The 49488-nt window shown below is 68.0% G+C and carries 35 protein-coding genes and 1 pseudogene; 23 read left to right on the forward strand and 13 right to left on the reverse strand.

The window, feature by feature from the left end; genetic code table 11:
• Nucleotides 1-129: 129 nt before the first annotated feature.
• The 3 genes from MMB92_RS28020 (at nucleotide 130) to MMB92_RS28030 (ending at nucleotide 3459) form a co-directional block, all read left to right on the forward strand.
• Complete coding sequence (locus tag MMB92_RS28020) at nucleotides 130-1314, forward strand: M20 aminoacylase family protein (RefSeq protein ID WP_212158344.1); 1185 nt, start codon at nucleotides 130-132, stop codon at nucleotides 1312-1314.
• Nucleotides 1315-1357: 43 nt separating this feature from the next.
• The gene (locus MMB92_RS28025) at nucleotides 1358-2677 is read left to right on the forward strand and encodes an MFS transporter (RefSeq protein ID WP_277563079.1); all 1320 of its coding nucleotides are present in this window, start codon (nucleotides 1358-1360) and stop codon (nucleotides 2675-2677) included.
• 239 nt (nucleotides 2678-2916) lie between these two features.
• Complete coding sequence (locus MMB92_RS28030) at nucleotides 2917-3459, forward strand: cysteine hydrolase family protein (RefSeq protein WP_226244761.1); 543 nt, start codon at nucleotides 2917-2919, stop codon at nucleotides 3457-3459.
• Between the two features lie 270 nt (nucleotides 3460-3729).
• On the opposite strand, the gene MMB92_RS28035 is transcribed toward MMB92_RS28030, so the two are convergent.
• The 5 genes from MMB92_RS28035 to MMB92_RS28055 all read right to left on the reverse strand — a co-directional run bounded on the left by MMB92_RS28035 (nucleotide 3730) and on the right by MMB92_RS28055 (nucleotide 8897).
• The gene (locus MMB92_RS28035) at nucleotides 3730-4833 is read right to left on the reverse strand and encodes a porin (RefSeq protein WP_006494684.1); all 1104 of its coding nucleotides are present in this window, start codon (nucleotides 4831-4833) and stop codon (nucleotides 3730-3732) included.
• 63 nt (nucleotides 4834-4896) lie between these two features.
• Nucleotides 4897-5316 carry a DoxX family protein gene (locus tag MMB92_RS28040; RefSeq protein ID WP_012493376.1) on the reverse strand — a complete coding sequence of 140 codons (420 nt, stop codon included), beginning with the start codon at nucleotides 5314-5316 and terminating at the stop codon, nucleotides 4897-4899.
• A gap of 175 nt (nucleotides 5317-5491) precedes the next feature.
• Complete coding sequence (locus MMB92_RS28045) at nucleotides 5492-6769, reverse strand: cytochrome c (protein WP_006482958.1); 1278 nt, start codon at nucleotides 6767-6769, stop codon at nucleotides 5492-5494.
• Nucleotides 6770-6771: 2 nt separating this feature from the next.
• Nucleotides 6772-8391, reverse strand: a complete 1620-nt coding sequence (locus tag MMB92_RS28050) for a GMC family oxidoreductase (RefSeq protein ID WP_006482972.1) — start codon at nucleotides 8389-8391, stop codon at nucleotides 6772-6774.
• Nucleotides 8391-8897: a sugar dehydrogenase complex small subunit gene (locus MMB92_RS28055; RefSeq protein WP_006482974.1), complete on the reverse strand. Its 507-nt coding sequence runs from the start codon at nucleotides 8895-8897 to the stop codon at nucleotides 8391-8393. Before MMB92_RS28055 ends, MMB92_RS28050 begins: the two co-directional genes overlap by 1 nt.
• Nucleotides 8898-9207: 310 nt before the next feature.
• On the opposite strand from MMB92_RS28055, the gene MMB92_RS28060 reads away from it, so the two are divergent.
• The 4 genes from MMB92_RS28060 to MMB92_RS28075 all read left to right on the forward strand — a co-directional run bounded on the left by MMB92_RS28060 (nucleotide 9208) and on the right by MMB92_RS28075 (nucleotide 18857).
• The gene (locus MMB92_RS28060; RefSeq protein WP_277563080.1) at nucleotides 9208-15270 is read left to right on the forward strand and encodes an MG2 domain-containing protein; all 6063 of its coding nucleotides are present in this window, start codon (nucleotides 9208-9210) and stop codon (nucleotides 15268-15270) included.
• A 10-nt stretch (nucleotides 15271-15280) separates the two neighbouring features.
• A complete protein-coding gene (gene pbpC, locus MMB92_RS28065; RefSeq protein ID WP_124675328.1) occupies nucleotides 15281-17524 on the forward strand; it encodes a penicillin-binding protein 1C in 2244 nt (747 codons plus the stop codon).
• Nucleotides 17525-17727: 203 nt separating this feature from the next.
• The gene (locus MMB92_RS28070; RefSeq protein ID WP_034202230.1) at nucleotides 17728-18015 is read left to right on the forward strand and encodes a hypothetical protein; all 288 of its coding nucleotides are present in this window, start codon (nucleotides 17728-17730) and stop codon (nucleotides 18013-18015) included.
• Nucleotides 18016-18158: 143 nt separating this feature from the next.
• A complete protein-coding gene (locus MMB92_RS28075) occupies nucleotides 18159-18857 on the forward strand; it encodes a hypothetical protein (RefSeq protein ID WP_069351903.1) in 699 nt (232 codons plus the stop codon).
• 19 nt (nucleotides 18858-18876) lie between these two features.
• Here the strand turns inward: MMB92_RS28075 and MMB92_RS28080 are convergent.
• Together MMB92_RS28080 and MMB92_RS28085 are read right to left on the reverse strand one after the other, a co-directional pair.
• Nucleotides 18877-19023: pseudogene (locus MMB92_RS28080) on the reverse strand (GNAT family protein); the annotation flags it as partial.
• Between the two features lie 91 nt (nucleotides 19024-19114).
• A complete protein-coding gene (locus MMB92_RS28085) occupies nucleotides 19115-20362 on the reverse strand; it encodes a multidrug effflux MFS transporter (RefSeq protein ID WP_006488708.1) in 1248 nt (415 codons plus the stop codon).
• 286 nt (nucleotides 20363-20648) lie between these two features.
• Between MMB92_RS28085 and MMB92_RS28090 the strand changes: the two genes are divergently transcribed.
• Nucleotides 20649-21194, forward strand: a complete 546-nt coding sequence (locus tag MMB92_RS28090; protein WP_034202228.1) for a hypothetical protein — start codon at nucleotides 20649-20651, stop codon at nucleotides 21192-21194.
• 100 nt (nucleotides 21195-21294) lie between these two features.
• Here MMB92_RS28090 and MMB92_RS28095 read toward each other — a convergent pair whose 3' ends face one another.
• Complete coding sequence (locus tag MMB92_RS28095) at nucleotides 21295-22191, reverse strand: glutamate/aspartate ABC transporter substrate-binding protein (protein ID WP_277563081.1); 897 nt, start codon at nucleotides 22189-22191, stop codon at nucleotides 21295-21297.
• Nucleotides 22192-22600: 409 nt separating this feature from the next.
• Here MMB92_RS28095 and MMB92_RS28100 point away from each other — a divergent pair, with 409 nt between their 5' ends.
• Entirely contained in the window at nucleotides 22601-24256 is a 1656-nt protein-coding gene (locus MMB92_RS28100) for a S8 family peptidase (RefSeq protein ID WP_077189378.1), read from the forward strand.
• A gap of 716 nt (nucleotides 24257-24972) precedes the next feature.
• On the forward strand, nucleotides 24973-27738 hold the full coding sequence (gene mgtA, locus MMB92_RS28105; protein ID WP_277563082.1) for a magnesium-translocating P-type ATPase: 2766 nt from the start codon (nucleotides 24973-24975) through the stop codon (nucleotides 27736-27738).
• Between the two features lie 110 nt (nucleotides 27739-27848).
• Here the strand turns inward: mgtA and MMB92_RS28110 are convergent, their stop codons facing one another.
• Together MMB92_RS28110 and MMB92_RS28115 are read right to left on the reverse strand one after the other, a co-directional pair.
• Nucleotides 27849-28133, reverse strand: a complete 285-nt coding sequence (locus MMB92_RS28110) for a hypothetical protein (RefSeq protein ID WP_034203332.1) — start codon at nucleotides 28131-28133, stop codon at nucleotides 27849-27851.
• 71 nt (nucleotides 28134-28204) lie between these two features.
• Entirely contained in the window at nucleotides 28205-29080 is an 876-nt protein-coding gene (locus tag MMB92_RS28115) for a LysR substrate-binding domain-containing protein (protein ID WP_277563083.1), read from the reverse strand.
• Between the two features lie 51 nt (nucleotides 29081-29131).
• On the opposite strand from MMB92_RS28115, the gene MMB92_RS28120 reads away from it, so the two are divergent.
• The 6 genes from MMB92_RS28120 to MMB92_RS28145 all read left to right on the forward strand — a co-directional run bounded on the left by MMB92_RS28120 (nucleotide 29132) and on the right by MMB92_RS28145 (nucleotide 33558).
• Entirely contained in the window at nucleotides 29132-29410 is a 279-nt protein-coding gene (locus MMB92_RS28120; protein ID WP_058903203.1) for a hypothetical protein, read from the forward strand.
• A gap of 197 nt (nucleotides 29411-29607) precedes the next feature.
• Nucleotides 29608-30690 carry a serine hydrolase gene (locus MMB92_RS28125; protein ID WP_277563084.1) on the forward strand — a complete coding sequence of 361 codons (1083 nt, stop codon included), beginning with the start codon at nucleotides 29608-29610 and terminating at the stop codon, nucleotides 30688-30690.
• Nucleotides 30691-30734: 44 nt separating this feature from the next.
• Nucleotides 30735-30968, forward strand: a complete 234-nt coding sequence (locus MMB92_RS28130) for a hypothetical protein (protein WP_006481634.1) — start codon at nucleotides 30735-30737, stop codon at nucleotides 30966-30968.
• 73 nt (nucleotides 30969-31041) lie between these two features.
• Nucleotides 31042-31503, forward strand: a complete 462-nt coding sequence (locus MMB92_RS28135; protein ID WP_277563085.1) for a MarR family transcriptional regulator — start codon at nucleotides 31042-31044, stop codon at nucleotides 31501-31503.
• A 67-nt stretch (nucleotides 31504-31570) separates the two neighbouring features.
• Complete coding sequence (locus MMB92_RS28140) at nucleotides 31571-32134, forward strand: isochorismatase family protein (RefSeq protein WP_006481616.1); 564 nt, start codon at nucleotides 31571-31573, stop codon at nucleotides 32132-32134.
• Nucleotides 32131-33558, forward strand: a complete 1428-nt coding sequence (locus MMB92_RS28145; protein WP_277563086.1) for a DHA2 family efflux MFS transporter permease subunit — start codon at nucleotides 32131-32133, stop codon at nucleotides 33556-33558. Before MMB92_RS28140 ends, MMB92_RS28145 begins: the two co-directional genes overlap by 4 nt.
• A gap of 162 nt (nucleotides 33559-33720) precedes the next feature.
• On the opposite strand, the gene MMB92_RS28150 is transcribed toward MMB92_RS28145, so the two are convergent.
• Nucleotides 33721-35439 (reverse strand): SulP family inorganic anion transporter, encoded by a 1719-nt coding sequence (locus MMB92_RS28150; RefSeq protein WP_277563087.1) that lies wholly within the window; start codon nucleotides 35437-35439, stop codon nucleotides 33721-33723.
• Nucleotides 35440-35891: 452 nt separating this feature from the next.
• Between MMB92_RS28150 and MMB92_RS28155 the strand changes: the two genes are divergently transcribed.
• On the forward strand, nucleotides 35892-37133 hold the full coding sequence (locus MMB92_RS28155) for a mechanosensitive ion channel family protein (RefSeq protein ID WP_069351897.1): 1242 nt from the start codon (nucleotides 35892-35894) through the stop codon (nucleotides 37131-37133).
• Nucleotides 37134-37170: 37 nt separating this feature from the next.
• Here MMB92_RS28155 and MMB92_RS28160 read toward each other — a convergent pair whose 3' ends face one another.
• Nucleotides 37171-38592, reverse strand: coding sequence for a PLP-dependent aminotransferase family protein (locus MMB92_RS28160; protein WP_058903210.1), 1422 nt, complete (start codon nucleotides 38590-38592; stop codon nucleotides 37171-37173).
• Between the two features lie 152 nt (nucleotides 38593-38744).
• Between MMB92_RS28160 and MMB92_RS28165 the strand changes: the two genes are divergently transcribed.
• Nucleotides 38745-41069, forward strand: a complete 2325-nt coding sequence (locus MMB92_RS28165; RefSeq protein ID WP_277563088.1) for an FdhF/YdeP family oxidoreductase — start codon at nucleotides 38745-38747, stop codon at nucleotides 41067-41069.
• A 12-nt stretch (nucleotides 41070-41081) separates the two neighbouring features.
• On the forward strand, nucleotides 41082-42002 hold the full coding sequence (locus MMB92_RS28170) for a bestrophin family ion channel (RefSeq protein ID WP_062885600.1): 921 nt from the start codon (nucleotides 41082-41084) through the stop codon (nucleotides 42000-42002).
• On the opposite strand, the gene MMB92_RS28175 is transcribed toward MMB92_RS28170, so the two are convergent.
• Nucleotides 41995-44043, reverse strand: a complete 2049-nt coding sequence (locus MMB92_RS28175; protein ID WP_277563089.1) for an FUSC family protein — start codon at nucleotides 44041-44043, stop codon at nucleotides 41995-41997. The two genes, MMB92_RS28170 and MMB92_RS28175, sit on opposite strands and share 8 nt — an antisense overlap.
• 155 nt (nucleotides 44044-44198) lie before the next feature.
• Here MMB92_RS28175 and MMB92_RS28180 point away from each other — a divergent pair, with 155 nt between their 5' ends.
• The 4 genes from MMB92_RS28180 (at nucleotide 44199) to MMB92_RS28195 (ending at nucleotide 49402) form a co-directional block, all read left to right on the forward strand.
• Nucleotides 44199-45101: a LysR family transcriptional regulator gene (locus MMB92_RS28180; RefSeq protein ID WP_277563090.1), complete on the forward strand. Its 903-nt coding sequence runs from the start codon at nucleotides 44199-44201 to the stop codon at nucleotides 45099-45101.
• 404 nt (nucleotides 45102-45505) lie between these two features.
• The gene (locus MMB92_RS28185; protein WP_077021180.1) at nucleotides 45506-47065 is read left to right on the forward strand and encodes a DHA2 family efflux MFS transporter permease subunit; all 1560 of its coding nucleotides are present in this window, start codon (nucleotides 45506-45508) and stop codon (nucleotides 47063-47065) included.
• A 287-nt stretch (nucleotides 47066-47352) separates the two neighbouring features.
• On the forward strand, nucleotides 47353-47685 hold the full coding sequence (locus tag MMB92_RS28190) for a hypothetical protein (protein ID WP_006483835.1): 333 nt from the start codon (nucleotides 47353-47355) through the stop codon (nucleotides 47683-47685).
• Nucleotides 47686-47812: 127 nt separating this feature from the next.
• A complete protein-coding gene (locus tag MMB92_RS28195; protein WP_048988045.1) occupies nucleotides 47813-49402 on the forward strand; it encodes an ABC transporter substrate-binding protein in 1590 nt (529 codons plus the stop codon).
• Nucleotides 49403-49488: the final 86 nt, after the last annotated feature.

Raw genomic sequence — 49488 nt, forward strand, 5'->3', positions numbered from 1 at the left:
AGCTGTGATTCGAGCTTAACGGCTCGCAGGAGACACAAGCTGTGCCGTAGCCGCCAACCGGCAAAGCAGCGCGCCAAACGGCGCGCCACCACTGAAGTTTGAAGCAAATCGAAGATATAAGGAGACACCATGCTGCAAGCCGTGAACCCCGTCATCCCCGGCATCGCCGCGATCGCCCCCGAGCTCGTCGAAGTCCGCCGCCGCATCCACGCCCATCCCGAACTCGCATTCGAAGAGACGCTCACCAGCGATCTCGTCGCCGAACTGCTCACCGGCTGGGGCTACGACGTGCATCGCGGCATCGGCAAGACAGGCGTGGTCGGCGTGCTGCGCGCAGGACAAGGCACGCGTACCGTCGGCCTGCGCGCCGACATGGACGCGCTGCCGCTTGCGGAAACCACGGGCCTGCCGTACGCAAGCCGCCACGCGAACAAGATGCACGCATGCGGCCACGACGGCCACACCGCGATGCTGCTGTGCGCGGCGCGCCACCTCGCGGCGACGCGCCATTTTTCCGGCACGCTGAACCTGATCTTCCAGCCGGCCGAGGAAAATTTCGGCGGCGCGAAGGCGATGATGGACGACGGCCTGTTCGACCGTTTCCCGTGCGACGCGATCTTCGCGATCCACAACATGCCGGGCCGCGCGGCCGGCGACATGGCGTTTCGCACCGGCGCCGCGATGGCGTCGGCCGACCGCGTGACGATCACGCTGCGCGGCGTCGGCGGCCACGGCGCGATGCCGCATTTCGCGCGCGATCCGATGTCGGCCGCGGGCAGCATCATGGTCGCGCTGCAGACGATCATCGCACGCGAAGTCGACGCGCAGCATGCGGCCGTGATCACGGTCGGCAGCGTGCAGGCCGGCGAGACGTTCAACATCATTCCGGAAACCGTCGTGATGAAACTGTCGGTGCGTGCGCTGAACGCCGACGTGCGCGCGCTGCTCGCGCGCCGTATCGAAGCGCTCGCGAAGGGGCAGGCGGAGAGCTTCGGCGTCACCGCGGAAGTCGACTACGACTATGGCTACCCCGTGCTCGTCAATCACGCGGAACCGACCGCGTTCGCGGCCGACGTCGCACGCCAGATGCTCGGCGCCGACCGCGTCGAAACCGAAGCCGCGCCGCTGATGGGCAGCGAGGATTTCGCGTTCATGCTCGAAGCGCGCCCCGGCTGCTACGCGTTCATCGGCAACGGGATCGGCAGCAAGGGCGGCTGCATGGTGCACAACCCCGGCTACGACTTCAACGACGACATCCTCGAGATCGGCGCGAGCTACTGGGTTCGCGTCGCCGAAGCCTGGCTCGCGGCCTGACGGCCCTTCACCACGCAGTTTCGCGCTCAACCGGGGGAACCCCATGGAAACGTCCGCCCTTCCGTTCGCCGGCACGCCGGTCGATGCCCGCGCCGCCGCGAAGAAACGCCGGCTGATCGCGGCCGCCGCCGTCGGCAACGCGCTCGAGTTCTACGACTTCACGGTCTACAGCTTCTTCGCGATCCTGATCGGCAAGCTGTTCTTTCCCGTGCATTCGTCGTTCGGGCAGTTGATGCTCGCGGTCGCGAGCTTCGGTGTCGGCTTCGTCACGCGTCCGCTCGGCGGGCTCGTGATCGGCATGTATGCGGACCGCGCCGGCCGCAAGAAGGCGATGATCCTCACGCTGCTGCTGATGGCGCTCGGCACCGCGACGATCGCGATCGCGCCGACCTTCGCGCAGATCGGCATCGCCGCGCCGCTGCTGCTCGTGCTCGCGCGGCTGCTCCAGGGGTTCGCGTCGGGCGGCGAAGTCGGCGCATCGACGACGCTGCTGCTCGAACAGGCGCCGCAGCATCGTCGCGGCTTCTACGCATCGTTCCAGTTCTCGAGCCAGGGGCTCGCCGCATTGGCGGGCGCACTCACCGGCGTTGCGTTGACGTCGACGCTGACGGCCGCGCAGCTCGAAAGCTGGGGCTGGCGCGTGCCGTTCATCATCGGCACGCTGTTCGTGCCGATCGGCTACTGGCTGCGCCACACCGTCGAGGAAGTGCCCGCTGCCGCGCCGGCCGCCGCGCACGACGAGCCGGTCGCCTCGCTGCCGCTCGCCGACGTGCTGCGCCACCATGGCAAGGCCGTGTTCGCGGGTCTCGGCGTGACGATCGGCGGCACGTCGATCCACTACATCATCGTGTTCTACATGGCGATCTACGGCGTGCAGGTGCTGCACCTGCCGACCTGGCTGTCGATGACGGCCGGCTGCGTCGCCGGTGCGATCCTGATGCTCGTGACGCCGATCGGCGGCCATCTGTCCGACGTATATGGCCGTAACCGGATCGTCTGGTGGACGCGCATCGTGCTGATGGCCGCGATCTATCCGGCGTTCATCGCGCTGAACCGCTGGCCGGGCGCCGCGTCGCTGCTGTCGACCATCGCCGCGCTGTCGATCGTGCATGCGATCAACATCGGTGCGACGGGCGCGATGCTCGGCGAGTTGTTTCCGCGGGCGGTGCGTGCGACGGGCGGTGCGCTGGTGTATAGCGTCGGCGTCGCGATCTTCGGCGGCTTCGCGCAGTTCTTCGTCACGTGGCTGATCTCGGCGACCGGGAATCCGAATGCGCCTGCGTGGTATGCGATCGGGTGTGGCGCGATGACGTTGCTTGCAATTCGTTGCATGGACGAGAAGGCCGGGAAGGCGCTGGATTGAGCGGCGGACGATGCGCGGCACGCGAAGCGTCATTGACGTCGCGCGCGCGCATCGGGCATCATCGGCCCATGCACCACGCCACGATCACCCTTTCGACGACCACGCGCACGACCACCTTCGGCGGGCCCGTGCGGCGAGTGCGCGCAAGATCGTAGCGTCACTGATTCCCACAGGCCCCGCCGATTCCGGACGGGGTCTCGTCGTTTCTCCGTCCGCATCGGCCACTCAGGAGAAACGCAATGTCCGAAGCCCCTTCCCCGAAACGCGCGCTGCTCGTCATCGACATGCAGGTCGGGCTGTTTCATGGTCCCGATCGTCCGCATGACGGCGAATGCGTGCTGGCCAACATCAACCTGCTGATTCGTCGCGCGCATGAAGCCGGCGCGCCGGTGTTCGCCGTGCGTCACACCGGCCCGGCCGGCTCTCCGATCGCGCCCGACGCGCCGCTCGCCGCGCTGCTGCCGGAACTCGCGATCGATACCGCACGCGACATCGTGTTCGACAAGACCCGGCCGAGTTGCTTCGCGGGTACGCGGCTCGCGGCGTGGTTGCATGCGGCGGGTATCGGCGAGATCGTGATCGCGGGGATGAAGACGCAATACTGCGTCGATACGACGTGCCGTGCGGCCGCGGATCTCGGGTTTCGCGCGGTGCTCGTGGCCGATGCGCACACCTGCACGGATACGCCCGCGCTGCCGGCCGAGCGGATCGTCGCGCATCATAATGCGACGCTTGGCGGGCCGTTTGCGGTGTTGACGACGACCGAGGCATGCGTGTTCTGATGCAGCGCGCCGGTCGGACTGCGGTAAGCGAGTGCGCGCGTTGCAATAGCGTCAGAAGGGGCCGTCAATTCGCAGGAATCGGCTTGCCGATCGTTCGATGCGCCATGCCGACTTTCGAGAACAGGACTGACCTCGAAGCAGCAGAAGAGCACGTGCAAGACCCTGTCGCGTCCGCTCATGGGCAGCGACGATACGGCATGCACAGTAAAAGCAAAAAGGCACGGGGCTTTCGCCACCCGTGCCTTTTTCACCTACACAAACCGCCCGCACTCAAAACGTATGCATCATCCCCACATACGCACCCGTCTGCGACTCGCCCGTCATCGGGCTCGTCCCCGACGTCGCGTCACGCGGCGTCGCGAGTAGCGAGAAGTTCGAATTTCCGCCGTTGCGCGCATACGCGACCGTGCCGTACAGGAACGTGCGCTTCGACAGGTTGTACGTGGTGCCGAGCACATACATGATTGCGTGCCCTGACGGGTCATGCGACGCATCGCCGCCGCCGTCGCCGACCTTCACGTAGTAGCCACCACCCGTCACGGCCCACTGCGGCGTAGCCGAATAGGTCGCGCCAAGCCAGTAGTGATCGGCACGGTCCGCGACACCGGCCGGGCTGTCCGGCGCCTGGTAGTGCGTATACGCACCCTGGATCTTGAACTTCGACACCTTCACGTTCGCCCCGACGAAGTACTCGCGCGACGCCGTGAAAATGTTGCTGAACTTGCCGTTGTTGTCGCGCAGTTCGTCGTAGATGCCGCGCACGTCGAGCACCGGCGAGTGGTACGAGATCATGATCCCGTCCGAGCGGCCGAAATCGTCGGCCGCGCCGTAGTTGAAGCCGCGCGACTGGTTGCCGAACGCGTATTGCGCCTGCACGTCGAAGCCGCCGATCACCGGGCTGTGATATTCGATGTTGTTGCTGCTCTGCTGCCAGTTGCGGCCACGCACGAGCGAAGCCGACGAAAACGCCTGCTGGACGAACGGGTCGAATTCCCACACGCCGTCGCTGTCGATGAACAGGTTGCGGCCGGCCTGCAACTGGCCCCACGTGTTGCTCTTCAACCCGACGTACGCGCGCCGTGACCACATGCGCCCGCCGCCCGTCTGGCCGTTCATGACCTGGAACGCGGTTTCCAGGTTGAACACCGTCGACAGCCCGCCGCCGAGATCCTCGATGCCCTTCAGCCCGAACATGCTGGTGCCCCAGTCGCCGCTTTCCGCGCTCCAGCGCGACTTGCTGCCGTTCGGTGTCGCGATGTGGTTCAGGTATTCGATACCGCCGTCGATCCGGCCGTACAGCGTGACGCTCGTCTGTGCAAACGCGGCCGCCGGCGTGGCGGCCGCAATCAGCCATGCGAAGTATTTGAGTCGCAAAATGATGCCCCCTCGAAGTCTCGACCGTCCGACGCGCACCCCATGCACGCGCCTCGGGTCTGCTTATCCGCGATCGATCGAAAAACGTCCGGGGCCCGCCGCGCAGAGCGCGAGCAAGCCGCCCGAGATCGCGATGTTCTTGTAGAAATGAATCATGTTGTTGATCTGCTCGCCGCCCGTCATCGTCCAGTAGTGGTGGCCGATGATGCCGGTACCGATCGTGTACAGCGCAAGCAACAGCGCGAGCGGCCGCGTCTGGAAACCGACGAGGATCGCAATCCCGACGATGAGCTCCATCACGACGGAGATCGCCGCCGAGATGATCGGCGCCGGCGCGCCCTCGCTGCCCATGAACGCGATCGTACCGGAGAAGTCGATAATCTTCTTCCAGCCGAACATCACGAACAGGATCACGAGCAGGATTCGGGACAGCAGCAGCAGCACATCGCGCTGGGACGCGAGAAACGGTTGGTTCGGTGTCATGGTCTCGATCAACGAAAACGATGCGCGGCGTGCGCGCACCGGATTGCCTGTGAACCAGGACGGGCGGCCGCCTGCGCCGCCCGTCCCGCTCTGCAACAACCGGCATCGGGGCCCGCCCGATGTGCTGTGCTCCTCCTCTTTTCTATTGTTGCCCTGCCTCGCCGCGTGCCGCGTTTCAGCGCAGCTTCGCGACGTCCTGCTCGGTCACCTTCGCGGCCGGATTGCCGAACTGCCCGGTCAGGTAGTTCGTCAGCGCGGCGATCTGCGCATCCGACAGCTCGTGGCGGAACGCGGGCATCCCGACGTCCTCGCTGCCGGCCTTGCGCTGCACGCCGTTCAGGATCACCTGCACGAGGTTGGTCGGATTCGACGCGCCCACCGTCGAGTTGTGGAACAACGGCGGGTAGTAACCGTCCGGCGTGCCCTTGCCCTGCATCTGGTGGCAGGTCGCGCAGTTGCCGAGATACAGCCGTGCCGGATCGATGCCCGACGACGCGAGCGCGACGCCGCGCAGCTTCAGGCCATCCTCGGCCGGCTTGCCCCACGACGAGCGCGACTGCTTCGCGTCGCCGCTGGCGACGGCCGGCACCGTACGGATGTACGTCGAGATCGCGCCGATGTCGGCTTCGGTCATCTTCGAGAAGCTGTGCTCGATCGCCTCGGCCATCGGGCCGGCCGCCTGCGCGAGGCCCGGCACGCTGCCGGTGCGCAGGTACTGGACGAGCTGCTGCTGCGTCCAGCCGCCGATCCCCGCGTTCGGGTCGGACGTGATGTTGTAGCCGTCCCAGCCCGCGAGCACCGAGCCCGACAGGAAGCTGCCGCCCGTTTCGTCGAGCGACTTCTCCTGCATCGCGATGCCGCGCGGCGTGTGGCACGTGCTGCAGTGCGCGAGGCCCTGCACGAGATAGGCGCCGCGGTTCCACTCGGCGCTCTGCTCGGGCTTCGGCTGGTACACGCCGTCCTTCAGGAACAGCCAGTTCCAGATCTTCAGCGGCCAGCGCATGCTCAGCAGCGCGGGGATCTCGTTCTTCGGCGGCGCCTGCTTGACCGGTTCGACGCCGTGCATGAAGTACGCGTACAGCGCCTGCACGTCGTCGTCGTTGATCTTCGCGTACGACACGTACGGCATCGCCGGGTACAGGTTGTCGCCGTTCTTCGATACGCCGTGCCGCACCGCGCGCTCGAAGTCCTCGAACGTCCAGTTGCCGATGCCGGTATCGGGATCCGGTGTGATGTTGCTCGTATAGATCTTGCCGAGCATCGGCACCGGCATGCCGAGGCCGCCCGCGAACGGCTTGCCGCCCTTCGCGGTGTGGCATGCCATGCAGTCGCCCGCGACGGCGAGGTATTCGCCGCGCTTGACCTGCGCCGGATCGGCCGAATCGGCCGCGCGTGCGAGGCCGGGCAGCGCGAGGCAGCCGGCGAGGAGGAAGGTGAGAGTAGATTTCCGCACGGTCAGACTTCCTTCTTCAGCGTGTCCGACATCCGCAGCGCGAGCGCCGCGATCGTCAGCGTCACGTTCACCGTACCGACGGTCGGCATCGTCGAGCTGCTCGAGATGAACAGGTTCGGATGGTCGAACGTGCGGCAGTCCTTGTCGACGACCGAGTCGCGTGCATCCGCGCCCATGATCGTCGCGCCCGTGATGTGGTTGTTCGGCGCGAACTCGTCGTTGAAGACGACGTCGGTGCCGCCCAGCACCTTCGCGGCCGTCGCGTAGACCTCGCGCGTGTGCACGGCGCCGCGCTTCACGTAATCGTCGATCGCATACGTGATCTCGGGGCGCGGGATGCCGATCGCGTCGGTGGCCGTCTTGCTCGGCACGATGCGGTTCTCGGGCTGCGGCAGGATCTCGTGGAAGCAGTCGAACTGCACGTAGCGCGCGGAACGGTCGCGGATCTGCGCGTCGAGCTCCTCGTGCTTCATCAGCTTGCCGGCCTTGAAGATCTTCTGCGTCTCCTGGTTGATGCGGGACATGTTCGACAGATGGATCTTCTTCGCGGCTTCGGTCGCGCGGAACGGGCCGTCGCGGAAACCGATCAGCGACGTCATCTCCTGCGGGCCGCGGCCCGGCCACAGCTTCTCGTTCGCGTAGAACGACACACCGGTGCCCGGGTGGTCCATCAGGTTGCGGCCGACCATGTCGGAGCTGTTCGCGACGCCGTTCGGGAAATCGCGGTTCGCGGACATCAGCAGGATCTTCGGCGTCTCGATGCCGTTCGCGGCGAGCACGAAGTACTTGCCTTCGACGCGATGGTCGGCGCCCGTCTTGTCCTTGTAGATCGCGGCGACGATGCGCTTGTCCGGGCCCGTCTCGAGCTTGTAGACGACCGCGCTGTCGATCAGCTTCGCGCCGGCCTGCTCGGCCTTCTCGACGTGGACGATGCCGTTGTACATCGCGCCGATCGGGCAGATCGGCATGCAATTGTTGTTCCCGCAACAGGTGGGCCGGCCGTCGTACGGGCGGCTGTTGCGGGCGACCGGCTCGGTCACCACGTGGAACTTCGGGTCATAGCCGTTGAGCGCGCTCTTGATGGTCTGCTCGTTGAACGACAGCGGCAGCGGCGGCATCGGGTACGCCTGCTTGCGCGGCGAGTACAGGTCTTCCTCGGGGCCCGGGCCCCACACGCCGAGTTCCTCCTCGGCGCGCTGATACCAGTGCTCGAGGTCGTCGTACTGGATCGGCCAGTCGCGGGCGACGCCGTACACCGTCTTCATCTTGAAGTCGTTCGGGATGAAGCGCCACGCGGAGGCGGCCCAGTGCCACGTCGTGCCGCCCACCGCGCGGATGTACTGCGAGTTGAACTTGTGCTCACCCTTCAGGATCAGGTAGTCGTTCGGCGGGCCGTATTCCGGATGCGGGGCCCACGGGCTCGACGGGTACGGCGCCATGAAATCGGTCTTGTCGGGCTGGTTGCGAAAGCGCTCGACGATTTCCCAGCGCGGCATGCGCGGGCCGGCTTCCAGCAGGATCACGGACTTGCCCGCCATCGCGAGCTGGTGCGCAACGATCGCGCCGGCGACACCCGATCCGACGACGACGACGTCGGCTTTTTGCGTATCGGTATCGGCCATCAGGCTTGCCTCTCGATCGGTTTTTCGGCCCAGAAGCCGGGTTTGTTGGGGCAATACGAAGGGATCACGAGCGTATCGGACACCACGCTGAACATTAATGCTTCCTCGTAGGTAATCACGACGTTGTCGACGATGCCGAGATACCACGCGCCGAGAATCGTCAATGCGAGCGATTCCTGGTCGGGATTCAGCGAACCGGATGCGAGCGCACCGGCGAGTTGCGGCAGGCTGTCGGCCGTCTTGAACGAGCCCTTCTGCAAGGCCTGCAGATAGCGCTGGCCGGTGACGCGGCTCAGCCCTTTCTTGCCGGTCAATGCTTCGGAGAGCGTCATGAACGTATCGAGCGGCGCGGTGCCGGGATCGTCGGCCAGGGCCCGCAACGCCAGCGAGCCGGTGAGGCCCGCCGCCGTCAGCGCCAGTGCGCCCTGCAGCCATTGACGCCGCGTGATGCCGGTTGCGGCTGCGTCGTCGTCACGACGCGATTGGGGGGTGTTGTCGTTGTGCATGTTTCCTTCTCTCGAACACCGGATTCGGGAAAACCACGCTTGATATTTCTCAAACATTGGCGCGGACCTGCAATGTACGCGCACAAATCGGATCGAACAATCTTTTTATAGTCCATTAAATGTTCCGCAATCCGGGACAATCGATATTTCGCTGCATTTTTGTGTCGTCGACGCGACAAATCCGCCGCAGGCACGCGCGTGTCGCGTGCCGACCACACACCACACCTGCACGCCGCACTGCGCACGCATGACGGTCGGTTAGAATTCCGTGCAATCAAACAGAAAGCTTCCCTCCGAGGGCAATCGAGCGATGAAGCAGCGCGACAAGTACAACAAAGAAACGAACCAAACCAACCACACGACCCGGCTGCTCTGGCGCATCGGCGCCGTCGCGGCGCTCGGCGGCGCCGCGGCCCTGTCGCTGCACGCCGGCGCGGCGCGCACGGTGAGCGTGTCGCCGCAAGGCACCGTCACCGAAGTCCGGCAGAGCGTCGTCAAGTTCGACGAACCGATGGTCGCCTTCGGCTCGGCCTCCGCGCCGAATCCGGCGCGCGTGACCTGTAACGATTCGACGGCCGCGCGCGGCCAGGGCCACTGGCTCGACGACAAGACCTGGGTTTACGATTTCGAAAGCGACCTGCCGCCGGGCGTCCGCTGCGCGGTCGCGCTCAACGACACGCTGCGCTCGGTCGCCGGCAATGCGGCGAGCGGCCCGCGTCGCTTCACGTTCCAGACGGGCGGCCCGTTCCCGGTGTCGGTGCGCCCCGGCTCCCGCGAGATCGAGGAGCGTCAGGTCTTCGTGATGAAGCTGAACGGCCCGGCCGAGCCGCGTTCGGCGCTCGCGAACATCTGGTGCGAAGCGGCCGGCATCGGCAACCGCATTCCGGTCACGGCGGCCGACGACGATACGCGCAATGCGCTGCTCGATCATTTCGGGCTGAAGAAGGAGGCGGCGCGCGTGCTGACGCTGTCGTGCTCGCAGGCGCTGCCGGCGAGCGCGAAGATGCAGCTCGTGTACGGCAAGGGCGTCGCGAGCCCGAGCGGCATCGCGAACGAAACCGAACGGCGCTTCGATTTCACCGTGCGCGCACCGTTCGCCGCGAGCTTCTCGTGCGAACGCGAGAACGCGAAGGCGCCCTGCACGCCGCTGCGCCCGCTCACGCTGTCGTTCAACGCACCGGTCGCGCGCAAGCAGGCCGAAGCGATCAAGCTGCGCGGCCCCGACGGTTCGCTGTCACCGACCTTCGCGGCCGACGATCATAGCGAGGAAGTGACGACCGTCACGTTCAACCCGCCGCTGCCCGCGCAAGCCGCCCTGACCGTCGAGCTGCCGTCGGGCCTGCAGGACGTGACCGACCGGCCGCTGTCCAACGCCGACCTGTTCCCGCTCGCGACGCGCACCGCGCCGATGCCGCCGCTCGCGAAATTCTCGTCGGGCACCTTCGGGATCGTCGAGCGCTTCGCCGAACCCGGTACGCCGGCGCTGGTGCCCGTCACGCTGCGCAACGTCGAGGCCGACCTGCATATCGCCGGCCTCAATGCGGGCGGCGCGCAATTCGCGAACCTGAAGGTCGAGAACGACACCGCGATCCGTCAATGGATGCGCACCGTCGATCGGTTCGACAACTGGTCGATGACGGCCGGCTCGATCGACGACCAGATTCCCGGCCTGCTGCAACGCAAGGGCCAGCACCCCGTGTACGTGCCGCTCGAAGCCGGCGAAAAGCAGCCGGCGCCGAAGAACCGCCGCATCGACGTGCGCTCGCTGTCGCTGCTGACGGGCGAGCCCGGCGCGCAGGTGCTGACGCTGCCGAAGGCCGACCCGAAGACGCTGCGCCCGTTCGAAGTGGTCGGCGTGCCGATCGACAAGCCCGGCTTCTACGTGCTCGAACTCGCGTCGCCCGCGCTCGGCCGCTCCCTGCTCGCGAAGCCGTCGAGCATGTACGTGCGCACCACCGTGCTCGTCACGAACCTCGGCGTGCACCTGAAGCAGGGCCGCGAGAACAATCTCGTGTGGGTCACGACGCTCGACAAGGGCAAGCCGGTGCCGAACGCGCAGATCCGCGTGTCGGACTGCAACGGCGACGAAATCGCGGCCGGCAAGACCGACGCGCAAGGCCTGCTGAAGATCGACGGGCCGTTCGAGCCGAAGCGCGCGTGCAGCTCGTCGGAGCAGCGCTTCGACGACTACTTCGTGTCGGCGCGCGTCGACGACCCGAAGACGGGCCCCGACATGGCGTTCGTCAGCTCGGGCTGGAACCGCGGGATCGAATCGTGGCGCTTCAACGTGCCGACCGACACCGACAGCGCGCCGACCGTGCGCGCGCATACGGTGTTCGACCGCACGTTGCTGCGCGCCGGCGAAACCGTGTCGATGAAGCATTTCATCCGCACCGAGACGCTGCAGAGTCTCGCGTTCCCGTCGCAATACCCGACGCGCGTCGCGATCCGCCATCTCGGCACGGGCCAGACCTACAAGCTGCCGCTCACGTGGGCGGCCGACCACAGCGCGGACTCGCAGTTCACGCTGCCGGCCGCCGCGAAGCTCGGCGAATACAGCGTCGAACTCGAAGGCGGCCCGGAAGATGCGCCGAGCGCCACCTACTACAGCGGCAGCTTCCGGGTCGAGGCGTTCCGCCTGCCGGTGCTGAAAGGCTCGATCGGCGCGCGCGACGCGCAGAAGAGCCCGCTCGTCGCCGCGAAGGAAGCGCCGCTCGCGGTGCAGATCGACTACGTGTCGGGCGGCGGCGCATCGAACCTGCCGGTACAGGTGTCGGCGCTGATGAAGTGGGCGTCGCCGCCGTTCGCCGATCGTTTCGAGGATTTCAGCTTCACGCCGTATCGCCCCGACACGAGCGACGGCAACGCCGACGACGATGCGCAGGACGGTGACAACGCGTCGTCGTCGAACCACGACCCCGACGCGACGAAGCTGATCGCCGACAAGCTGCCGCTGACGCTCGACCGCAACGGCGCGGGCACGGTCACGCTCAAGGGCCTGCCGGACGTCGACGCACCGAAGCGCATCGCGCTGGAGGCGACGTTCGCGGACCCGAACGGCGAAGTGCAGACGATCCGCGGCGACACGATCCTGTGGCCGGCCGCGGTGGTGGCCGGCATCAAGGCCGGCCGCTGGGTGTCGGTCGGCCAGCGCGTGCCGGTGCAGGCCCTGGCGGTCGACCTGCAGGGCAAGCCGCGCGCGTCGGTGCCGATCGAGATCAAGGGCGTCGCGCGCATCACGACGTCGTCGCGCAAGCGGATGGTCGGCGGCTTCTATGCGTACGACAACAAGAGCGATACGCGCGACCTCGGCGTGCTGTGCTCGGGCAAGACCGACGACAAGGGCCGCATGGCCTGCGACGCGACGCTCGAACAGGCCGGCAACGTGCAGCTGATCGCGGTCGCGAAGGACGGCGACGGCCGCACGTCGAATGCATCGACGTCGGTGTGGGTCACGCGCGAGGACGAACTCTGGTTCGGCGGCGACAACACCGACCGGATCGACGTGATCCCCGAGAAAACGTCGTACGAACCGGGCGAAACGGCCCGCTTCCAGGTGCGCATGCCGTTCCGCTACGCGACCGCGCTCGTCGCGGTCGAGCGCGGCGGCGTGATGGAAACGCACATCGTCGAGCTGAACGGCAAGAACCCGACCGTCGACCTGAAGGTCGGCGACTCGTGGGGGCCGAACGTCTACGTGTCGGTGCTCGCGCTGCGCGGCCGGATTCGCGAGGTGCCGTGGTACTCGTTCTTCACCTGGGGCTGGAAGGCGCCGGTCGAATGGGCGCGCGCGTTCTGGCGCGAAGGCCGCCACTATGAAGCGCCGACCGCGTTCGTCGACCTGTCGAAGCCCGCGTTCCGCTATGGGCTCGGCGAGATCAAGGTCGGCACGGGCGTTCACCGCCTCGGCGTGACCGTGACGACCGACGCGACGCGCTACACGGTGCGCGGCAAGGCGCAGGCGCACGTGAAGGTCACGCTGCCGAACGGCCAGCCGGCACCGGCCGACACGCAGATTGCCATTGCGGCCGTCGACGAGGCGTTGCTCGAACTGATGCCGAACAACAGCTGGGACCTGCTCGACGCGATGCTGCGCCGGCGCGCGTACGGTGTCGAGACGGCCACCGCGCAGATGGAAATCGTCGGCCGCCGCCACTTCGGCCGCAAGGCCGTGCCGGCCGGCGGCGGGGGCGGCAGCGCGCCGACCCGCGAGCTGTTCGACACGCTGCTGCTGTGGAACCCGCGCGTGACGCTCGACGCCAACGGCAGCGCGACCGTCGAGGTGCCGCTGAACGACGCGCTCACGCGCTTCCGGATCGTCGCGATCGCGGCGGTCGGCCCCGACCGTTTCGGCACGGGCAGCACGTCGATCCGCAGCACGCAGGATCTGCAACTGATCTCCGGCCTGCCGCCGCTCGTGCGCGAAGGCGACGCGTTCCGTGCGCAGGTCACGCTGCGCAACACGACCGACCGCGCGATGCAGGTCGTCGTGACGCCGCACGTGACGGGCCTCGACGTCGCACCGCAAACCGTGTCGCTGGCGGCGAATGCGGCCACCGAAGTCGCGTGGACGATCACCGTGCCCGAACAAGCGCTCGATGCGGCCGGTGCGCTGAACTGGCGCATCGAGGCGGCCGAGCAAGGCGGCAAGCGCGCGTCCGACGCGCTGGCGGTCGCGCAGAAGGTCGTGCCCGCGCTGCCGGTCACGGTGCAGCAGGCGACGCTCGCGCAGGTCGACGGCACGCTGACGGTGCCCGTGGCGGCCCCGGCCGGCGCGGTGAGCAATGCCCAGGGCATCCCGCGCGGCGGCATCGCCGTGTCGCTGCAATCGAAGCTCGCCGACGGCCTGCCCGGCGTGCGCCGCTGGTTCGAGCGCTATCCGTACCGCTGCCTCGAACAGCAGACGTCGCGTGCGATCGGGCTGCGCGACCCCGCGCAATGGCAGGCGCTGATCGCGCGCATGCCCGTCTATCTCGACAGCGACGGGCTGGCGAGCTACTTCCCGCCGTCGTCCGACGATTCGCACCATGGCAGCCCGACGCTGTCGTCGTACCTGCTCGTGGTGTCCGACGAAGCCAGCCGTCTCGATCCGCGCTTCGCGCTGCCGGAAGACCTGCGCACGCAGCTCGAAGCCGGGCTCGCGCGCTTCGTCGACGGTCGCCTCGAGCGCAACGCGTGGGCGCCGCGCCAGGATCGCGACCTGCGCAAGCTCGCCGCGATCGAGGCGCTGTCGCGCTATGGCGCCGCGCAGGGCCGCATGCTGGGTTCGATCGAGATCGCGCCGAACCAGTGGCCGACGTCGGCGGTGATCGACTATCACGCGATCCTGACGCGCGTGAAGGACATCCCGCAACGCGACGAGAAACGCGCGCAGGTCGACCAGATCCTGCGGGCGCGCCTGACGTACCAGGGCACGCAGCTCGTGTTCTCGACCGCGCGCGACGACGACCTGTGGTGGCTGATGACCAGCAACGAGACCAATGCCGCCCGTCTCGCGCTGGAATTCGCGGGCGACCCGGCATGGAAGGATGAAATGCCGCGCGTGACCGCCGGCCTGCTCGCGCTGCAACGCCAGGGCGCCTGGCAGACGACCACGTCGAACGCGCTCGGCCTGCTCGCGGTCGAGCGCTTCTCGCGCACCTACGAGAGCACGCCGGTCGCCGGCACGACGAAGATCGCGCTCGGCGGCAACGAACGCGCGATCTCGTGGTCGCAGGCAGGCTCGGCCGCGCCCGCCGATACGCCCGCGTCGGGGGCACCGTCGGCGTCGGCCACGCCCGCGACCCGCGCGGCCGCCGCGCGCAGCGTGCTGATGCCGTGGCCGCGTGCGTCACAGGGGCCGGCGACGCTGTCGGTCACGCAGGACGGCACCGGTCGCCCGTGGGCGACCGTCGAAAGCCTCGCCGCCGTGCCGCTGCGCGCGCCGTTCGCGGCCGGCTACCGGATCACGAAGACCGTCACGCCCGTATCGCCGGCCGTCAAGGGCGTGCTGACGCGCGGCGACGTCGTGCGCGTGCATCTCGACATCGATGCGCAGAGCGACATGACGTGGGTCGTCGTCAACGATCCGATTCCGTCCGGCGCGACGATCCTCGGGTCGGGCCTCGGCCGCGATTCCGAAGCCGCGACGCAGGGCGAGAAAACGCCGGACGGTGCATGGCCGGCGTTCATCGAGCGCGACTTCGACGGCTATCGTGCGTACTACGACTATTTGCCGAAGGGCAAATTCTCGGTCGAGTACACGGTGCGGCTGAACAACGTCGGCACGTTCGGCCTGCCGCCGACGCGCGTCGAGGCGCTGTATGCACCGTCCGTGTACGGCCTGTGGCCGAACCCGCCGCTGACCGTGAAGCCGGCCGACGCGGGCAAGTAACGAGCAAGTGATGATCGATCTGGCTTTGCCGCGGCCGGCGCGTTTCGCCGGCCGCGTATTCGTCGCCGTCGTACTGGCCGCGCCGCTCGTCGCGCATGCGCTGCCCGGCTACGACGACGTGCGCCGCAACTGGCGCAGTTCCGACTGGGTGCTGCTCGCGCGCGACGGCACGCCGCTGCAGCGCACGCGCATCGACCTCACCGAACGGCGCGGCGACTGGGTGTCGCTCGCCGACGTATCGCCCGCGTTCCGCGAGGCGATCGTCGTGTCCGAGGACAAGCGCTTCTACGAACACAGCGGCGTCGACTGGCGCGGCATCGCCGGCGCCGCGTGGGGCAACCTGTGGAACGAGCGCACGCGCGGCGCGTCGACCGTCACGATGCAGCTAGCGGGCTTGCTCAGCGATTTGCCGCGCCGCTCGGGTCAGCGCTCGCTGCCGCAGAAAGCCACGCAGGCCGTGAACGCGCTGTGGCTCGAACGCAGCTGGCGCAAGGACCAGATCCTCGAGGCCTACCTGAACCTGGTGCCGTTCCGCGGCGAGACGATCGGGCTCGGCGCGCTGTCGCAGGTGCTGTTCGGCAAGGCGCCGTCGGGCCTCGACGCGCGCGAGGCCGCGATCGCGGCCGCCCTCGTGCGGGCGCCAAACGCGGCACCCGCGAAGATCGCCGAGCGCGCGTGCCGGATCCTGCGCGACATGCATGCCGGGCAGGCATGCGCGTCGCTCGACGGCTACGTGCAGCTCGTCGTCGCACGCCCAGCCAATACCGTCCGCGACGACGGCGCCGCCCTCGCCCCGCACTTCGCGCGGCGCATCGCGGCCGAGGTCAAGCCGGCGGCCGGCGCGCAGATCCGCACGACGCTCGATGCACCGCTGCAGCGCTTCGCGCGCGACACGCTGACGCGCGCGCTGACCGAGCTCGACGCGCCCGCGCACCGGCGCAACGTGCAGGACGGCGCGGTGGTCGTGATCGACAACGCGACCGGCGAGATCCGCGCGTGGGTCGGTTCGTCGGGGACGCTGTCGAGCGCGCGCGACGTCGACGCCGTGCTCGCGCCGCGTCAGGCCGGCTCGACGCTCAAGCCGTTCCTCTATGCACAGGCGCTCGACGAGAAGCGGCTGACGGCCGCGTCGCTGCTCGACGATGCGCCGATCAACCTCGCCGCCGGCGGCGGCCTGTACATTCCGCAGAACTACGACAAGGATTTCAAGGGCTGGGTGAGCGTGCGCAGCGCGCTCGGTGGTTCGCTGAACGTGCCGGCCGTGCGCGCGCTCGTGCTCGTCACGCCGCACCGCTTCGCGCGCACGCTGACCGCACTCGGCCTGCCGCTCGCGCAGGAAGGCGATTACTACGGCTTCAGCCTCGCGCTCGGCAGTGCCGACGTCACGCTGCTGTCGCTGACCAACGCATACCGCGCGCTCGCGAACGGCGGCGTCGCGCGCAAGGTCGTCGACCTGCCGGCCGGGGCGCCGACGGCGGCAGCCGGCGCAGCGGCGCCCGCGCGGCCGGACGCCGGCACGCGCGTGTTCAGCGAGGCGGCCAGTTTCGTCGTGACCGACATCCTGTCCGACAACAATGCGCGCGTGCGCACGTTCGGCTTCGACAACCCGCTCGCGACGCGCTTCTTTTCCGCGGTCAAGACCGGCACGAGCAAGGACATGCGCGACAACTGGACCGTCGGTTTCACGTCGCGCTATACGGTCGGCGTATGGGTCGGCAATGCGGACGGCTCGCCGATGTGGGACGTGTCGGGCGTCACGGGCGCGTCGCCCGTGTGGTCGGCCGTCGTCGGCTATCTGCACCGCGACCTGCCGAGCCGTGCGCCGCGTGCGCCGGCCGGCGTCGAGACGCGCCGCATCGCGTTCGAGCGCGACATCGAGCCGGCCCGCAACGAGTGGTTCATCGCGGGCACGGCGGTCGACACGATCCGGCTCGCGGCGCCGGTCACGCCGGGCAAGGACGGCGCGCGCGCGCCGTTGACGATCGGCGCGCCGACCGACGGCACGATCTTCGCGATCGACCCGGACATTCCGCCAAAGAACCAGCGGATCTGGTTCGAGCGCTCGTCCGGGCGCGCGGCGAAGTTCGCGTGGCGGCTCGACGACAAGGTGATCGGGCATGCTGATCGCGTCGCGTGGCTGCCATGGCCGGGCCGGCACCGGCTCGAACTCGTCGATGCGCGCGGCAACGTCGCGGATGCGATCGGCTTCGAGGTGCGCGGCGCGTTCGCGAAGCCGGCCGCGCGCAAACCCTGAGGCGGCGAGCCGGCCTTACTGGCCGGCCGTATTCGCCTTCGGCGGCTGGGCGGAGAAGTCGAGTGCAGTCGCCCGATTCTTCAACCGGACCGGCCAAGCCGCAAATCATTGTGGACGCGATGAATTAGTTCGACAATATCGCGCACGCGGTGCATTCGGGCACCGACGACGAACCGACGCAGGCCGATTCCGGACCGACAACGATGACACCCGAAACCGAGGGCAAACTGCTCCGGCATGGCGTACAGATCATCCCGCTCTGCTTGGGCCTGTATGCCGCCGACAGCCTGTGGGACGCGTATCGCAACGGCGGCATCCTGGAATGCCACCAGGCTCGCATGCACCCGATGACCTGCTGGTGGATCACGCCGGACATGGGCGAACACTTCCAGCGATTGCTCGCCAGCCACTGGCACGTGCTCGGGCTCAGCGTTCTGCTGAGCCTGTTGCTCGCTTACGTCATGGCGCCGGCCCGCCACCGGCGCCAATGACGCCCCGGCCCGGCCATACCGCGTGCAAGCCGCCAGCGGCAGACCGAACGGGCCAGCAACACCGCGGTTCAGCACCTAGAATGACAGCAGCGCCGCATTCCCGACGCGCACCGGTTGCCTCATTCTCTCGATGGCCTGCGACCATGAACATCCGCCACGAACGCTTCACCCGACCCGCGCTGGGCGTCTTGTGCGTTGCAGCGCTCGCCGCCCTCCAGGCCTGCAACGGCGATGCCTGCTTCGGTGTCGACGTATGCTTCAACGACAACACGCAGACCGTCGCGCTATCGGGCACAGCCGCGACGGGCGACGCGCTCGCGAGCGCGCAGGTCACGGTCAATTGCGCGGTCGGCTCGGCAACGACGCTGACGGACGGCGGCGGCAACTACCGTGTGACGCTCGACGCCGCGCTGCCATGCGTCATCACCGTGGCGTCGGGCGGCGCGAGCCTGCATTCGCTCGCCTATGCGGGCGGCACCTTCAACACGACGCCCGAGACCGAGCTGATGCTCGTCTATCTCGCGGCGCAACTCGGGACGAACACGGCCGGGCTGATCGGCAATTTCCAGGGCAGCCTGCGCTACCAGCGGGCCATGAACAGCCCGGACACCGTGCAGGCCGCGCAATCGGCCGTCGTGACGAACCTGCAGCAGCGCTATGCGGTCTCGCTGGCCGCGCCGGCGTTCCTGACCACCCCGTTCGTGGTCGGGCAACCGGGCGTCGACGGCGATCTCGTTGCGCTGGCGAAGGCTGGCGCGATCGATCCGAACGGACTGCCGGATCCGGTTGCCGTGTCGCTGTTGCAGCAGGCCGGGGCCGCACACCCGCTGCAAGGAATGTGAGCGGGACGGGAATCGACCGTCAGGTGCCCGCTTCGCGCGCGTCGTCGGCCAGCAACGCCCAACGCTCGTGGTCGCGCCATTCGCCGCCGATGCGCAGATAGCGCGGCGAACATCCCGCTTGCCTGAACCCGAGCCGTCCAACCAACGCGATCGACGCACGGTTGCCGGATGGTTCGCGACGATCACGTCAGCGGCGTCGGACCGGGCGACGCGATTCAGCAGGATCCGGCTCGTGGGTCGCGGTCACCACATGGCGCTTACGCCGCCTCCCCGCTCCCGCACACCACCGGCGCCGCCTGCTGCTGCGACAGATACCGCAGCAGCTTCGTCACCATCCACACGACGATGAACGACAACGCGACGAAAAACACCGCCAGCGGCGTCAGCACGTGAATCGACACGAAACCGGCCAGCCCCATCATCGCGGACGACACGAGCAGCAGCGCACAGCCGAGAATCGCGCTCGTCAGGCCGGCGATATGCGGAAACAGCGAATTGCCCTTGGCCATCAGCGTCGGATACATCGCACCGGCGCAGAAACCCATCACGAGCACCGGCGTCGCGAGCGTCCACACGCGCAGGCCGACGGTCAGCGCCAGCACCAGCATCGCGACCGACGCGCCCGCCATCACGCGCGCGCCGATCCGCAGCCGTTGCTCGGCGCTCGGCAGCCCGCGCCCGTGAATCCGGTTCGACAAACCACCGAGGAAATACATGAGGCCGATGCCGAGCGCGAGATAACCGAAGAAGGTCGGCGGCTTGTGCAGCGTGGTCTGGACCATGAACGGCCCGACGATGTTGAACACCAGCAGGATGCTGTAGCACAGCCCCTGGGCGAGGAAGCAGCTCTGGAACACCGGGCTGGCCAGCACCTTGCCCGCGTTCGCCATCAGCGTGCGCGGCTCGAGATGCACCGGCTTCGGCAAGGTCTCGCGGTAGCGCCACAGCAGCGCCCACATCGCCAGCGAGTAGACCAGCAGGAACACGAGGCACGCACGCCAGCCGAACCATTCCTGCAGGTGCGCGCCGATCACCGGCGCGATGATCGGCGCCAGCCCCCATGCGATCGACATGTACGTGAACGCGTGCATCAGCGCCTGGCCGGAAAACGAATCGGTGATGATCGCCTTCGCCAGCAGGTTGGTCGTCGCGATCCCGAAGCCCTGCAGGCAGCGTGCGAGCACGAACGTCTCCAGGTTCGGCGCGCCGAGGGACAGCAGGCAGCCGATCGTGTAGATCACGAGCCCGAACGCGAGCACGCGCTTGCGGCCGTAGGCGTCGGCGATCGGCCCGAAGATCAGCTGGCCGAGCGCGTAGGCCGCCATGTAACCGGACACGCTCGACTGGATCGCCTGCGGCGTGGTCGCGAACGAACGTGCCATGTCGGGCAGCGCGGGCACGTAGATGTCGATCGCGAGTTGGCCGGCGGACGCGAACAGGCAGATCAGGAACAGCAGGAAGCGCGGCGAATTCGACTCGCGCGCGGGAGTGAGCGTGGCGTTCATGACGACTGGGAAGGAGGTCGGACAGCAGTGCCGCACCGTCAATGTTCGAATCTCGAACATGCGTGCGGTCGTGGCGAATTCCGTATTGTGCCTGTTGTTGCATCCGGCGACAGGATTTCCCTGGCGCGGGCGAGGTTGAATGGCCGGTCCCGACATGCGCCGATCGGGCCGCCGGCGGCGGTTTTAATGTTGATTTAAGCCGGCGGCGGCATTGTCTCGGGTGGCTCACTCCGTGAGCCGCACGTCATTGTTGATTCGATCAGTCTCGTTTGATGGAGATACGAAGATGCGATTCCGTTCGTATATGGCGGCGGGCGCGCTGGCGCTGGTGCCCGTGTTCGCGCTGGCCGGGCAGCCCGGCGCGGCGGCCGCCGCCCAACCGATGTTCGTCAATGTCAACGGGCAGGCCGTGCCCGTGAAAGCCGAGACGCGTGTCGTCCAGACGGCCGTCGGCCCGATGAAGGTCAGCACGTGGAGCTGGCACAGCCCGCAAGGCGGTGCGAGCTTCGAGATGCAGACGTCGTCGTCGGGCGGCATGCCGCCCGCGGCAGCGTTGCGGCAAATGCAGGCCGTGCAGTACCGGATGCAGGCGGCGCAGGCGCAGATGGTCGCGATGCAGCAGCAGATGATGGCGCTCCAGCACATCGCGCTCGCCAACGCGTTCGCGATGCCGATGCCGCAGCCCGTCGGGTTCGCGATGGCGCCGTGGGCCATGCCCGAACCGGTCGTCGTGATCGTGCCGGTGCAACCTTCGGCGCGTTCGATGGCGCCCGCTCCCGCCCCGGCGACGCCGGCACGGCCGGCCGCACGCGGGCCTGAAATCAAGGCCTGACGCGCGCGTCCGGCGCACGAGCGACCGGGCCGCAAAGCGAAACCGCCGGCACGTGCCGGCGGTTTTTCATGGGTGGCGCGACATCGCCACGACGCGGTGCTCAGTACTGCGCCTGATCCGTCGGATTCTTGAACAGCTGCTTCATCTCCGCCGACAGCGGATAGTTCAGGCTCACGCCCTTCGGCGGAATCGGCTGCGTGAACCACTGGTCGTACAGCTTCTCGGCCGCGCCCGAGGTCTGCATCTTCGCGATCACGCCGTCGACGACGCGCTTGAACGGCGGATCGTCCCTGCGCATCATGCACGCGTAGTTTTCGTGAACGAGCGGCGTACCGGTGACCGTGTACGCGCCCGGGTTGCGATCCTTCGCGATCTCGCCGTACAGCAGCGGCTCGTCCATCACGAACGCCACCGCGCGCCCGGTCGTGACGTTCATGAACGCTTCGGCATGATCCTTCGCGCTGATGATCGTCATGTTCATCGCCTTATCTTCGTTGAGCTTGCGCAGCAGGCGCTCGTCCGACGTACCGGCCGTCGTCGCGACCGTCTTGCCGGCCAGGTCCGCGAAGTCCTTCACGCCCGAATCCTTGCGCGTGCTGAAGCGGATGCCGTACAGAAAGATGCTGTTCGAGAACGCGGCCTGCTTTTGCCGTTCGAGCGTATTCGTCGTCGAGCCGCATTCGAAGTCGATCGTCCCGTTCTGCAGCAGCGGAATCCGGTTCTGCGACGTGATCGGGATTTCCTTCACCGCGAGGTTCGGCAGGTTCAACTCCGTCTTCAACTGGTCGATGATGCGCGACGCGATGTCCCGCGAATAGCCGATGTTCTTCTGCTGGTTGTCCGAATACGAAAACGGCACCGACGACTCGCGAATGCCCAGCGACACGACGCCCGTGTCCTTGATCTTCTTCAGCGTACCGGTAAGAGCCTGCGCGTGCGCGGTGCCGGCCAGCGCACAGGCCAGCGCGACGGCAAGCCAACGGAAACGACGATCCATGCTTGTCTCCTGACGAAACGTTGATCGAGTCGCGATCGTACGCCCGACAATATTCGCGTCATATCAGGGGAAGCGTAAACCACCTTCCGCCACGGCCGGATCCTGAAAGACGTTTTCCGTGCCGCGCAAACCCGCTCGCCCGCGCCTCCTGCCCGACCGGTCCGCGCACCGGCTCTGTGCCGGTCGTTCCAAACGCGCGTTCATGCTGCGACGCATCAACGTAATCGTTTGCGGCACCGCCTGTTTTTCTCGCGAAACGCACTCAAGAAGCCGCCGCGCACGCCGTTACCCAGTGCATGGCGCGTCGCAGCAACCTGCTGCAACCGTCAGACAAAAACGACAAGGTCCGGCTCGCCCGGACCAGCGCCACCGCCGGCACGACGGTTATCTACGAGGATCGACTTTCAACATGAGAGCCAAACGTTTCAATTTCGCGCTGGCGCGCCTCGCACATGCGCGCATGCTCGCCGGCATGCTGTCCGCCGCCGCCCTGCTGCCCCTCGCCGGTTGCGGCGGAGGCGGCGGCGACGGCAGCAACCCGTCTTCGTCCAACGCGTCACCCGCACCGGCGCCCGCGCCCGCGCCGGCGCCCACGCCCGCGCCGACCACCCCGCCCGCGTCGTCCGGCACCAATGCGTGCACGTCGCAGCAGGCCGCCGTGCAGATGGCCGCGCAGACCGCACCGGTCGAGCCGCCGATCGATCACCTCATCGTCAAGCTGAAGACGCTGACGGCCCCCCGAGCGATGGCGGCCGTCGACAACGGTGCGCGACTCGACGCGGTGATCCAGCGCGCGATGACGCGCTGGACGGCGCCGGTGACCGGCAGCGCCCGTGCGTACGCGAGCACGGTCGCGCAAACGCCGGTGAACGTGCAGGTCGAGCGCACCATCTCGAACGGCGCGGCCGTGCTGTCGCTCGGCCAGCGCATGGCCGCCACCGATGCCGCCGCGCTCGCGCAGGCGTTCGCGGCCGACAGCGATGTCGACTACGCGGAACCCGATCACCCGATGCAGATCCGCGACACGCCGAGCGACCCGCTCTACAACCAGCAGTGGTATCTGTCCGACCCGACCGCCGGCATCGACCTGCCGCCCGCGTGGAACGTGACCAAGGGTTCACCGACCGTCGTCACGGCCGTGCTCGACACCGGCTATCGGCCGCACGGCGACCTCGTCGGCAACCTGCTGTCCGGCTACAGCTTCATCAGCAACGTCAACACCAGCAACAACGGCTTGACGCGCAGCCCGGACGCGACCGATCCGGGCGACTGGGTCACGCAGCAGGAACTCGACAACGCCAACGGCCCGTTCTATCACTGCGCGAGCCAGCCGAGCGACAGCAGCTGGCACGGCACGCGCGTGATGGGCGTGATCGGCGCGACCGCCAACAACGGCACCGGTATCGCCGGCGTATCGTGGCTCGGCCAGATCCTGCCGGTGCGCGTACTCGGCAAGTGCGGCGGCGTGACGAGCGACATCGCCGACGGCATGCGCTGGGCAGCCGGCATTCCGGTGACCGGTGTACCGACGAACCCGCGGCCGGCGAAGATCATCAACCTGAGCCTCGGTGGAGTCGGCGCGTGCAGCACGACGTTCCAGCAGGCGATCGACGACGTGACCGCGAAAGGCGTGACCGTGGTCGTCGCGGCCGGCAACGACGGCCTGTCGACCGGGCTCGACCAGCCCGCCAACTGCCGCGGCGTGATCACCGTCGGCGCGACCGATGCGACGGGCCGCCGCGCATCGTTCAGCAACTTCGGCGCCGATGTCGCGCTGAGCGCACCGGGCGTCAACATCCTGTCGACGTCGAACACCGGCACGACGACGCCGGGCTCGGACACCTATGGCCTCGCGAACGGCACCAGCCTCGCGACGCCGCAGGTGACGGGGGTCGCCGCGCTGATGCTGTCGGTGAACGGCAACCTCACGCCCGCGCAGATCCTGCAGAAGCTGCAAGGCGGCACGCGCGCGGCGAAGCTCGCGGCCGGCACGTCGTGCACCGCGCTGCCGGCCGGCTCGGGCATCCTCGATGCGGGCGCCGCCGTCGCGACCGCGAACCAGTAACCGGCACCGCGTTCGACGCAGCCGCGCGCATGCCGACAAGGTGTGCGCGCGGCTGTTTCGTTGCGGGCTGTCCGGCGCGCCCGCGAACGCACACCGGCGCGATCAAGCATCTCGAAATAACGCCTGACAAAAGGGTTGACGCTTCGCACAGCGAGCCATTACCATCGCCCCCGTCTAGTTACATGGAGTGTTCTGTGAACACCGATGCGAGTTGTAGTTGGTTCCTGGCCAACTTGACTGCTGCCTGAGGAAAACGCGCAGAGCCTCGTCTTCTGCCGCATCCCGGGAAGCAGGATGCGGCGCCCTTCCGGCCTGACCACGGGCCAGATCTCCCGCCGAATTTTTCGATGTTGTCGAATGCACGCGACGCGCCGTCGCGCGCGTGCGTTCGTGTTGCGCGCGGCGCCAGCCGCGTGCGCTCTCCGTTCGCGTGCCGTCCGGCCGCGCGCCTCGTTGCGCGCGCCGCTGCCGATCGCCCGTGCCGACTATCCGCAACCGACAGGAGTGCAGATGAACTCAGACGACAGTAGTCGATTACCGCTCGCCGGTGCGACGCTGCGCATCGACACGCCGTCCGCATCATGCGCGCCGGCGAGCGTTCCCGCCTTTACCGACCCACAGCCGATCGCGCCTGACGCGACGCGGCGGGGAGCGCTCGTGAGTCGATAGCGTCACGGTCGCTCCCCGCCCGCCGCCTCGTGCGCAAGGAGCGACTCATGACGACACGACACAACACCTCGCACAAGAAACAGCGCGGCTTCATCAAGGCCGGCGCCGGCCAGCAGAACGAACCGCGCACCATGCGCGCCGCGCAGGAAGCGGCCCGCCCGCTCGAAGACACGCTGAAGTCGCTGCACACCAGCACGCGCGGCCTCACCTACGACCAGGCCGCCGATCGCCTGCAGCAGCATGGCCCGAACGAAATCGCGCACGACAAGCCGCCGCACTGGACCCGGCAGTTGCTGCTCTCGTTCCACAACCCGTTCGTCTACGTGCTGCTGGTGCTGGCCGCCATCAGCTTCTTCACCGACGTCTACTTCGCGGCGCCCGACGAGCGCGACTACGTCGGCATGACGATCCTGCTGACGATGGTCACGATCAGCGCGCTGCTGCGCTTCGTGCAGGAATTCCGTTCGCTGCGCGCGGCCGAGAAGCTCAAGGCGATGGTCCGCACGACCGCGACCGTGCAGCGCGCGGTGACCGACACGGCCGAGCCGTCGCGCCGCGAAGTGCCGATGCGCGACGTCGTCGTCGGCGACATCGTGCATCTTTCCGCCGGCGACATGATCCCCGCCGACGTGCGGCTGCTCGCGTCGCGCGACCTGTTCATCAGCCAGGCGGTGCTGACCGGCGAGGCGCTGCCCGTCGAGAAGTACGACACGCTCGGCGCGGTGGCCGGCAAATCCGCGGGCACGCACGCGGCGGACGCGGCCAACGACGCGCCGGCGTCGCTGCTCGATCTCGAGAACGTCTGCTTCATGGGCACCAACGTCGTCAGCGGCACGGCGACGGCCGTCGTCGTCGCGACCGGCGAAGAGACCTACTTCGGCTCGCTCGCGCGCAACGTCGTGAGCCACAAGCGCATCGAGACGAGCTTCGACCGCGGCGTCGCGAGCGTCAGCTGGCTGCTGATCAAGTTCATGTTCGTGATGGTGCCGATCGTGTTCATGATCAACGGCCTGACCAAGGGCGACTGGCTCAGCGCCCTCACGTTCGCGCTCGCGGTGGCCGTGGGCCTCACGCCCGAGATGCTGCCGATGATCGTCAGCGCGAACCTCGCGCGCGGCGCGGTCGCGATGGCGCGCCGCAAGGTCGTCGTCAAGCGCCTGAACTCGGTGCAGAACTTCGGTGCGATGGACGTGCTGTGCACCGACAAGACCGGCACGCTCACGCAGGACAAGATCATCCTCGAACATCACCTCGACCTGTCCGGCCACAAGAACGAGGACATCCTGCGACTCGGCTGGCTGAACAGCTTCCACCAGAGCGGCCAGAAGAACCTGATCGACATCGCGGTCGTCGCGCGCGCCGACAAGATCGGCGAACGCGTGAAGCCGCAGGGTTACAAGAAGATCGACGAACTGCCGTTCGACTTCGTGCGGCGCCGCCTGTCGGTCGTCGTCGAGGATACGCGCGGCACGCATCTGCTGATCTGCAAGGGCGCGGTCGAGGAAATGCTCGCGGTGTCGACGCACGTGCAGGATGAAGACGGCGTACGCCCGCTCGACTACGTGGCCCGCAAGCGGCTGCTCGAACAGGCCACCGCGTACAACGAGGACGGCTTTCGCGTGCTCGTGCTCGCCACGCGCACGATCCCGCGCGGCGACGAGCGTGCGCAATACCGCACCGCCGACGAACACGATCTCGTCGTGCGCGGCTTCCTGACCTTCCTCGATCCGCCGAAGGAGTCGGCCGCGCCGGCGCTCGCCGCGCTGCGCGAGAACGGTGTCGCGGTAAAGGTGCTGACGGGCGACAACCCGACCGTCACGATGAAGGTGTGCCGCCAGGTCGGCCTCGAACCCGGCAAACCGATGCTCGGCACGGAAATCGAAGCGCTCGACGACGACACGCTCGCCAAGGTCGTCGAACGCACGACCGTGTTCGCGAAGCTCACGCCGCTGCAGAAGGCGCGCATCGTCAAGGCGCTGCAGGCGAACGGTCACACCGTCGGCTTCCTCGGCGACGGCATCAACGATGCGCCCGCGCTGCGCGACGCCGACGTCGGCATCTCGGTCGACAGCGGCGCCGACATCGCGAAGGAGACCGCCGACATCATCCTGCTCGAAAAGAGCCTGATGGTGCTGGAGGAAGGCGTGATCAAGGGCCGCGAGACGTTCGGCAACATCCTGAAGTACCTGAACATGACGGCCAGCTCCAACTTCGGCAACGTGTTTTCGGTGCTGGTCGCCAGCGCGTTCCTGCCGTGGGAGCCGATGCTCGCGACGCAACTGCTCGTGCTGAACCTGATCTACGACACGTCGCAGATGCTGCTGCCGTGGGACAAGATGGACCCCGAGTTCCTGAAGAAGCCGCGCAAGTGGGAAGCCGGCAACATCAGCCGCTTCATGCTGTGGGTCGGGCCCACGTCGTCGGTATTCGACATCACGACGTACATCCTGATGTGGACGGTGTTCGGTGCGGGCGCGCTGTATCACCTGAACGGCGGCGCGAGCGGCCAGATCGTGATGAACTCGGGCTGGTTCATCGAGAGCCTCGTGTCGCAGACGCTCGTCGTGCACCTGCTGCGCACGCAGAAGATCCCGTTCCTGCAGAGCACGGCGTCGCTGCCGGTGCTGCTGTCGACCTTCACCGCGATCGCGATCGGCTGCTGGCTGCCGTTCTCGCCGTTCGCGGAGGCGATCGGCTTCATGCACCTGCCGGGCACCTACTGGCTGTGGCTCGCCGCGACGATGGTCGGCTACATCGTGCTCGCGCAGATCGTCAAGACGATCTACGTGCGCCGCTACAAGCAGTGGTTCTGATCGCGCTCGGATGACGATGCGCCGGCCCGTGCGCCACCCGCACGGGCCGAACACCCCGATCTGCCGTCGTTCGGCGATGAACGGGCCGCCTCTGCGGCCCGTTTTTTCATTCAGCGGGCATCGTTCGCGCCGAACAGCTGCGCGCACACCGCGCGCCCCTCGCCGGTCAGCGCGGCACTGCCGGTCCCGTCCTCGTTCAGCGTCGTCGCGCTCAGGCCGGCGGCGTCGAGTTGCGTCAACACGCGGCGCAGCGTGCTCATCGGCAATTGCGCGCGCTTCGCGATCTTCGGCAGCGACCATGGCTTGCCGGCCGGACCGCTGGCGGCTTCGTTCAGCGTCGCGAGCGTGGCGACGAGCGCGGGATCGAGCGGGGATTCGTCGGATTCTGAAGTCATCGGTTCGGGTTCGTCGGCCGGCGTCGCGCCGGCATGCAGGAAGAAAGCGATCGCGGACACTATACGCCGCGTCACGCCCCCTTGAGCGCCGCGCGCATGAACGACACGAAACGCGTGGTGACGGGATCGTCGCGATCGGACCGCCACGCGAGCCCCACGCGCCACTTCGCGTCCCGGCCGTCGAGCGGCAGCACCGTCGCGTCGCGCAACAGGTACTGCGCGCTCGACGGGATGAACGCGACACCACCGCCGGCCGCGACCGACGTCAGCACCGATTGCACGTCCTCCGCCTGCTGCATCACCTGCGGCACGAAGCGCCGCGCGACGCACCATCGGTCGATCTGCGCGGCCAGCCCGGGACCACGCGCACGCTGCAGCGCGATGAAGCCGATCTCGTTGAGCACGTCGAGGTCGGCCGGCACGCGCTTGAAGCCGAGATGCGGCGGTACCGCGAGCGCGAGCGCTTCGTCGATCACCTTGAACGACGACAAGCCTTCGTCGGAAGGCAGGCGCAGAAAACCGGCGTCGAGCTTGCCGGTGCGCAGCCGGCGCGTCTGCTCGGACGACGACAGGTCGCTCAGCGTCACCGCGATACCCGGATTGCAACGGCGGAATTCGGCGATCAGTTTCGGCACGAGCGTCAGCACGGACAGGCAGATGCCGAGCCGCAAATGCCCGCGCTGCCCGCTGGTCGCTTCCCGCGCACGCGCCAGGATTTCGTCGGCATCGCGCACGAGCGCCTGCGCGTCGGGCAGGAAGCGTTCGCCGAACGGCGTCAGCTCCGCGCCATGCCGGCCGCGCTCGAACAGCTTGCCGCCGAGGCTCGCCTCGAGCGCGCCGATCTGCTTGCTGAGCGCAGGCTGACTCATGTGCAGCGCATCGGCCGCACGGCTGAAATGGCACAGCTCGGTGACCGTCAGGAATGTGCGCAGCAGTTTCAGTTCCATTCTTTAACGGAATCGTAACGATCGAAATATTCATTTTACCGATCGAATGCAATGGCGTTCAATACGGACATGCCCTTTCCGGAATTCACGTTCATGTCCCTCGATCCAGCGGCCGACTGCGTGGCCGAGCCGTCATGCGATGTCGCGGATGCCAACACCTGCGCAGTGGCCGCCGAGACCCGCGCACCGAAGCGTCGTGCCGAGCGCACGGACGGGCGCAGCCGCCGCTTTCGCTTCGGCGATGCCCTGGAAGACGCGCCGCCACGCGCGGTGACCGGTTCGATCGCGATCAGTTTTGCGGTCGTGTCGCGGCGGAACTGGCCGCGCTGAACCGCATGGCTGCGCGCCTTTCACCCCACACCCACCGCGGCCCGACAGCGCGAAAACGACCGAAATCCTCCCGTATCACGCGTCAATGCGCGTCATCCCATCGTCATCGCCCCGCGATCGACCGTATAATTTCCCGCACCCGCTGACCGCCCACGCATTCCGCGCAGCCGCATCGCGCGTGAAAAGGAGACTTTCGCTTGACCGGCCTCATCGCGCGCCTGCCTCGCGCCCGGACCACCCTGATCCTCGCCCTGTCGTTCCTGCTGCTCGCGTTCGCCGCGAATGCGTCCGCGCAACGCGTACAACCGCATCGCGCCGCCCATGTGCAACCGCATGCCCATACGAAGGCCGTCAAGAAGAAACCCCATCGCAAGAAAAAGGCCGTCAAGCATCGTCGCTCGCGCGTGACGCATCAGGCGGCCAAACGCCACGCGGCGCCCGCGCCGCAGCAGCGGCGCGCGAAACGCACGGCCGCCGTGCGGCCGCGCCCGCCCGCGAAACCGAAGCTGCTCGCCAATTGCGGCTATACGCCGCGCGCGGTCGGTTCGCTGCATTCGCGCGCGGCCTACGTGCTCGACGTCGATTCCGGCACCCCGCTGCTGGCCCGCAACGCGCGTACCGTCCGGCCGATCGCATCGATCTCGAAACTGATGACGGCCGTCGTCGCGCGCGACGCCGATCGTCCGCTGAACGGCGTGCTGCGCGTGACCGCGCGCGATCGCGACACGATCAAGTTCACCGGTTCGCGGCTGCAGGTGGGCTCGGAACTGTCGCGCCGCGAGATGTTCCATATCGCGCTGATGTCGTCGGAGAATCGCGCGGCCGCCGCGTTGAGCCGCGACTATCCGGGCGGGCGCGTCGCGTTCGTCAAGGCGATGAACCGCGAAGCACGTCGGCTCGGCATGCGGCATACGCACTTCCGCGAGCCCACCGGCCTGTCGCCGCACAACGTATCGACCGCGGAAGATCTCGCGCGGCTCGTCGGCGCGGCCGCGCAGGATCCGTTGATCCGCTATTTCTCGACCGATCTGTCGACCACCGTGCGCCCCGGCGACGGCGAACTCGTGTACGTGAATTCCGACCCGCTCGTGCGCTACCGCCGCCTGCCGATCCGGCTGCAGAAAACCGGCTTCATCAACGAATCGGGGCACGGCGTCGTGATGCGCATGCGCGTGAAAGGCCGCCGCGAAACGGTCGTGCTGCTCGGTGCGCCGACGCGCGCCGGCGTATCGAGCGACGCCATCCGGATCCATCGCTGGCTGTCCTGTTCGATCCGGTAAACACACGCAGGCAGCCGGCGCATTCACGCCAGGGGAGCGACGCCATGCAGGACGAATACCGCTTCAACGCATTCGGTCGGCTGCTCGCCGTCGTGCGCATGGACGGCCGCTGGGCCGTGTTCGATCTCGGCGCCGAAGGCAAGCGACGCCCGGCCAATCTGCAGATTCCGTCCGCGCTCGCCGCGGACGAACTCGGCCAGTATCTCGGCGATCTGCTGCACGAAAATGCGACCCCGCGCTACAGCGAAGTCGTACCGGTCGCGCATCGGCGTACGTAATCGCGTGCCGGACGGCGTCGCCAAGCGGCGATCAATTCGACAGTTAAACTTGCAAGTTTAACTGTCTTATTCTATGATTCGCCGCATGAACCCGCCACGCAAACCCGGCATTTCCGCCGACGCCGACGCCGTCGCCGCCGACCTGACCCTCGCGGTCGGCCAGCTCATCCGCCGGCTGCGCTCCGAGATCGATTCCGAAGGGCTGGGCATGTCCCAGACGAGCGCACTCGCACGGCTTCACCGGCACGGGCCGATGACGACTGCCGATCTCGCGCGCGCCGAAGCGATGAAGCCGCAGTCGATGAAGGCGATCCTCGTGAGCCTCGAGGAAGACGCGCTCGTCGAGCGCGAACCGCATCCGACCGACGGCCGTCAGATCCTGTTCAAACTCACCGCCGCCGGCCTCGACGCACGACACAAGCGCAACGCCGCGAAAAACAAGTGGCTCGGCGCCGCGATCGAGAAGCTCGATCCGCACGACATCGACACGCTCGCCGCCGCCATCCCGCTGATCCGCCGCATCGGCGAGCAATGAACCCGGCCGGCGCGCGACGCGGCATGCGCGCGCACGGCTTTCCCCGCCCTGTCCCCGGAGCCCCATCATGAGCGCAACCCGTCTCGACACGAACACGGCGCTGGTCGTCATCGACCTGCAGAAAGGCATCGTCGCCCTCCCCACCGCGCACCCGGTCGCACCGGTGATCGCCCGCACCCGCGAACTGCTCGACGCGTTCCGCAGTCGCGGCCTGCCGGTCGTGCTGGTCAACGTCGCGGGCGGCGCACCGGGCCGCACCGAGCAAGCGCCACGCACGGCGCAGCTTCCGGCCGACTGGACCGAACTCGTGCCCGAGCTGAACCGCCAGCCGACCGACCACGTCGTGACGAAGCAGACCTGGGGCGCTTTCACCGGCACCGGTCTCGACGCGCACCTGAAGGCAGCCGGCGTCACGCAGATCGTGCTGACCGGCGTCGCGACCAGCATCGGCGTCGAATCGACCGCGCGGCAGGCGCACGAACTCGGCTACAACGTGACGCTCGCCGTCGACGCGATGACCGACCTGAACGCGGACGCGCACGTCAACAGCGTCGAGCGGCTGTTCCCGCGTCTCGGCGAAACGGGCACGACGCAGGACATCGTCGCGCTGCTCGACCGGCGCGGCGCGTGAGCGACAAGCGCATCCGGCCGGCGCCGGGCCACGCGGCCGGCCGGCTCGATCCATCGATCTGGAAAGTCGGCGCGGTCGCGACGCTCGGCTCGCTGCTGTCGCAACTCGATGCGACGATCGTCAACGTGTCGCTGTCGAGCCTCGCGACCGACCTGCATGCCAGCCTGTCGACGATCCAGTGGGTGACAAGCGGCTACCTGCTCGCGCTGACGCTGGTGCTGCCGCTGAACGGCTGGCTCGTCGACCGCATCGGTGCGAAGGCGCTGTATCTGTGGTGTTTCTCGGCGTTCACGCTCACGTCGGCGCTGTGCGGGCTCGCGTGGTCCGCGCCGTCGCTGATCGCGTTTCGCGTGTTGCAAGGCGTCAGCGGCGGCCTGCTCGCGCCGATGGCGCAGATGATGATCGCGCGCGTCGCCGGCCAGCAGATGGCGCGCGCAATCGGCTACGCGGCGGTGCCGGTACTGCTCGCGCCGATCCTCGGCCCGGTCGTGGCCGGCGCGATCCTGCAGCACACGTCGTGGCGCTGGCTGTTTCTGGTGAACCTGCCCGTCGGCGCGCTCGCGCTCGCACTGGCCGCGCGGTTCCTGCCCGGCGACCGAGACGATGCGCCGCGGCGCGAACTCGACTGGCTCGGCCTCGCGTTGCTGTCGCCGGCGCTCGTGCTGTTCCTCTACGGCGTCGAGCGGATCGGCTCGACGCTCGGCATCGCGGCGGTCGCAAGCTCGGCGCTGCTGCTCATCGCGTTCCTGCGCTTCGAGCGCCGCCAGCGCGAACGTGCGCTGATCGACCTCGCGCTGTTTCGCTCGCGCGTATTCGGCGCGGCAGCGAGCACGCAATTCCTGTCGAACGGCGCGATGTATGCAGGCCAGATGCTGATTCCCGTGTTCCTGATCCAGGCGTGCGCGCGCTCGCCGGGAGAGATGGGCTGGCTGCTCGCGCCGCTCGGGCTCGGCATGCTCGTCACCTATCCGTCGATGGGCGCGCTGACGAACCGGTTCGGCGTGCGTCGGCTGGCCGCCGCCGGGGCATTGCTCGCACTCGTCGCCACGCTGCCGTTCGTCTTCATCGCGCTGACCGGGTACGATCCGCTCGTGCTCGTACCGGCGCTGTTTCTGCGCGGCATGGGCCAGAGCGCGATCGGCGCGCCGTCGATCGCCGCCGCGTATGCGTCGGTCGAGCGCCGCAACCTGCCGATGGCGACCACGTCGCTCAATATCGTGCAGCGGCTCGGCGGCCCGACGTTCACGACGCTGTGCACGCTGTTCCTCGCATGGCGGCTGCAGGCCGAATCGGCGACGGCCGGCGGCACGCAGGCCGTCGCGTATGCGTGGGCGTTCGGCCTGCTGTGCGCGCTGCATGCGGCGAGTTTCGTGACGACGCTGCGGCTGCCGTTGCGATCGGCCGGTGCAGGCGCAGGCGACTGACCTCGATATCCTGCCGGCCGGCGGCGGCCTGCCCGTCTGCCGAATTTCTCGATCAACCTGCATGTGCCGCGCGGCCAGCACACGCCGGCCGTGACGGAACTGGCCCGCTGCCTGCGCAACGGTTTCGCGCGCCTGCGCGCGCTCGCGTAGCGCCGCATCGCGCTACACCGTGCCCGGCTCCTGCGGCGCGGGTGTCGTACCGGCCACCTCCAGCGCCTGATGCAGCGTGGCAAAGATGCACGTCGCGCCGACCACCTCGGTGATCCCGTGACGATCCATGTCCGCGCGCAGATAACGGTTCACGCGCCCGAACAGCACGCCGATCCCGCGCGCATGCAGCGACCTGACGAGATCGGTCAAGGTCCGCGCGGCCGAATAGTCGACGTCGGTGATCGCGCCCGCATCGACGACGAACCAGCGCGGCGGCACCGGCGCCGCCTCGACGAGTTCGGTCACTTCGGCAGCGAACAGGTGATCGTTCGCGAAGAACAGGTCGGCGCCGAACCGGTAGACGATCAATCCGGGCGCCGTCATCGCGCCGCGCCGGGTCGGCACCGGCTGCCACCGGCCGTTGCCGCCGACGGGTTCGAGCACCATCGTATGCGGCTGGTAGCTGTGGCGCACGTGCCGCATCAGCGACAGCGCGACGGCCAGCAGGATGCCCTGCTCGACGCCGACCGTCACGACGGCCGCGGCCGTGATCAGCGCGAGCGTGAATTCGCCGGGGCTTTCCTCGCGGATCGCCGCGAGACTGCGCACGTTGATCAGCCCGAGCGCGATCGTGAACACGATGCCGGCCAGCACCGCATGCGGCAGATACTGCAAATACGGACTGAAGAACAGCAGCACGACGGCGACGACGACGGCGAACGCGAGATGCCCGATCTGGCTGCGCACGCCCGCGCCGTCGGCCATCGCCGTTTGCGTCGGGCTGCCGTTGACGACGAACGCACCGCCGAGCGCCGCCGCCGCGTTCGCGGCCGCGAGCCCGAGGATGTCGGCGTTGGTGTCGACGTCCTCGCCGTACTGCTGCGCGAATACGCGCGCGGCGGCCGCGCTCTGCGCGATGACCATCACGAAGCACGAAGCGGCAACCGGCACGAGATCGAGAAACTGCTGCCACGTGACGGACGGCCAGCGCAGCGGCGGCAGCCCGCCCGCCACGGGCCCCAGCACCGCGATGCCGTGCGCGGCGAAGCCGAACGCAGCGCTCGCGGCGATGCTGCCCACGACCGCGATCATCGGCATCGGCACGCGCGGCAAGAACCGCTTGCACGCGAGAATCGCGACGACGACGAGCGCCGCGAGCGCGAGCGTCGGCCGGTGCGTGTGAGCCAGGTGCGTGACGACGTAGTCGAGTTGCGCGAGGCTGCGCGACGCCGGGTACGGCACGGACAGGCCGAGCATGTCGCCGAGCATCGCGATCGACACCTGCACGCCGACGCCGGCGAGAAAACCGACCAGCACCGTGCGCGACAGGAAATCGGCGAGAAAGCCGAGCTTGAAGATGCGCGCGAGCAGCAGCATCGCGGCGGTCAGCAACGCGACCATGCCAGCCAGCGCCGCATAGTCGGCGCTGCCGGCCGGCGCCATCGACGACAGCCGGCTCGCGAAAATCGTCGCGGTCGCGGAGTCGGCGGCGACCACGAGATGGCGCGACGCGCCGAAGCACGCGAATGCAACGAGCGGCAGGAACACCGTGTAGAGCCCGGTGACGGCCGGCATGCCGGCGATGCGCGCGTAGCCGAGCACCTGCGGGATATCCATCGACGCGAGCGAAATGCCCGCGACGATGTCGCGTATCGCCGCCGCGCGGCGGATCGGAAGGAGGCCTTTCAGCAACCGCACGCGTGACGGACGGCTTTCGTTGGAATCTGGCATGCGTGAAATGCGTGAGGTCGAAATGACGAGGCCGCGAACGGGTGCGCGACGGTGTCGCGTGTCGCTCACCGTCGCCGGACCGGCCGCGCACCAACGCGAACGACGCACCGACGACGCGTGTGACGTCCGCATGATTGCATGGATCGGCTATCGCGCGCATCGAAGCGCAACAGCCGGCCGTCGCGGCTTCCGGACGATCGCGCCCCGTGAACGACACGTCCGGCGCCCTGCTCGCACACCGGCTTGCGGTGACGTCGATTCGCCGCTCGTCTTCACCTTGATAGAGAGGATACCTGCACAAAGGTGAGCCGATTCGGGAGCCGATCGCCCGCCTTCGCGGCACGCCTCCGGAACCCGATGGCACAATCACGGTCCCTTTCATGTGCCCTTCACCGGGCGCGCGCCGCGTCGCGGCGCCGATTCAACGCACAAGAAGGCCCCAGTCTGCTCCTATGACCCTGAACGAATCCTGGTTGACGCCGCTCGTCGGCATCCTCGTCCTGCTCGCCGCCGCCGGCGCGATCACCGCCGTCGTGCATTTCCTGCTGTTTCGCGTGGTCGCGCGACTCGCGCGGCTGTCCGCCACGCGCGTCGACGACGCGTTGTTCGAATTCGGCGCCTTCAAATGGCTGAACCGCATCGTGCCGTTCGTCGTGATCAAGCTCGGGCTCGGCGCGGTGCCCGGCATTCCGGGCCTGGCCGCGCAGGTCGCCGACAAGGTGCTGTTCGCGCTGATCGTGTTCCTCGTGACGATGACCATCAGCGCGACGCTGTCCGCGCTCGAACACACGCACCGCACGTCCCGGCGCGACCAGCCGCGCCTGTCGCTGAAAGGCGCGATGCAGCTCGTCAAGCTCGTAATGTTCATCACGGCCGCGCTCGTCGTGATCGGTGATGCGACCGGCAAGCAGATCGGCCTGCTGCTGTCCGGCATCGGCGCGATGTCGGCGGTGCTGATGCTGATCTTCAAGGACACGCTGCTCGGCCTCGTCGCCGGCGTGCAGCTGTCGTCGAACGACATGCTGCGGATCGGCGACTGGATCACGATGCCGTCGGCCGGCGCGGACGGCACGGTGATCGACATCACGCTGAACACCGTCAAGGTCGCGAACTTCGATCACACGATCATCACGGTGCCGACGTGGAAGCTGATCACCGAGAGCTACCAGAACTGGCGCGGGATGACCGAGGCGGGCGGCCGCCGCATCAAGCGCGCGCTGTTCATCGATGCGACGAGCGTGCGCTTTCTGTCGAACGACGAGATCGAACGTCTCGAACGCCTGACGCTGCTGAAGGACTACCTCGAAGACAAGGTCGATGCGATCGCGCAATGGAACGGCACGCTGGGTGCGGCCGGCGACTGCCCGGCGAACCGCCGCCAGCTGACCAATCTCGGCACGTTCCGCGCATACGTCGCGAACTACCTGAAGGGCCATCCGCGCATCCGCCGCGACATGACGAACATGGCGCGGCAACTGCCGCTCACGGCCGAAGGCATTCCGCTCGAACTGTACTGTTTCACCGATACGACGACGTGGGTCGACTACGAGACCATCCAGGCCGACCTGTTCGACCACCTGATCGCGGTGCTGCCGGAGTTCGGGCTGCGCGTCTACCAGCATCCGTCGGGCTTCGACATGCGGCAGATGGTCGACACCGCGCAAGCCGGGCTACAGGAGCCACGCGCGGCCTGATACCGGCGCCCGGCGGCCGGCCGCCGGGCGGCCGCGCTCACCGCGCCGCGCACTCCGACGCGAGCCGCCCCAGCACCTTCAGCGCGTCCTCGATCTGCCGCGACCACGGGTAGCTGTAATTGAGCCGGATGAAATGCCGGTAATCGGTGCCGGCCGAGAACATGTGTCCGGGCCCGACCGTGATCCGCTGCGCGAGCGCCAGCGAATACAGCTTCATCGCGTCGACCTGCGGCGGCAGCTCGACCCACAGCACGTACCCGCCCTGCGGCTGCGACAGCCGCGTGCCTTCCGGGAAGAAACGCCGCACCATCGCGCTCATCAGGCTCGCCTGCTGCGCATACTGCTTGCGCATGCGCCGCAGGTGAAAGTCGTAGCCGTCGTATTTCAGGTACTCGGCGATCGCGAGTTGCTCGATCGCGGGCGTCGCGAGCGTATTCAGGAATTTCAGCTTCTCGACCTGGTCGCGGTAGCGGCCCGGCATCGCCCAGCCGATCCGGTAGCGCGGCGACAGGCTCTTCGTGAACGACGCGCAATGCAGCACCAGCCCGTCGCGATCGAACGACTTCAGCGCGCTCGGCGCCGTGTCGCCGAAGTGCAGCTCGTGATAGACGTCGCTCTCGATCGCCGGCACGCCGTGCTTCGCGAGCAGTTCGACCAGCGCGCGCTTGCGCGCATCGGGCATCTGGAAGCCGAGTGGATTCTGGAAGTTCGGCATCACCATGCACGCCGCGATGCGCTCGCTCGCGAGAATCCGCCCGAGCGCGTCGAGATCGATGCCGTCGCCCGGATGCGTCGCGACTTCCAGCGCACGCATGCCCATCCGCTCGATCGCGTGCAGCATCGCGTAGAAGGTCGGCGACTCCACCGCGATCGTGTCGCCCGGTTTCGCGACCGCCTGCAGGCACAGGTTGATCGCCTCGGTCGCGCCGATCGTCATCACGATCTCGCCGGGCTCGACCGCGACTCCACGCTCCGCATAGCGCCGCGCGATCTGGCGGATCAGCTCCTGGTTGCCGGGCGGCAGGTCGTCGATCACGCCCCAGCGCGTGCGGCGCCGCCCGATCGCCTGCGCATAGCGCGCGAGGCGCTGCACCGGAAACTGCGACGCGTCGGGATACGGCGAGCCGAGCGGCACCGCGTCGTCGCGCGCGATCGAGCGCAGCGTCGACAGCACGAGCCGGCTCACGTCCACGGCCGACGGCTCGGCGGCCGGCGCGGAGACATGCAATTCCGCCTCGGCCGGCGCCACGGCGCGCGCCCGCACGAAGTAGCCCGACTGCGGCCGGCTTTCGATCAGGCCGCGGCTTTCGAGCACGAGGTACGCGCGCAGCACGGTCGTGACGCTGAGCTGCTGCTGCCGGCTCGCCTGACGCACCGACGGAATCCGCTCGCCGGGCCGGTATACGCCCCGCTCGATCTGCGCCTGGAGATCGTCGGCCAGTTGTTCGTAACGCTTCACGCGCCTCCCTTTCAGCTTCCCTTCAGCAACACAGTTGCGATCCGCACTGTATGAATGGCCGAAACTGTACTCTTTTTTGAAGTGAACGGGTGTACACACAGCGGGACGGGTGCCGCGCGTACTCTGCACGCATCGACCCCGACACCCGCATCATGAAAAAGAAATCCGCCACCACGCGCATCGAACCGTACACCCACCCGGCCGCCGGCTGGGGCGCGCTGAAAGCCGTCACGATCAACCTGATCAAGGAAAAGGTCGCCGGCGGCAACTACCGCACGCTGCTGCGCCAGAACCAGCCGGACGGCTTCGACTGCCCGGGCTGCGCGTGGCCCGACCGCCAGCACGCGTCGACGTTCGAATTCTGCGAGAACGGCGTGAAGGCCGTGGCCGCGGAAGCGACGAGCAAGCGCGTGACGCCCGACTTCTTCGCCGCGCACACCGTGACCGAACTGCTCGAACAGTCGGATTTCGAGCTCGAACAGCACGGCCGGCTCACCGAGCCGATGGTGTACGACGCGCGGACCGACCGCTACGTGCCGATCGCATGGGACGACGCGTTCGAACTGATCGCCCGCCACCTGCGCGCGTTGCCCGACCCGAACCAGGCCGCGTTCTACACGTCCGGCCGCGCCAGCAACGAGGCCGCGTTCCTGTATCAATTGTTCGTGCGGCGGTACGGCACCAACAACTTCCCCGACTGCTCGAACATGTGCCACGAGGCGACGAGCCGCGGGCTGCCTGCGTCGGTCGGGGTCGGCAAGGGCACCGTCACGCTCGACGATTTCGAGCATGCGGACACGCTGCTGATCTTCGGCCAGAACCCCGCGACCAACCACCCGCGGATGATGGGCGAGCTGCGCGAATGCGCGAAGCGCGGCGCGACGATCGTGTCGATCAACCCGCTGAAGGAGCGCGGCCTCGAACGCTTCGCCGATCCGCAAAGCCCGCTGGAGATGCTGACGATGTCGGGCACCAGGATCGCATCGACGTTCATCCAGCCGACGCTCGGCGGCGATTTCGCGCTGATCAAGGGAATGGCCAAGCGCGTGCTCGAACTCGACGACGCCGCGCGCGCCGCCGGTGCGCCGCGCGTCATCGACACCGCGTTCATCGGCGAGCACACGGCCGGCTTCGACGCGTTCGCCGACGACCTGCGCGCCGAAAGCTGGTCCGCGCTGACGGCCGAAAGCGGCGTGCCGTACGAGCAGATCGACGCGCTCGCGCGGCTCTATGCGCGCAGCGAACGCGTGATCGCGACGTGGGGGATGGGCATCACGCAGCACAAGCATTCGGTCGCGACGGTGCAGATGCTGACCAACCTGATGCTGATGCGCGGCAACATCGGCCGCCCCGGCGCCGGCCTGTGCCCGGTGCGCGGCCATTCGAACGTGCAGGGCAACCGCACGGTCGGCATCGAGGAAAAGCCGTCGCAGGCGTTCCTCGACCGGCTCGGCCACGTGTTCGACTTCGAACCGCCGCGCCATCACGGCTACGACGTCGTCGAGACGATCGAAGCGATGCTCGACGGCCGCGTGAAGGTGCTGATCGGTCTCGGCGGCAACTTCGCGATGGCGACGCCCGACACGCCGCGCACGTGGGAAGGCATGCGCCGCTGCGAACTGTCGGTGCACATCACGACGAAGCTGAACCGCAGTCACCTGATCCACGGCCGCGACGCGCTGATCCTGCCGACGCTCGGCCGCACCGAGATCGACCTGCAGGACGACGTCGCGCAAGGCGTGACGGTCGAGGACTCGATGAGCATGGTCCACGTGTCGTACGGGATGAACAAGCCGGCTTCGCCGAACCTGATGTCGGAGCCCGCGATCGTCGCGCACATGGCGCACGCGCTGTTCGGCAGCGACACGATCGACTGGCTCGCGTACAAGGACGACTACGCGAAGATCCGCGATGCGATCGAGGCAACGCTCGACGGCTTCTACGACTACAACACGCGCATCGCGCGGCCGGGCGGCTTTCACCTGCGCGTGGCGTCGCGCGACCGCGAATGGCTCACGCCGACGGGCAAGGCGAATTTCATCGCGCACGCGCTGCCGACCGACACGCCGATCCAGCGTGCCCGCGCGCTGCACGGCGACCGGCTGATGACGCTGATGACGACGCGCTCGCACGACCAGTACAACACGACCGTCTACGGGCTCGACGACCGCTATCGCGGCGTGTTCGGCCAGCGCCGCGTGGTGTTCGTCAACCGCGACGATCTCGCGATGCTCGGCCTGAAGGCCGGCGAATGGGTCGACATGGAAACCGTGTGGCACGACGGCATCGAGCGGCGCGCGAACGGCTTCCTGCTCGTCGAGTACGACATCCCGCGCGGCTGCATCGGCGCGTACTACCCGGAAACCAACCCGCTCGTGCCGCTCGACAGCGTCGGCGACGTGTGCAACACGCCGACGTCGAAGTCGGTGCCCGTGCTGCTGCATCGCGCGGCCGCGCCGGCGTCGATCGCCGCCTGACGGAGCACGACGATGATCGTTCGTCCGCGCGAGCACTGGCTGCGGATGCTGCTCGTCTGGAACGGCTCGGTGCTGCCGACCATCCTGCCGCAACTCGTGCTGACGCTCGCGATCAGCCTCGTCGCGGTCTGGGGCGGCGGCCGCGTGCTCGGCGAGAAGGTGCCGCTGAATCCGACGCCGTTCACGCTGATCGGCCTGACGCTCGCGATCTTCGCCGGGTTTCGCAACAACGCCAGCTACGAACGCTATCGCGAGGGCCGGCAGCTGTGGGGCGGCGTGCTGACCGCCACGCGCACGCTGGTGTCGCAGGCGCTCTGCTACGGCGCGGTCGGCCGTGACGACGCATCGCGCCGCGCGTTCGTGCGCACGGTCGTCGCATTCGTCTACACGCTCAAGCATCAGCTGCGCGGCACCGATCCGGCCGCGGACCTGCGCGGGCTGCTCGACGGCGCGACTTATACGCGCGTCGCCGCTGCCCGGTTTCGTCCGGTCGTCGTCGTGCACGCGCTGCGCGAAGCGTTCGCCGCGCGCGCCGATGCGGGCCAGCTCGCCGACACGCGGCTGTGGATGCTCGATGCGCGCCTCGACGATCTCGTCGCGATGGTGAGCGGCTGCGAGCGCATCGCGTCGACGCCGATTCCGTTTTCATACGACGTGCTGCTGCACCGGACCATCTACGCATATTGCGTATTGTTGCCATTCGGCCTCGTCGATTCGATCGGCGCGGCGACACCTTTTGTAACAGTTTTCGTCGCCTATACGCTGATCGCGCTCGACGCGATCGCGCATGCGATCGCCGAACCGTTCGGCGACGGGCCGAACCATCTCGCGCTCGATGCGATGACGCGGCAGATCGAGCGCACGCTGCTCGAACTGAACCGCGAGCCGCTGCCGGCCGAGGTGACGCCCGGCCCGTCGTACCGCCTCACCTGACCGGCCGCCCCGCCCGATCGCGGCCGGCCAGGAAGTCGCCATGCTCGGCGGCCGCATCCGCGATCCGCCGCAGCAGGACCACGCCATTCAGCAACGCATGCGCGGCGTCGCCGTCGCGCGCGGCCACGCGACGGCGCAACAGGCGGGCCGCCGCGTCGCAGCTCCGTTCGAGCCGCGCGAAATCCGCCCGCGCAACGCGCTCGCGCACCGCCGCCGCCGCGCGGCGCGCGGCCGGTTCCCGCGTGGCCAGTTCAGCGAGCGCCAGCAGGCTGTCGCCGATTCCCCAGATCGCGAGCAGATCGCGCATGTCGTGCTCGATCTGCGTCTGCGGCACGCTGCCCGCGAACCCGAGCTCGCGCGCGAGCCGGTCGGCCGTGCGGCTCAGCCACGCGCTCGCCGACCACGCCCGCGGATCGCGCGCGATCCGCATCAGATCGCGGCGCACCGCGCGATGCAGGCGTCGCCGGCTCGTGCCGGGATCACCCGGAAACACCAGCGCGAACACCAGCGCGCCGAACGCGATGCCGAGCAGCGTCGCGAGCGCGCTGTTCAGGAACGCGGCGTCGCCGATGCGCGTCGTGTTGTCCGGCGACGTGAAATTCCAGAAGAAGATCGAGAACGCGCTGCCCATCGCGGCCGTGCGCGGATGGCGTATCGCCAGCCCGGTGCCGATCAGGAACACGCCGAGGATGTAGGCCAGCATCTCGAAGCCCGATACCGCAGGCAGCAGCGCGAAGTTGCAGACGACGCCCGCGACCGCCGCGCATGCCGTGCCTTTCATGAAACCGACGATCGCGCGCACCGAATTGGGGCGTGTCGAGAACAGTGCGCTCACCACCGCCGTGATCGCGACGAACCCGCCGCCCGCCGGCCACGCGGTGAAGATCCAGATCGCCGACGCGGCCAGCACCGCGATGAACGCGCGGACGCCGTTGTGACACGCGAGCACCGGATCGCGGTGGAACGCATAGCGCACGCGTGCAGGCGGCGGCACCGGCCGCTCGAGCAATGCCTGGCTCGCGAATGCGCGGTCGAAGCCGCCGAGCAGCGCCGACAGCCGGTCGAGCGTGAGCAGGCGCGACGTGTCGGTGCCGGCCGGCACGGCCGCTTCGACCCGCAGGGCGGCGTCCACCCGTGCGCGCAGCGCCGCCATCTCGTGCCCCGCGTCGCCCGACACGGCGACCCGGTCGAGCACGCCTGCCGCCTCGTCGACGAGCGGCTCCGGCGCACCGCCGGCGCGCGCCGCATGCTCGCGGATCGCCTGCCCGGCAGCCTGCGCGGCGAGCACGCCGAGCGCCGCCACGCGCAGATGGCCGATCATGTTGCGCACCGGCGGCGCGCCGGCCGCCGCGTATTCGGCCGCCGTGTCGAGTTCGAGCGCGTCCGCGAACAACCGGTGCACGGCCGCGTCGTTCGGCTCGCGGCGCAGCGCGCCCGCGCCGACCGCCACCGCGCGGTCGAGATAGCGCGCGAGCCGCGTGCGGACGTCCTTCAGCGGCGCGCCCGGTGCGAAGACCGTTTCAAACAGCGCACCGCACAGGATGCCGACCACCACGTACAGAAACCGCGCGACCGCGATATCGAACGCATGCAGCGGCGCCGATACCGCGTCCATCGCGACGATCGCGGCCGTATAGCCCGCGAGCACCGCCGCATACGCACGAAAATTCCGCTGGAACGTCGCGATGCCCGCGCACAGGCCGATCCACGCGGCAAGCGCGGGCAGGAACAATTGCGGCGTCTGCTCGAATGCGCTGGTCAGCGCGAGCGCCACGGTCGCCCCGATCGCGGTGCCGAGAATCCGGTACTGACTCTTCGACAGCCCCATCCCGCGGCTGCCCTGCGCGACGATCCACACGGTCGAGGCGGCCCAGATCGGATCGTCGAGATTCATGCGGAACGCGATATAGAGCGCGAGCAACGACGCGGCGGTATTGCGTAATGCGAAGCCGAGCGCGCCCGGCGGCAAGGTGGGCCACGCATCGCGCAGCGCGGCGCGCACGGCCGCGATCGGCGGCAGGCCGGGGACGGAAAATTTCATGCGTCGAGCATACGAGCGTGCGACGCGCGCCACTACCGGCCGAAACGGAATGCGGTATTGCAGCGCACGGAATAATCTGGACAACTGACATGAAAATGCAGTGGCAGGACCGACAACGGTAAGATGCGCGCAGGTTGAACACGTAACCAATTTGTATGGACCTCGATAGCATCCGAATCTTCTTGCGCGTAGTGGAACGCGGCAGCTTCACCGCCGCGTCCGTGGAACTCGACATGCCGCTCAGTCGCGTGAGCCGCAAGGTCAAGCACCTCGAGGACGATCTCGGCGTGCAACTGCTGTACCGGACCACACGCCGCGTGTCGGTCACCGAAGCCGGGCGCGATTACTACGATCGCTGCCTGCGCGCCGAGGACATCCTGCTCGACGCGGACCGCCAGGTCCGCACGCTTCGCACCGACCCCGAAGGCACGCTGCGCGTGCTGGTGCCCTATGCGATCGGCCTGTTCCAGCTCGAACCGGCGCTCGCCGAATTCCGCCGGCGCTACCCGCTGGTGCAGCTGGTGCTGATCTACGACAACAGTCCGCTCGACCTCGTCGAGCATGGCTTCGACGTCGCGCTGCGCGCGGGTCTGCTGAACGATTCGGGCTACGTCGCGCGCTCGCTCGGCTGGTCGCATGCGAAGCTCGCCGCGAGCCCGGCCTACCTGGATCGCACCGGCCGGCCGCGCACGCCGGACGATCTCGCGCAACACGACATCCTGTTCGTCGGCCGCGATGCGCCGGGCCTGACGCTGCGGCTCAGCAACACCGACGGCGAGCGGGCCGACGTCCCGGTGCAGCCCGTGCTGATCTCGAACGAATCGGTCACGGTATTGCGCCAGGCCACGAGCGGCGGCGGCATTGCGCTGATCTCCACGCATTTCACCGCGCGACGGCTCGCGAGGAACGAGCTCGAGATCGTGCTGCCCGACTGGCACCGTACGAACGATGTCGAGCTTCACGCGCTCTATCCGAGCCGCGCGACGCTCGACAGCAAGGTGCGGGCATTCGTCGAGTTCCTCACCGAACTGTTCGCCACCTGGCGAACCGCGCCGTAACCGCCTCGCACGGCCGGCAATCGATGCACGTCGACTACATTATTGCAGCGCAGGAAAGGAATTAATGAGCGCGCAAGCGTTGATCGTCGTTCGCCGCATGGTTAGCCTGTGGCGATGAAAAACGACCACACACGCCACGGCAGCCATGTGAGTGCTGCCCGCCGACGCGTCACGCGCGTCGCACCCTCCTGAGCGGCGATAGCCGCCCCGCGAAGCCCGCCCCGGCTTCGCCATTCCGATTCACCGATCGAACCGCACACCGCACGCGACCGCGCCGCTTGTCGGGCCGCCGTGCGGCGTGCGTGCGCCCGTTCGTTTCGCGCTTCGTCCCCGCATTGCACGTCACATCCATGCGCGGCGTACGGCGCGCGCCGTACGGCCTTCGTCCATCACGCAGGAACGCCATGCCCTCTCCCTCGTCTTCAGGCCCGCTGTCGGGCGGCCGGCTCGTCATCGGCACGATCGCGGTATCGCTGGCGATGTTCATGAACGTGCTCGATTCGTCGATCGCGAACGTCGCGATCCCGACGATCTCGGGCGACCTCGGCGTGTCGGTCGACGAAGGCACATGGGTGATCACGATCTTCGCGGCGGCGAACGCGGTGTCGATTCCGCTCACCGGCTGGCTCACGCAGCGCTTCGGCCAGGTACGCCTGTTCGTCACGTCGATCCTGCTGTTCGTGTTCGCGTCGTGGCTGTGCGGGATCGCGCCGAACCTGCCGACGCTGCTCGCCGCGCGGATCCTGCAAGGCGCGGTGGCGGGGCCGCTCGCGCCGCTGTCGCAGGCGCTGCTGCTCGGCGCGTGGCCGCGGCAGAAGTCGTCGACGGCGCTCGCGCTGTGGTCGATGACGGCGCTCGTCGGGCCGATCGCGGGGCCGTCGCTCGGCGGCTGGATCACGTACGACTACAACTGGTCGTGGATCTTCTACATCAACATTCCGGTCGGCTTCTTCGCGGCGGCCGTCACGTGGTTCGTGTTCCGCGATCGCGAATCGGCCACGCGCCGCCTGCCGATCGATACGGTCGGCCTGCTGCTGCTCGTACTGTGGGTCGCATCGCTGCAGATCATGCTCGACAAGGGCAAGGATCTCGACTGGTTCAATTCGCCCGTCGTCGTCGCGCTGGGCATCGTCGCGCTGATCGGCTTCGCGTTCTTCCTCGTGTGGGAGCTGAACGAAGCCAATCCGATCGTCGACCTGCGCCTCTTCACGCAGCGCAATTTCGCGGGCGGCACGATCGCGATCTCCGTCGCGTACGGGATGTTCTTCGGCACGCTCGTGCTGCTGCCGCAATGGATGCAGGGCTATCTCGGCTACCGCGCGGTCGATTCGGGGCTCGCCACCGCGCCGCTCGGGGTGTTCGCGATCCTGCTCACGCCGGTCATGGGGCGCCTGCTGCCGCGCACCGATCCGCGCTATATCGCGACGCTCGCATTCGTCGGCTTCGCGGTCGTGTTCATGATGCGCACCACGTTCTACACCGACGTGTCGCACTGGGATCTCGTGCTGCCGACGCTGCTGCAAGGCATTCCGATGGCGATGTTCTTCGTGCCGCTGACGTCGATCATCCTGTCCGGGCTCCCGCCGGAGAAGATTCCGGCCGCGGCCGGCCTGTCGAATTTCGGCCGCACGTTCTGCGGCGCGGTCGGGACGTCGCTGATCAGCAACGCGTGGAACGACCGCACGATCCTGCACCACGTGCGGCTCACCGAACAGGCGAGCGTCACCAATCCGGTTTTCACGCAGCAACTCGACACGACCCGTTCGCTGCTGCACCTGAGCCCCGATTCGGCGCTCGCGTTCTTCAATGCATCGGTCGATTCGCAGGCGGCCGTGATGGGCCTGAACGACATCTTCTATGTGTCGGCGATCATCTTCATCGCGATCATCCCGCTCATCTGGATCACGAAGCCGTCGCGCTCGGGCGGCGGCGATGCCGATGCGGCGGCGGCCGGCGCGCATTGACCCGCATGCGTTGCGGCGCCGCTCCGTGCACCGGCATCGCGACGACCGCGGGATCCGCCGGTAACGGCGAGCACCGAGCAAGCGCCCGTCCGGCAGCGGGCGCTCGTTGTGTATCGAATCGTTTCAACGCGCCAACGGCGTCAAATGCTGCGGGTATACTCCGTCGTCAGCCGCCCGCCGTCTCGTCGTCCGCCAAAAGCGGCCCGATTCCGGGCGGTTTCGTCGCGAAGCTTCGCGTTTCGCTACCCCGCGCCCCAGCCTCGATACGAGACACCCGACGACCGACCATGAAACGATTCCTGCTGCTCCTTCCCGCCGCCCTGCTCGCCGCCTGCGGTTCCGCGCCCTCGTCCGACTCGGCCGGCTCGGGTGCCGCGCCGATGATCTACGTGTCGTCGCAACGCCCGGCCTACGCGGTCGCGAACTGCCTCGACAGCCGCCTGTCGGGCACCGAACAATCGCAGCACAACGGCGTGACCGACATCGCCGTCGGTTCGAATTCGTACTTCGTCACGCTGACGCCGTCGGGCAACGGCTCGGTGATCAAGGTCGTGCGGGGCTCCGGCAGCGAGCCGGCCGAGGAAGCGATGCGCTTCGCGATCGCACGCTGCGCGATCTGACCACCTCCCGCGCCGGGCGCCCGCCCTGCCCGTCGCCACGCGCCAGCCGGCGCGCCCGCCGAATATTTTCATCCGGGTGCCCGTCGATGAGAGAATCGCACCACGATTCCCTTTCGATGGAGCCCGCATGAAGCACCTGCTGTCCCGGCTGTTCGTCAGCGCCGCGCTCGTCGCGCTTGTTCCGGCGCTGCCGGCGCAGGCTGCCACGCCGCCCGGCATCTTCGTCGTCGCCACGCAGCTCGGCGAATTCACGACCCTCGACCCGAGCGGGATCTACGAGCTGGTGCCGTCCGAATACGTCGCGAACACCTACGAGCGGCTGGTGCGCGTCGACCTGAAGGACCCGACGCGCTTCGACGGACAGATCGCGCAATCGTGGACGGTCGGCGCCGACGGCGTGACCTACACGTTCAAGCTGCGCCCGGGCCTCACGTTCCATTCCGGCAACCCGGTGACCGCCGACGACGTCGCGTGGTCGCTGCAGCGCACCATCCTGCTCGACAAGGGGCCGGCCGGCGTGCTCGCCGATCTCGGCCTCACGAAGGCGAACGTGACGCAAAAGGTGCGCGTGGTCGATCCGCAAACCGTCGTGCTCGAAACCGACCGCAAATACGCGCCGAGCTTCGTGCTCAACGTGCTGAGCGCATGCCCGGCCTCGGTCTTCGATAAAAAGCTGCTGCTGTCGCACCAGCAAGGCAACGATTTCGGCAGCGGCTGGCTGCGCACCAACGACGCGGGCTCGGGCCCGTACCAGCTCGTCAAGTGGACGCCGAACGAAACCATCGTGCTGCAGCGCTTCGACAAATACCGCACGCCATACCCGATGAAGCGCGTGGTGCTGCGCCACGTGCCCGAAGCGTCCGCGCAACGGCTGTTGCTGGAGAACGGCGACGCCGACGCCGCGCGCAACCTGAGCCCCGACAGCCTCGCCGCGCTGTCGAAGGCCGGCAAGATCAAGGTCGCGTCGTGGCCGGTGTCGGCCCTGCTGTACCTGAGCCTGAACACGAAGAACCCGAATCTCGCGAAGCCCGAGGTGCAGCAGGCGATGAAGTGGCTCGTCGATTACGACGGCATCCAGCGCAACGTCGTCAGTACGACCTACAAGGTGCATCAGACCTTCCTGCCCGAAGGCTTCCTCGGCGCGTCGAACGCGCGGCCGTACAAGCAGGACGTCGCGAAGGCGAAGGCGCTGCTCGCGAAGGCCGGCCTGCCGAACGGTTTCGACGTGACGATGGACATGCCGAACGACTATCCGTACCTCGAGATCGCGCAGGCGCTGCAGGCGAACTTCGCGCAGGGCGGCATCCGCGTGAAGCTGATCCCGGGCGACGCGAAGCAGGCGATCGGCAAGTACCGCGCGCGCCAACACGACATCTTCATCGGCGAATGGTCGCCCGACTACATGGACCCGAACAGCAACGCGCGCGGTTTCGCGTGGAATCCGGACAACTCGGACCAGTCGCCGACCAAGATGCTCGCGTGGCGCAACAGCTGGAACATTCCGCAACTGACGAAGGACACCGAAGCCGCGCTCGTCGAGCCGTCGCCCGCGAAACGCGCGCAGCGTTACGAAGCGCTGCAGAAGGCCGTGCTCGCGAACTCGCCGTTCATCATCATGTTCGAAAAGGTCGTGCAGGTCGCCACGCGCCCCGGCGCGACCGGACCGGAAATCGGGCCGATCAACGACCTCGTGTCGTACCGGACGCTCGCGAAGTAATCGCAGCCGCCCGCGCGCGGCCACGCCGCCGCGCGGGCCAACGCCGCGGGCCGCCGAGCCGGCGCGGGGCCTGCGCCGGGCCGTGC

Origin of the sequence: Burkholderia sp. IO2, from assembly GCF_029522185.1 — a bacterium.
GTDB classification, from domain to species: domain Bacteria; phylum Pseudomonadota; class Gammaproteobacteria; order Burkholderiales; family Burkholderiaceae; genus Burkholderia; species Burkholderia cenocepacia.

Bases quoted from the DNA above. Each gene is read 5' to 3' on its own strand.
- MMB92_RS28170 (WP_062885600.1), top strand. From the start codon at position 41,082: ATGATCGTTCGTCCGCGCGAGCACTGGCTGCGGATGCTGCTCGTCTGG.
- MMB92_RS28075 (WP_069351903.1), top strand. From the start codon at position 18,159: ATGAACATCCGCCACGAACGCTTCACCCGACCCGCGCTGGGCGTCTTG.
- MMB92_RS28165 (WP_277563088.1), top strand. From the start codon at position 38,745: ATGAAAAAGAAATCCGCCACCACGCGCATCGAACCGTACACCCACCCG.
- MMB92_RS28055 (WP_006482974.1), bottom strand. From the start codon at position 8,897: ATGCACAACGACAACACCCCCCAATCGCGTCGTGACGACGACGCAGCC.
- MMB92_RS28120 (WP_058903203.1), top strand. From the start codon at position 29,132: ATGGCGTTCAATACGGACATGCCCTTTCCGGAATTCACGTTCATGTCC.
- MMB92_RS28115 (WP_277563083.1), bottom strand. From the start codon at position 29,080: ATGGAACTGAAACTGCTGCGCACATTCCTGACGGTCACCGAGCTGTGC.
- MMB92_RS28030 (WP_226244761.1), top strand. From the start codon at position 2,917: ATGTCCGAAGCCCCTTCCCCGAAACGCGCGCTGCTCGTCATCGACATG.
- MMB92_RS28025 (WP_277563079.1), top strand. From the start codon at position 1,358: ATGGAAACGTCCGCCCTTCCGTTCGCCGGCACGCCGGTCGATGCCCGC.
- MMB92_RS28110 (WP_034203332.1), bottom strand. From the start codon at position 28,133: ATGACTTCAGAATCCGACGAATCCCCGCTCGATCCCGCGCTCGTCGCC.
- MMB92_RS28195 (WP_048988045.1), top strand. From the start codon at position 47,813: ATGAAGCACCTGCTGTCCCGGCTGTTCGTCAGCGCCGCGCTCGTCGCG.
- MMB92_RS28020 (WP_212158344.1), top strand. From the start codon at position 130: ATGCTGCAAGCCGTGAACCCCGTCATCCCCGGCATCGCCGCGATCGCC.
- MMB92_RS28135 (WP_277563085.1), top strand. From the start codon at position 31,042: ATGATTCGCCGCATGAACCCGCCACGCAAACCCGGCATTTCCGCCGAC.
- MMB92_RS28095 (WP_277563081.1), bottom strand. From the start codon at position 22,191: ATGGATCGTCGTTTCCGTTGGCTTGCCGTCGCGCTGGCCTGTGCGCTG.
- MMB92_RS28085 (WP_006488708.1), bottom strand. From the start codon at position 20,362: ATGAACGCCACGCTCACTCCCGCGCGCGAGTCGAATTCGCCGCGCTTC.
- MMB92_RS28185 (WP_077021180.1), top strand. From the start codon at position 45,506: ATGCCCTCTCCCTCGTCTTCAGGCCCGCTGTCGGGCGGCCGGCTCGTC.
- mgtA (WP_277563082.1), top strand. From the start codon at position 24,973: ATGACGACACGACACAACACCTCGCACAAGAAACAGCGCGGCTTCATC.
- MMB92_RS28155 (WP_069351897.1), top strand. From the start codon at position 35,892: ATGACCCTGAACGAATCCTGGTTGACGCCGCTCGTCGGCATCCTCGTC.
- MMB92_RS28060 (WP_277563080.1), top strand. From the start codon at position 9,208: ATGAAGCAGCGCGACAAGTACAACAAAGAAACGAACCAAACCAACCAC.
- MMB92_RS28140 (WP_006481616.1), top strand. From the start codon at position 31,571: ATGAGCGCAACCCGTCTCGACACGAACACGGCGCTGGTCGTCATCGAC.
- MMB92_RS28070 (WP_034202230.1), top strand. From the start codon at position 17,728: ATGACACCCGAAACCGAGGGCAAACTGCTCCGGCATGGCGTACAGATC.
- MMB92_RS28150 (WP_277563087.1), bottom strand. From the start codon at position 35,439: ATGCCAGATTCCAACGAAAGCCGTCCGTCACGCGTGCGGTTGCTGAAA.
- MMB92_RS28050 (WP_006482972.1), bottom strand. From the start codon at position 8,391: ATGGCCGATACCGATACGCAAAAAGCCGACGTCGTCGTCGTCGGATCG.
- MMB92_RS28130 (WP_006481634.1), top strand. From the start codon at position 30,735: ATGCAGGACGAATACCGCTTCAACGCATTCGGTCGGCTGCTCGCCGTC.
- MMB92_RS28190 (WP_006483835.1), top strand. From the start codon at position 47,353: ATGAAACGATTCCTGCTGCTCCTTCCCGCCGCCCTGCTCGCCGCCTGC.
- MMB92_RS28175 (WP_277563089.1), bottom strand. From the start codon at position 44,043: ATGAAATTTTCCGTCCCCGGCCTGCCGCCGATCGCGGCCGTGCGCGCC.
- MMB92_RS28180 (WP_277563090.1), top strand. From the start codon at position 44,199: ATGGACCTCGATAGCATCCGAATCTTCTTGCGCGTAGTGGAACGCGGC.
- pbpC (WP_124675328.1), top strand. From the start codon at position 15,281: ATGATCGATCTGGCTTTGCCGCGGCCGGCGCGTTTCGCCGGCCGCGTA.
- MMB92_RS28090 (WP_034202228.1), top strand. From the start codon at position 20,649: ATGCGATTCCGTTCGTATATGGCGGCGGGCGCGCTGGCGCTGGTGCCC.
- MMB92_RS28100 (WP_077189378.1), top strand. From the start codon at position 22,601: ATGAGAGCCAAACGTTTCAATTTCGCGCTGGCGCGCCTCGCACATGCG.
- MMB92_RS28040 (WP_012493376.1), bottom strand. From the start codon at position 5,316: ATGACACCGAACCAACCGTTTCTCGCGTCCCAGCGCGATGTGCTGCTG.